This window comes from Stenomitos rutilans, from assembly GCF_059505485.1.
Genome location: NZ_JCACKR010000077.1, coordinates 1 through 57,671, shown reverse-complemented (window position 1 = coordinate 57,671; position 57,671 = coordinate 1). Strand labels below are relative to the sequence as shown.

The 57,671-nt window shown below is 48.5% G+C and carries 49 protein-coding genes (1 of these 49 running past the window's edge); 25 read left to right on the top strand and 24 right to left on the bottom strand.

Going from position 1 to position 57,671, the window contains the following annotated elements:
* From AC5JLP_RS13895 to AC5JLP_RS13880, 4 genes are all read left to right on the top strand, one after another.
* Positions 1–1,033 carry the 3' portion of an ABC transporter ATP-binding protein gene (locus AC5JLP_RS13895; protein WP_496068511.1) on the top strand. Its footprint begins 98 nt before the window's first position, so the window shows 1,033 of its 1,131 coding nt (coding positions 99–1,131); its start codon lies off the left edge, out of view; the stop codon is at positions 1,031–1,033.
* Between the two features lie 169 nt (positions 1,034–1,202).
* A complete protein-coding gene (locus AC5JLP_RS13890; RefSeq protein ID WP_496068510.1) occupies positions 1,203–2,333 on the top strand; it encodes a polyamine ABC transporter substrate-binding protein in 1,131 nt (376 codons plus the stop codon).
* A gap of 111 nt (positions 2,334–2,444) precedes the next feature.
* On the top strand, positions 2,445–3,344 hold the full coding sequence (locus AC5JLP_RS13885) for an ABC transporter permease (RefSeq protein WP_496068509.1): 900 nt from the start codon (positions 2,445–2,447) through the stop codon (positions 3,342–3,344).
* Between the two features lie 114 nt (positions 3,345–3,458).
* Positions 3,459–4,289: an ABC transporter permease gene (locus AC5JLP_RS13880; RefSeq protein ID WP_496068508.1), complete on the top strand. Its 831-nt coding sequence runs from the start codon at positions 3,459–3,461 to the stop codon at positions 4,287–4,289.
* Between the two features lie 27 nt (positions 4,290–4,316).
* Here the strand turns inward: AC5JLP_RS13880 and rpsU are convergent, their stop codons facing one another.
* The 5 genes from rpsU to ligA form a co-directional block, all read right to left on the bottom strand.
* Complete coding sequence (gene rpsU / locus AC5JLP_RS13875; RefSeq protein WP_190446711.1) at positions 4,317–4,493, bottom strand: 30S ribosomal protein S21; 177 nt, start codon at positions 4,491–4,493, stop codon at positions 4,317–4,319.
* 104 nt (positions 4,494–4,597) lie between these two features.
* Positions 4,598–4,924 (bottom strand): RNA-binding regulator, encoded by a 327-nt coding sequence (gene rbp / locus AC5JLP_RS13870; RefSeq protein WP_496068507.1) that lies wholly within the window; start codon positions 4,922–4,924, stop codon positions 4,598–4,600.
* 164 nt (positions 4,925–5,088) lie between these two features.
* Entirely contained in the window at positions 5,089–5,718 is a 630-nt protein-coding gene (locus tag AC5JLP_RS13865; protein WP_496068506.1) for a DUF4333 domain-containing protein, read from the bottom strand.
* 141 nt (positions 5,719–5,859) lie between these two features.
* On the bottom strand, positions 5,860–6,657 hold the full coding sequence (locus AC5JLP_RS13860) for a cobyrinic acid a,c-diamide synthase (RefSeq protein WP_496068505.1): 798 nt from the start codon (positions 6,655–6,657) through the stop codon (positions 5,860–5,862).
* A 221-nt stretch (positions 6,658–6,878) separates the two neighbouring features.
* Positions 6,879–9,167 carry an NAD-dependent DNA ligase LigA gene (gene ligA / locus AC5JLP_RS13855; RefSeq protein WP_496068525.1) on the bottom strand — a complete coding sequence of 763 codons (2,289 nt, stop codon included), beginning with the start codon at positions 9,165–9,167 and terminating at the stop codon, positions 6,879–6,881.
* 205 nt (positions 9,168–9,372) lie between these two features.
* On the opposite strand from ligA, the gene AC5JLP_RS13850 reads away from it, so the two are divergent.
* Positions 9,373–9,699, top strand: a complete 327-nt coding sequence (locus AC5JLP_RS13850) for a hypothetical protein (RefSeq protein WP_496068504.1) — start codon at positions 9,373–9,375, stop codon at positions 9,697–9,699.
* 57 nt (positions 9,700–9,756) lie between these two features.
* Entirely contained in the window at positions 9,757–10,203 is a 447-nt protein-coding gene (locus AC5JLP_RS13845) for a type IV pilin-like G/H family protein (protein WP_496068503.1), read from the top strand.
* A gap of 281 nt (positions 10,204–10,484) precedes the next feature.
* Here the strand turns inward: AC5JLP_RS13845 and AC5JLP_RS13840 are convergent, their stop codons facing one another.
* Both AC5JLP_RS13840 and AC5JLP_RS13835 read right to left on the bottom strand, forming a co-directional pair.
* Complete coding sequence (locus AC5JLP_RS13840) at positions 10,485–11,060, bottom strand: TIGR04376 family protein (protein ID WP_496068502.1); 576 nt, start codon at positions 11,058–11,060, stop codon at positions 10,485–10,487.
* Between the two features lie 152 nt (positions 11,061–11,212).
* Positions 11,213–12,310, bottom strand: coding sequence for a type II secretion system protein N (locus tag AC5JLP_RS13835; RefSeq protein ID WP_496068501.1), 1,098 nt, complete (start codon positions 12,308–12,310; stop codon positions 11,213–11,215).
* A gap of 333 nt (positions 12,311–12,643) precedes the next feature.
* On the opposite strand from AC5JLP_RS13835, the gene mutS reads away from it, so the two are divergent.
* A complete protein-coding gene (mutS, locus tag AC5JLP_RS13830; RefSeq protein WP_496068500.1) occupies positions 12,644–15,631 on the top strand; it encodes a DNA mismatch repair protein MutS in 2,988 nt (995 codons plus the stop codon).
* Here the strand turns inward: mutS and AC5JLP_RS13825 are convergent.
* The gene (locus AC5JLP_RS13825; protein WP_496068499.1) at positions 15,626–16,357 is read right to left on the bottom strand and encodes a hypothetical protein; all 732 of its coding nucleotides are present in this window, start codon (positions 16,355–16,357) and stop codon (positions 15,626–15,628) included. The two genes, mutS and AC5JLP_RS13825, sit on opposite strands and share 6 nt — an antisense overlap.
* A 480-nt stretch (positions 16,358–16,837) precedes the next feature.
* The gene (locus AC5JLP_RS13820; RefSeq protein ID WP_496068498.1) at positions 16,838–17,068 is read right to left on the bottom strand and encodes a hypothetical protein; all 231 of its coding nucleotides are present in this window, start codon (positions 17,066–17,068) and stop codon (positions 16,838–16,840) included.
* A gap of 194 nt (positions 17,069–17,262) precedes the next feature.
* Here AC5JLP_RS13820 and AC5JLP_RS13815 point away from each other — a divergent pair, with 194 nt between their 5' ends.
* Positions 17,263–17,448, top strand: a complete 186-nt coding sequence (locus tag AC5JLP_RS13815; RefSeq protein ID WP_496068497.1) for a hypothetical protein — start codon at positions 17,263–17,265, stop codon at positions 17,446–17,448.
* A 170-nt stretch (positions 17,449–17,618) separates the two neighbouring features.
* Here AC5JLP_RS13815 and katG read toward each other — a convergent pair whose 3' ends face one another.
* The 3 genes from katG to AC5JLP_RS13800 form a co-directional block, all read right to left on the bottom strand.
* Complete coding sequence (gene katG / locus AC5JLP_RS13810; protein WP_496068496.1) at positions 17,619–19,808, bottom strand: catalase/peroxidase HPI; 2,190 nt, start codon at positions 19,806–19,808, stop codon at positions 17,619–17,621.
* 374 nt (positions 19,809–20,182) lie between these two features.
* Complete coding sequence (locus AC5JLP_RS13805) at positions 20,183–20,341, bottom strand: hypothetical protein (RefSeq protein ID WP_496068495.1); 159 nt, start codon at positions 20,339–20,341, stop codon at positions 20,183–20,185.
* Between the two features lie 6 nt (positions 20,342–20,347).
* Positions 20,348–20,521 (bottom strand): hypothetical protein, encoded by a 174-nt coding sequence (locus AC5JLP_RS13800; protein ID WP_496068494.1) that lies wholly within the window; start codon positions 20,519–20,521, stop codon positions 20,348–20,350.
* A 228-nt stretch (positions 20,522–20,749) separates the two neighbouring features.
* On the opposite strand from AC5JLP_RS13800, the gene AC5JLP_RS13795 reads away from it, so the two are divergent.
* Complete coding sequence (locus tag AC5JLP_RS13795) at positions 20,750–20,905, top strand: hypothetical protein (RefSeq protein ID WP_496068493.1); 156 nt, start codon at positions 20,750–20,752, stop codon at positions 20,903–20,905.
* 726 nt (positions 20,906–21,631) lie between these two features.
* On the opposite strand, the gene AC5JLP_RS13790 is transcribed toward AC5JLP_RS13795, so the two are convergent.
* On the bottom strand, positions 21,632–21,910 hold the full coding sequence (locus tag AC5JLP_RS13790; protein WP_496068492.1) for a DDE-type integrase/transposase/recombinase: 279 nt from the start codon (positions 21,908–21,910) through the stop codon (positions 21,632–21,634).
* A gap of 649 nt (positions 21,911–22,559) precedes the next feature.
* On the opposite strand from AC5JLP_RS13790, the gene AC5JLP_RS13785 reads away from it, so the two are divergent.
* Together AC5JLP_RS13785 and AC5JLP_RS13780 are read left to right on the top strand one after the other, a co-directional pair.
* Positions 22,560–22,991 (top strand): Het-E N-terminal domain-containing protein, encoded by a 432-nt coding sequence (locus AC5JLP_RS13785; protein ID WP_496068491.1) that lies wholly within the window; start codon positions 22,560–22,562, stop codon positions 22,989–22,991.
* 21 nt (positions 22,992–23,012) lie between these two features.
* On the top strand, positions 23,013–23,948 hold the full coding sequence (locus AC5JLP_RS13780; RefSeq protein ID WP_496068490.1) for a CHAT domain-containing protein: 936 nt from the start codon (positions 23,013–23,015) through the stop codon (positions 23,946–23,948).
* Here AC5JLP_RS13780 and AC5JLP_RS13775 read toward each other — a convergent pair.
* Complete coding sequence (locus AC5JLP_RS13775) at positions 23,943–27,857, bottom strand: LamG-like jellyroll fold domain-containing protein (protein WP_496068489.1); 3,915 nt, start codon at positions 27,855–27,857, stop codon at positions 23,943–23,945. The genes AC5JLP_RS13780 and AC5JLP_RS13775 overlap by 6 nt on opposite strands.
* Before the next feature lie 245 nt (positions 27,858–28,102).
* Between AC5JLP_RS13775 and AC5JLP_RS13770 the strand changes: the two genes are divergently transcribed.
* The 4 genes from AC5JLP_RS13770 (at position 28,103) to AC5JLP_RS13755 (ending at position 33,949) form a co-directional block, all read left to right on the top strand.
* Positions 28,103–30,259, top strand: a complete 2,157-nt coding sequence (locus AC5JLP_RS13770) for a pentapeptide repeat-containing protein (RefSeq protein WP_496068488.1) — start codon at positions 28,103–28,105, stop codon at positions 30,257–30,259.
* A 141-nt stretch (positions 30,260–30,400) separates the two neighbouring features.
* The gene (locus tag AC5JLP_RS13765; protein WP_496068487.1) at positions 30,401–32,530 is read left to right on the top strand and encodes a TnsB C-terminal domain-containing protein; all 2,130 of its coding nucleotides are present in this window, start codon (positions 30,401–30,403) and stop codon (positions 32,528–32,530) included.
* Positions 32,531–32,545: 15 nt separating this feature from the next.
* The gene (locus AC5JLP_RS13760; protein ID WP_496068486.1) at positions 32,546–33,418 is read left to right on the top strand and encodes an ATP-binding protein; all 873 of its coding nucleotides are present in this window, start codon (positions 32,546–32,548) and stop codon (positions 33,416–33,418) included.
* A gap of 15 nt (positions 33,419–33,433) precedes the next feature.
* Positions 33,434–33,949 carry a TniQ family protein gene (locus AC5JLP_RS13755; RefSeq protein ID WP_496068485.1) on the top strand — a complete coding sequence of 172 codons (516 nt, stop codon included), beginning with the start codon at positions 33,434–33,436 and terminating at the stop codon, positions 33,947–33,949.
* A 334-nt stretch (positions 33,950–34,283) separates the two neighbouring features.
* Here AC5JLP_RS13755 and AC5JLP_RS13750 read toward each other — a convergent pair whose 3' ends face one another.
* The 8 genes from AC5JLP_RS13750 to AC5JLP_RS13715 are packed head-to-tail and all read right to left on the bottom strand — an operon-like array spanning position 34,284 to position 41,676.
* The gene (locus tag AC5JLP_RS13750) at positions 34,284–35,717 is read right to left on the bottom strand and encodes a deoxyguanosinetriphosphate triphosphohydrolase (protein WP_496068484.1); all 1,434 of its coding nucleotides are present in this window, start codon (positions 35,715–35,717) and stop codon (positions 34,284–34,286) included.
* A gap of 11 nt (positions 35,718–35,728) precedes the next feature.
* On the bottom strand, positions 35,729–36,298 hold the full coding sequence (locus AC5JLP_RS13745) for an AAA family ATPase (RefSeq protein ID WP_496068483.1): 570 nt from the start codon (positions 36,296–36,298) through the stop codon (positions 35,729–35,731).
* Positions 36,295–36,783 (bottom strand): ASCH domain-containing protein, encoded by a 489-nt coding sequence (locus AC5JLP_RS13740; RefSeq protein ID WP_496068482.1) that lies wholly within the window; start codon positions 36,781–36,783, stop codon positions 36,295–36,297. The genes AC5JLP_RS13745 and AC5JLP_RS13740 overlap by 4 nt, the downstream gene beginning before the upstream one ends.
* A gap of 16 nt (positions 36,784–36,799) precedes the next feature.
* Positions 36,800–38,101, bottom strand: coding sequence for a hypothetical protein (locus AC5JLP_RS13735; RefSeq protein WP_496068481.1), 1,302 nt, complete (start codon positions 38,099–38,101; stop codon positions 36,800–36,802).
* On the bottom strand, positions 38,098–39,120 hold the full coding sequence (locus tag AC5JLP_RS13730; RefSeq protein WP_496068480.1) for a radical SAM protein: 1,023 nt from the start codon (positions 39,118–39,120) through the stop codon (positions 38,098–38,100). Before AC5JLP_RS13730 ends, AC5JLP_RS13735 begins: the two co-directional genes overlap by 4 nt.
* Positions 39,110–39,754: a DUF4186 family protein gene (locus tag AC5JLP_RS13725; protein ID WP_496068479.1), complete on the bottom strand. Its 645-nt coding sequence runs from the start codon at positions 39,752–39,754 to the stop codon at positions 39,110–39,112. The genes AC5JLP_RS13730 and AC5JLP_RS13725 overlap by 11 nt, the downstream gene beginning before the upstream one ends.
* A gap of 21 nt (positions 39,755–39,775) precedes the next feature.
* Positions 39,776–41,239, bottom strand: a complete 1,464-nt coding sequence (locus AC5JLP_RS13720; protein WP_496068478.1) for a helix-turn-helix domain-containing protein — start codon at positions 41,237–41,239, stop codon at positions 39,776–39,778.
* A complete protein-coding gene (locus AC5JLP_RS13715) occupies positions 41,236–41,676 on the bottom strand; it encodes a DUF6932 family protein (protein ID WP_496068477.1) in 441 nt (146 codons plus the stop codon). Before AC5JLP_RS13715 ends, AC5JLP_RS13720 begins: the two co-directional genes overlap by 4 nt.
* A 176-nt stretch (positions 41,677–41,852) precedes the next feature.
* Here AC5JLP_RS13715 and AC5JLP_RS13710 point away from each other — a divergent pair, with 176 nt between their 5' ends.
* From AC5JLP_RS13710 to AC5JLP_RS13680, 7 genes are all read left to right on the top strand, one after another.
* Positions 41,853–42,674: a PD-(D/E)XK nuclease family protein gene (locus AC5JLP_RS13710; protein WP_496068476.1), complete on the top strand. Its 822-nt coding sequence runs from the start codon at positions 41,853–41,855 to the stop codon at positions 42,672–42,674.
* Positions 42,671–44,881: a Piwi domain-containing protein gene (locus AC5JLP_RS13705; RefSeq protein ID WP_496068475.1), complete on the top strand. Its 2,211-nt coding sequence runs from the start codon at positions 42,671–42,673 to the stop codon at positions 44,879–44,881. Before AC5JLP_RS13710 ends, AC5JLP_RS13705 begins: the two co-directional genes overlap by 4 nt.
* A 220-nt stretch (positions 44,882–45,101) precedes the next feature.
* Positions 45,102–45,719, top strand: a complete 618-nt coding sequence (locus tag AC5JLP_RS13700; RefSeq protein ID WP_496068474.1) for a hypothetical protein — start codon at positions 45,102–45,104, stop codon at positions 45,717–45,719.
* Entirely contained in the window at positions 45,709–47,778 is a 2,070-nt protein-coding gene (locus tag AC5JLP_RS13695) for a DEAD/DEAH box helicase family protein (protein WP_496068473.1), read from the top strand. The genes AC5JLP_RS13700 and AC5JLP_RS13695 overlap by 11 nt, the downstream gene beginning before the upstream one ends.
* A complete protein-coding gene (locus AC5JLP_RS13690) occupies positions 47,768–49,942 on the top strand; it encodes a hypothetical protein (protein ID WP_496068472.1) in 2,175 nt (724 codons plus the stop codon). The genes AC5JLP_RS13695 and AC5JLP_RS13690 overlap by 11 nt, the downstream gene beginning before the upstream one ends.
* A gap of 883 nt (positions 49,943–50,825) precedes the next feature.
* Positions 50,826–52,295 (top strand): transglutaminase domain-containing protein, encoded by a 1,470-nt coding sequence (locus AC5JLP_RS13685; protein WP_496068471.1) that lies wholly within the window; start codon positions 50,826–50,828, stop codon positions 52,293–52,295.
* Between the two features lie 1,143 nt (positions 52,296–53,438).
* Positions 53,439–54,752: an N-acetylmuramoyl-L-alanine amidase family protein gene (locus tag AC5JLP_RS13680; RefSeq protein ID WP_496068470.1), complete on the top strand. Its 1,314-nt coding sequence runs from the start codon at positions 53,439–53,441 to the stop codon at positions 54,750–54,752.
* 53 nt (positions 54,753–54,805) lie between these two features.
* Here AC5JLP_RS13680 and AC5JLP_RS13675 read toward each other — a convergent pair whose 3' ends face one another.
* Both AC5JLP_RS13675 and AC5JLP_RS13670 read right to left on the bottom strand, forming a co-directional pair.
* Positions 54,806–55,360, bottom strand: a complete 555-nt coding sequence (locus AC5JLP_RS13675; protein WP_496068469.1) for a hypothetical protein — start codon at positions 55,358–55,360, stop codon at positions 54,806–54,808.
* 239 nt (positions 55,361–55,599) lie between these two features.
* Complete coding sequence (locus AC5JLP_RS13670; RefSeq protein WP_496068468.1) at positions 55,600–55,878, bottom strand: hypothetical protein; 279 nt, start codon at positions 55,876–55,878, stop codon at positions 55,600–55,602.
* Between the two features lie 396 nt (positions 55,879–56,274).
* Here AC5JLP_RS13670 and AC5JLP_RS13665 point away from each other — a divergent pair, with 396 nt between their 5' ends.
* The 3 genes from AC5JLP_RS13665 (at position 56,275) to AC5JLP_RS13655 (ending at position 57,644) form a co-directional block, all read left to right on the top strand.
* On the top strand, positions 56,275–56,826 hold the full coding sequence (locus AC5JLP_RS13665) for a hypothetical protein (protein ID WP_496068467.1): 552 nt from the start codon (positions 56,275–56,277) through the stop codon (positions 56,824–56,826).
* A 42-nt stretch (positions 56,827–56,868) separates the two neighbouring features.
* Positions 56,869–57,261: a DUF4240 domain-containing protein gene (locus AC5JLP_RS13660; RefSeq protein ID WP_496068466.1), complete on the top strand. Its 393-nt coding sequence runs from the start codon at positions 56,869–56,871 to the stop codon at positions 57,259–57,261.
* Between the two features lie 209 nt (positions 57,262–57,470).
* Positions 57,471–57,644 (top strand): hypothetical protein, encoded by a 174-nt coding sequence (locus AC5JLP_RS13655; RefSeq protein WP_496068465.1) that lies wholly within the window; start codon positions 57,471–57,473, stop codon positions 57,642–57,644.
* Positions 57,645–57,671 lie beyond the last annotated feature (27 nt).

The following is a 57,671-nucleotide window of genomic DNA, read 5'->3' as shown; positions in this document are numbered from 1 at the left end:
GGCAGTACGAGGCATTGATTTGAGTATTCGTCGCGGCGAGTTTTTTAGCATTCTCGGCCCCTCTGGATGCGGTAAAACCACAACGCTACGGTTGATTGCAGGGTTTGACTCCCTCTCAGCAGGAGAACTCTTGATTCAAGGGCAGTTGATGACGCAGGTGCCGCCATACCGTCGCCCAGTCAACACGGTTTTTCAAAGCTACGCGCTGTTCAGCCACCTGACCGTGCGTGAAAATATCGCCTTTGGGCTGCGGTTGAAAAAGCGGAGCAACGCAGAAATTTCTGAGCGGGTGCAAGATGCCATCAAACTTGTCAAGATGGAAGTCTTCGCCAACCGCTTTCCAGGGCAGCTTTCGGGAGGACAACAGCAGCGGGTAGCTCTAGCACGGGCGCTGGTCAATCGTCCTGCTGTGCTGCTGTTAGACGAACCCCTTGGCGCACTCGACTTGAAGCTGCGAAAAGAAATGCAGGTCGAGCTAACCAACCTTCACCAGGAGCTGGGGCTGACTTTTGTCATGGTCACGCACGATCAGGAAGAAGCACTCAGCTTGTCCGATCGCATTGCGGTGATGAACCTCGGCAAAATTGAACAAATTGACACGCCTAACCGCATTTACGAACAGCCACAAACTGCCTTTGTCGCTGATTTTATTGGCGATACCAACCTCTTTCAGGCCAAGATTGAGGGCGCACATCCCGCTATGCTTTGGATCACCACAGCGAATGGGCTAAAGATGAAAGTCAAGCCGCTGGAAACGTCTACCCCTTTAACCTCTGGCGCTGTTGTTGTCAGCGTTCGACCCGAAAAGATTCATGTCACCCGTACCATTCCAACCGATGTGATCAACTGCTTTGAAGGGCGGTTGCGGCATGTGATGTACCTCGGTGCCCACGTCCACTACGTGGTGGATCTGCTTTCGGGCGATCGCATTACGGTCATGCAGCCCAGCGCGATCAGCGAGGTGCCCACGGCTGACACGCCCATCTATGTTCAGTGGGCACCGGATGATTGTCTGGCGATTCCAACGAATTAGAAGGCAGAAGGTAAAGGGTAAAAGGTAAAAGGCAGAAGGCGAGGGGAACAGGAGAGACAGGGGAAGCAGAGGCAGGAGGACAATTCGCAACTCAAAACTCAAAACTTAAAACTCAAAACTTCTACGCTGATAGCTGACCGCTGACCGTTAACTCAACTCAAAACGTTTCATGCTTCATTCTTTTGCCACCGCAATCACTCACCCAACGCTGCGATCGCGGCGGCAGTTTTTGCAGGTATCGGCAGGGGCGATATCTGGGCTAGCGCTTTCAGGCTGTGGTTGGACACTAGGAGAAGTACGCCCATTGCAGGCCAACGCGAAAGCTGCAAACGAGCTGCGTATCTATACCTGGTCGAGCTATATTGACGATGCCTTACTGGAAGGGTTTAAGGCACAAACAGGCGTGACGGTGATTGCCGATACGTTTGACTCGAACGAAACTATGCTGGCAGCCTTCCAAGCCGGTAAGGGAGCGGCTTACAGCATCATTTATCCATCAGACTACACGGTGGCGAAGATGATTGAACTGAAGCTATTGCAGCAGCTTGACCGCAGCCGCATTCAAGGGCTGGAGAATATTCTGCCTAAATTTCAAACATCTGTGCATGATCCGGGGAACCGTTACCACGTGCCTATCAGTTGGGGAACCACAGGCTTGATCTACAACAGCGCCAAGCTAAGTCCTCCACCGACTGATTGGAGCTATCTGTGGGCGTATCAGAAAAACCTGTCGCGCCGAATGACGCTAATTAACGACACCCGTGAAGTGATGGGAGCTACGCTACGATCGCTCGGCTACTCCTACAACTCCAGCAACCCTCAAGAAATTAAGCAAGCCTACGAAAAGCTCGCCGCCTTAAAACCCGCGATCGCCTCATTCACCACTGATGCCTGGCGTGATCAACTCATTGCGGGCGATTTGCTACTGGCGATGGGCTACTCAGCCGATGCGATGTCAGTCACGCTCGCCAATCCTGCGTTGAAGTATGTCATTCCCAGCAGCGGCACCTCTCTCTGGAGTGACACGATGGTCATTCCCAAAACAGCCCCCAACCCGGATGTTGCCTACGCCTGGATCAACTACGTCCTGCAACCCTCCGTTGCCGCCCAAATGACCGAACGTCTCAACTTTGCCTCTCCCAACCAGTCGGCTCATGACCAGTTGCCAGCACCTCTGCGTGACAATGAAATTCTGTTCCCCTCAGAGAGCCTATTAACCAAATGTGAGGGCGTCGCCCCCGTCAAAGAACCGATCGCGGAACTTTATGAAAAATACTGGACGCAGTTGACGAGCAGCTAGGGGCAGTTGTTAGTTGTTGGTTGTTAGTTATTAAGGGCAGTCAGCGGTCAGCAGTCAGCTTTTTAGCCTTTAGCCTTCACTCCTTCCTCCTTACCCCTCACTCTCCCCCTCATGTCCCACGCATCTCCCTCTGCATCATCCAGTGTTTCGTCCCACGATCGCGATCTGCCCAAATGGATCGAGCCGCTGTTGCTGCTGGGGCCAACGGGAGTCTGGCTGGGTTTGCTGCTCGTGATTCCGACTTTGCTGATTTTGGAGTTGAGTCTTGTACCGAGTATTCGACCAGGACAGGTTGTAAACCCGTCAGGACTGGATAACTATGCACTTATTTTTCAGCCGATCTACATCCAGGTGTTAGCGCGATCGCTCTTTTTTGCCCTGGGAACCACAATCATCTGTCTGCTACTAGGGTTTCCGGTGGCCTATTGGATCGCCCTCATGGTGCCCAAACGCTGGCAAAATCTCCTCGTGGTTGGCTTTGTCTTGCCCCTGTGGACATCGTCCCTGCTCCGCTCCTACGCCTGGATTACCATTTTGCGGCCAACAGGCGTGCTGAACTCGGTGCTAAACAGTGTGGGAGTGCCATCCCTCGATATTTTGAACCGGAGTCCTGCGGTGCTGGTGGGGATGAGCTATAGCCTGTTGCCCTACATGGTGCTGATTCTCTATGCGTCGCTAGAAAAGCTCAATCGACAACTGCTTGAAGCAGCAGCCGATCTGGGCGCGACTCCCTTTCAGGTATTTTGGCGCGTAACAGTGCCGCAAACCCTACCAGGTATTACAGCAGGTGCGCTTCTGGTGTTCATTACCGGGCTGGGAGACTTTGTTGATCCAGAACTGCTGGGCGGAGCGTCTAGCATGACAGCGGCTCGTCTGATTTACAATCAATTCCTTGGTGCAACTCAGAATTGGGGCTTTGGTTCTGCTCTAAGCAGTCTACTCATTCTGGCGGTGAGTCTGGCGATCGCGCTGCTGTTGAAATATGGCGATCGCAATGCGAGTAACGTCTAAAAAGTTAGCGGCTAACCACTCTTTGCTCACCGCTTTGTTATCACTCAAAACGCTCCCACTCTACAACGCGTCCATCGCTCAAAACGCTCTTACCCCACAAAACCTCGTCACACTATGACTGCATTCAAGCCTCAGCCTAAAATCCCCGGCTCCTGGCAGGCGCTCTTTTCGCTTCTGATGTTTGGCTTTATGTACCTCCCCATCGTGGTGCTAGCGTTTTACAGCTTTAACCAGTCGCCTTATAGTGCAAGTTGGCAAGGGTTTACGCTGGAGTGGTATCGCAAATTTTTTAGTGATCAGCGCATTTTGTCAGCACTAAGAGATAGCCTTAGCGTTGCATTCTTTGCCGTAGGCATTGCGGCTGTACTGGGTACGCTCGTGGCCGTGGGGTTAGCGCGCTATCAGTTTCCTGGAAAAAGCCTTTATCGAGGCATTTCGTATTTACCGCTAATCATTCCAGACATCGCGATCGCAGTCTCTACGCTGGTCTTCTTAGCCGCTGTCGCGATCCCGTTCAGTGGCGGTGCCGTTCAATTGAGTCTATGGACGGTTGTAGCCGCACACGTTGTCTTCTGCCTGTCGTATGTCGCGTTGGTGGTATCAACTCGCTTGACAAACTTGAACCCGCATCTAGAGGAGGCTGCACTTGACCTGGGTGCAACCCCAGGTCAAGCGTTTGTACAAGTGTTGATGCCAGAACTCATGCCCGCGATCGTGTCTGGTTGCCTGCTGGCGTTTGTGCTGAGCATGGATGACTTTCTCATTGCGAGTTTTACCGCAGGCGGAGGCACCAACACATTGCCGATGGAAATCTTTAGCCGCATTCGTACAGGGGTCAAACCAGACATTAATGCTCTCAGCGTGGTGCTGATCCTGGCATCTGGGCTGGTTTTCTTTATTGCAGAATGGGTGCGCCTCCGTAGTGAGCGGAGGCGACTGGGTTAGCACGATTGGCTGTTGCGGTTAAACCGCTTACTTAAAGCGATGCTTACGCTTTGCGATCGCCTTGCGCTTGCGCTTTTCGATCGGCGTTTCAAACTGTCTCAATCGCTTGATATCTGCAAAAATGCCTGCCTTAGAAACCTGACGCTTGAAGCGACGCAATGCCGATTCAATGCCTTCGTTTTCACCGAGAACTACCTGAGTCATTCAATCCTCTGAGCTTTAGCTCCTAAAAAGAACTCCGCAAAACTCTTAAAAGAGATTACCGGAGCAAAGACATCATTACAATACAAAAGGTTGTTTACAGCGCGTTAATAGCGATCGGAGTAACCGCCGCCCCTGCTGCTGGAATAGCCTCTGCCACCACCCATGCCGCCACCCGATGGCTTGCGATCTTCGCGTGGACGAGCTTTGTTGACTTTGAGGTCACGCCCCATCCACTCAGCGCCATCCAAAGCTTCGATCGCGGCTGTTTCTTCAGCGTCAGTTTCCATCTCAACAAAGCCAAAACCGCGGGGACGACCCGTTTCACGATCGGTGGGAAGTTGGACACGCTTGACCGTGCCATATTCCGCAAAAATGCTGCTAAGGTCTTCTTGCGTAACGGCGTAGGAAAGATTGCCTACATAGATTGACATGGAATATCTCCGGAGAGTGATAAGTATGAAGGTTTAAATCCGGAGAGAAGCCTGCTGAAACCAAGAACAAACACTGCAACCGAATCAAACTCTGCAACCTAGATTAACACAGGATCAAGATTCGCAACCCCCACTTACCATACTGTGAAGGAATCTCACGTTTTCTAGCGCAAGGAAATGTCAACGCCGCCCTGCTCATCCTTCACTTTAATCTGGGCAGAACGAGCCTGACCTTGAGCACTCGTGACTTTGCATTCAAACGTGTCTCCAGGTTGAGCCACTCGCAGCTTGCCACCGCAGTTTGCCGTTACATCAGGACCACCTTTATCTCGAATACGGCTCTGAATGTACTGCTCAAGCTTTGGCAGCACTAGCAGTTCTTTTGTATTCCACTGAAACTGACCGTCTGGATTGGTGAGTTCGACCGCGATCACGAAAGATTGCCCTTCAGAAGCTGCCTGACAGTTAAAGCGATTACCTGCCTTCACGTCAAACTGAGCGGGACAATCTACTGAATCGAGCGAAACTTTCGTAGATTCAGTGAAGGCTTTGCCTAAACGACCTTCTAGATCTTTTGTCGCCTCTGATTTAGCAGGAACGCTGGGAGCAGCAGTTGGGCTGACAACAGCGGCAGTTGTAGGCGAAGGAGCACTATCTACCGCTGTCTGCTGCTTGGTACATCCAGCAAAAAGCGCCAGGCTAAATAGGGCTACGACCACGGTTCTCCACTGTTTGACACTGCTAGCGCACCGCTGCGATCGCACCCTGACCTTAGAACTAGAAGACTGACTCATGAATCCGCTTTTTGCTGCCGTGCCTATGGTAGCGCAAACAGGGGTTGTGCTTAGAGTGGAGAGTGGGGAGTAGGGAATGGGGAGTGGGAAATAACAACTACCTTTTGCCTTTTACCTTCTACCTTCTGCCTCCTTAACCTTCTACTCAGTGTAGGAGAGGGCTTCTTGTTCGGCGGCGAAAATGTAATCGTAGTCGAAGATCAACGAGTGGGCATGGCGGATGACGGAGAAGCCCAAGTTTGTGGTGGTTTCAGTGGTGAAGGTGGCGATCGCCAGTTCCACCAGCTTCTTCTCACTAATCACAGGTTTTTGGACAAAATAATCGCGTCGGGCAAAAAAGAGCCGTTCGTCTTTGGGAACAATAATGCGGTTTAGCTTGTGGGTGTGCTGAATGGGACGAATATAGGTGTTGATAAATTCATCCTGATTGCGCTGGAGTCGATAGAGCTTTTCGTGCTGAAACCAGCTCATCCGAAACATCATTTTGATCAGCTCGAAGCCCAGGATGTAGTTGAAGACGTTGTTGCGCTCTGCGGTACTCATGACTAGTCGTAAGGCTGACTCAAGATAGAGATCCGGCTGACCGCGTACATCTTGAGCTGAGTGAATGTAAAACTGCCGAATGTAGCGTCTAAGGGCGATCGTATTGAGTTCTGTTTTAACGTTGAATTCTTTTAAGTAGTGGCTGACTTTTTGTTTGGTGTCGCGGTCTTCCAGAACTTTAGAAATGAGGCCATCAGCGGTGTAATCATCCAGAAAACCCGCCCGCATTTCTGGCGAAGCCGCACACATGAGATGGCAGAGCGACAGCACAAACCGACGCTGATTCCAGGGCAAGCTCTCAGCCCACTGTTGGGCCTCTGGGGGCAGCATAGAGAGAATGCTTTCAGCGCTGGTCGGTTCGGATGGGGTCGCTTTCTTGCCTGTGCGCTTGCTCATGAGTGACCGAAAAGGGGGGCGATCGGTATTTTTAGTGTTCCCAGGTGAGGCGGGGATGAACAATAAGAAGGCAGAGGTCAAAAGGGGGCAGGGGGAACAGGAGAGGCAGAGGAAGCAGAGGAGGCAAGGGGAGCAATTCGCAACTCAAAACTTCTACGCTGACCGCTGACTGCTCAAAATTAAAGGCAGAGGAACAATCGTCATGGCAATAACTTCATCCCTCATCCTTCACTGCCTGTCGATGCTGCTAGCAACTCTAGTAGCTGCGCTTCAGAAAGTTGAGTGATGCCGAGCGTTTGAGCTTTTTCGAGTTTAGACCCTGCCTCTTCTCCCACGACTAAATAATCCGTTTTCTTGCTCACAGAATCGGTAACTTTGCCGCCTGCCGCCTGGATCATGGCTTTTGCGTCTTCGCGTTTAAGGGTGGGCAGGGTGCCTGTGACGACAAAGGTTTTGCCAGACAGGGCAGTGTTGAGTGAGGAGGGCTGAGCGGATGGATCTGCTTGAAACTGTAAGCCTGCGATTTGGAGGCGCTGAATAAGGGACTGGTTCGCAGGGTTCTGGAACCAGTCGTACACGGATTGGGCAATTTCGTTGCCGATGCCAAAGACAGTCGCGATCGCCCCCACCTCTGCGGCAGCTAAAGCTTCGACGCTGATAAAGCGCTCGGTCAAAATTTGGGCGTTGACGCTACCCACATGCCGAATGCCCAAACCGTAAAGCACTCTAGGCCAGGGTTGCTGTTTGGAGCGATCGATCGCTTGCACCAGTTTTTCGGCAGACCTTTTGCCCATCCGTTCCAGGTGGATTAGGCGATCGACCGTGATGTCGTACAGGTCAGCGACCGACTCTACAAGCCCCGTATCCACAAATTGCAGGACGAGCTTTTCGCCTAAACCGTTGATATCCAACGCTTGGCGAGATGCCCAATGCACCAGTGCACCCCGCAAAATAGCGGGACAGGACGCATTGATACAACGGGTCACGGCTTCATCGATCGGTTTCACCAATGCCTGACCACACTCCGGGCAGTGAGCGGGCATGCGATACGGTTCTGTGCTATCAGGTCGCAGTTCGTAAAGAACACGCACGACTTCGGGAATAATTTCGCCTGCTTTACGGACGATCACGGTATCGCCAGCGCGAAGATCCAGTTCGGCGATGCGATCGCTGTTATGCAAAGTTGCCCGCGCGACAGTGGTGCCTGCTAGCTGCACGGGTCGCATTTCTGCCAATGGCGTAACGGCTCCGGTGCGTCCCACATTGACACTGATGCGCTCGACGATCGTGGGTGCTTCTTCCGCAGGGTATTTGAGGGCGATCGCCCAGCGGGGAAATTTCTGCGTGAAACCCAATTGCTGTTGCAGTGCCAGCGAGTTAATTTTGACGACAACGCCATCGGTCATGTAACGCAGTTGGGTGCGATCGAGTGACCAGCGATCGCAGTATTCCTGCACGGCTGATAAATCCGCACATTGCTGCCGTTCAGGATTGACACGAAAGCCCATTTGTTTGAGAAGTTCGAGGCAGTCCCATTGGGTGTGGGGTGTGGGGTGTGGGATGTGAGAATGAGAGTTTTGAATAGCGCTTTGCGCCGCTACACTAGAGAGTTTTAAGTTTTGAGTAGCGCTTCGCGCCGACAAGCTATAGAGTTCTGGGCGAATTGGCCCCCTTGCCTCCTCTGCTTCCTCTGCCTCTCCTGTTCCCCCTGCCCCCCCTGCTTCCTCTGCCGCCTCTGCCACTTCTGCCTTGTTGCTGCCGAAATGTAACGTGTAGGCAAAGAAATCCAGCTTCCGACGGGCGACGATTTTGGAGTCTAATTGGCGGAGTGTGCCAGCAGCGGCATTTCTGGGATTGGCAAAGAGTGTCTCGCCTGCCTGTTCGCGCTCCTGGTTGATCTGCTCGAAGGAGGAGAGCGGAAGGAAGGCTTCGCCGCGCACTTCGACAATGGGTGGTGGATTGTCAAGGTTGAGCCGCAGGGGGATCGATCGAATGGCTTTGACATTCTGCGTAATCTCTTCCCCTCGAATGCCGTCGCCACGAGTGACACCCCGCACCAGTAGACCATTCTCGTAAGTCAATGCCAGCGCATTCCCATCAATTTTCAATTCGCATACATAGTCAAATGATTCATGCTCCGATGGCTGACCGCTGACCGCTGACCGCTGACCGCTAACTGCCACTAATTGCCGCTGCCAACGTTCCTGCCATTTCGCCAAATCTTCGTTGCCAAACGCATTTTCCAGGCTGTAAAGCGGAATGTTGTGTTTGACGGAAACGAACTGGCTGGCGGGTCGATCGCCCACGCGCTGGGTCGGGCTATCTGGGACAACCAGCGATGGATGGCGTGTTTCCAGCTCGACTAATTCTCGATAAAGCTGGTCATAGACGGCATCTTCCATTTGAGGTGCATCTAGCACGTAGTAGTCGTAGTTGGCTTTCCAGAGCAGTTTCCGCAAGTCTTTGACGCGCTGTTCGACTTCGGGAGTGGGTTGTTTTAAGGTATCCATGACCAGCGATCGGAGAAAGTCAGATTTAGTGTAGCGTTGCTGTGGCGGGAGTGGAATTGGCTTTTGACCGCAGAGGCGCAGAGGGCGCAAAGTTTATTCTCAGCGGTCTCGGCGTCTCAGCGGTTTTCCAGCGGTCAAAGTTAAAAAAATCGGGTATGCTGCGATGTAATATGTACCCTTTTTTAGATAGCTTCTGGGTTCGGCGATGAAGGTTTGGATTACCTGCTTTGTTTTACTCTTTGGCGCGGCGGAGGTGTTGCAATGGGTGCAGCAGGTTTCGTTGCCGCTACCGTTTTTTGTTTTGGGTGGTGCGCTGCTGGCGATCGCCTCCAATTACGACAAGCTGACCAACATGCCGTTTCATCTGGACTATGAGAAACCAGAAACGCTGAAAGAAGAACCGACCGTTGCCCGATCGCTCAACGTACCCCAAGCGCCATTGCAGAAGACAGTGCGCGATTCAGTCAGCGATCGTCCCAACCAGCGACCCATTTCCTTTACCATCCGAAAACCCCACCAGCCAGAAGGTTAATCAGCGCGATCAATCTGGGTAGACTTTCAGAACTCTTTGCCTTTCTAGAGTTTGCCAATGCTCACCTTATGGTTGCTCATCATCGCCCTGGTGCTGCTCATCACCGCCCTGGTGCTACTCTTCAACCGCACAGGCAGCGCGCGGTCACGTGTGTTGGGGCTTGTTCTATTGATACTGGGGCTATGGGTATGGGCAGGAGGATGGAACTGTTCCAATACGAAGGAGGCGGCCGTTCTCCATCTCAAATCGAAGCAGAGGGTTAGCACAATGAATCGATCGCAACAAGCGTATTATCTGGAGAACGGTAAATTTAGCGACTCTCTGCGTAAGCTAGAGCTGGGTTTTCAACCCACAAGTGAACAGTTTGTCTATTCAGTGCGGGCGACAACCGATGCGGCTTTTCAGTACGGCACCACTCGTCCAGACTGCCGCCTTTGTAGGGTCTCTCTGTGTATGACTAGCTACCGTTCCTCTAAGCGAGTTGTCACAGTGGCCCCTGTTTAAGCTCTACTCATTGCAAATCTCAAAGCTATGCCGGGGTTGTTTATACCCAGCGGATTGCAGATGAAATCATACCAATTTGAATTGAAAATGCGACACATCCTGTAGGGGAAAGGCAATGCCTTGCCCCTATCCACCGATTGATCTGTAGCCGTCATTCTTTAAATCGGTATCACCACAAAATCAGTGCTGTGTAAAGCGCCCGGAACCGTTCAACCCAACGTATCGTAACGGCATCGTTGATTGTGGAGATGATGCGAAGAAGTTGGAGTAGGGCGATCGACCTATCGTCCCATGTTGCGTTTGAGTTCCTGAAGTTCTTCTTCGGCTTCCCAGCGGCGGAACTGATGTTCCAAGTCGCCTACGCTGCTGGATGAGGTGGGAATCTGGTTCCAGCCTGCACTATTCCACTTCTGTTCGGTTGTGGCGGCAGCGGCACGAGTCGCCTGCGCTTGAGCCACTTTTGCCTGGACTTCTTTGCGGCGTTGCTGAATTTGTTGCTGCAATTGCTGGGTTTGCTTGAGGCGTTCTTTCAATACTTCCATCTGCCCCCAACGCTGATTGCCTTTTCGCAAAAGGCTGGCTTCATGTTCCTGGGCGGGTTCTGCCAGGTCAAGCCGTCCGGCTGTTTTAGCTTTTTCAATGCGGGCGTGCCAGAGCTGAATTTCGCGAGCGATCGACAAAATCTCATCCTGAAGCCCTTTTTCTTCTCGCCTCAGATCCGTCATCAGCTTGAGCGTTTCTTCTTCCTGGTCGCGTAGCTTCTCTTCGAGAACGAGCAATTCTAGCTGCGGATTGTCGCGCAGAAATTCCTCAAGCCGCGTTTCGAGAAATTTGCTGAAATCGTCAAACAGACCCATGTGTGTGCTCCGCAGTAGTTTTTAGTTTTTGGTTTTTAGTTGTTAGATAGGAGCAATGAGGCTAGAAGCCAGAGTTAACTCGAAACTCAAAACTCGCTTGCTTGGCTAACAACCACTAAAAACTAACAACTTCTCGTAGAGACTAACAACTTCTAAAAATTCTGACCAATAAAGACCGATCGCACTTCACCATTGCGGCGAATTACGGCCTGATCTTTAGAGACATCCACTAACGTCCAACCGCTGGTAGCGATGCTTTCACCAACGCGGTAGCGCTGGGTCACGCCATTCATTTCAATCAGGGCAGCGGAGCGATCGCCCAGTTCCAATACTCCGACCAATTTTTTGGCAACTCCAGGCACCGAAAGCGGAATCGGCTGGCGCACAGCGGCTGGGGCATTGACAGACGGCAAGGGTGCAACGGAGGGACTGCCTGGTTGCCCTGGTTGGGGGACTTGATAAATCGGTACATAGAGCCTCGACAACCCAGTTGCAGGGCGGCTTGCAGTGGATGGAGTCGTCCCCGCGGTGGGTGAAGGTTGCATCGTTGGGCTACCTGGTAACGTGACGGTCGGAAGGTTCATTGCAGTTCCATTTGGGCTAGCCGGGGTTGAGCTAGATGACTGCTGTTGATCATCGATCGCTTTGAGCGCTTGCTGCAGGTAGCTAACAAACTGGTTATCGGTTGCCGTGCTGGATGGCGTAGTGTTACTAGCGGATGTCTGCGGTACAACTGCAACGGTCGCTGTCTGCTGTCGTGCCTGCTGGTTGAGGAACCATACACCCAGAACTGTGAGCAGTGATAGGCAACCAACGCCTAGCAACAGGCGATCGTAGGAGCGCACCGACTCTCGCACACTCGCAATGAAAGGTTTCCGTTCCAGCGATCGCTCCATCGATTTGCGAGTTGCCAGCAGTGCCTCATAATCTTGCTCGTCTGCCGCTGCATCAGCCTCAACGGTCGATCGTCGTACAAGAGGAGATACCAGATCGACAAAGCTGCTGCGTTTAGGAGCCGTTGACTCTGGGAGCAGCAGCTCTGAGCGCACCGAGTCGGTTGACGGTTTCGCGCCACTGTCGAGCAGACGTTCCACATCGCCAAACAGATCGTCCATGAGGCGATCGGCGTAGGATTCGACGGGAAAACTACCTGCCGCGATGACATCGGAGCCAAGCGGTTCTTCGGCAAAGGGTGACGCATCAGACGACGGCTGAAGGCGTTTTGTGGAGAGGCTGGCATCCTGAGACATAAGTTTGCTCGTTGAGGAGTAGTTGCTCGTTGGAGAGGATGAGACACGAAAGCAGTATAGAAGATGCCCAACGTTTGGGATCAACTATTTAGAGAGCTTTCAGTAAAGTAGATGCCGCGATCGCCTGATGCGTTTGAGAATGCCTCACTGTAACAGCAGACTGGGGTAAGAAAGCATCTTTTTGGGCACGGTTCAAAAAACTATAGAAAGATGGATGAGGGTTTAACCGCAAAGACGCGAAGACGCAGAGAGGCGAAATACCAGATAGCAGCAAAGCTTTATACGATAGAGTCTATGGAATTGTGCTTCTGCGTTGATTCGTGACGGTGCTTCATGACGGATTTTGACTCTGCCGAGGTTACGAACGGGCTGCCAGAACGACTGGTAAAACATGCCGTGCGCTATGCCGATCATCGATCGGTCGATCGCGCCCTGCTCACCCCCATGATTCGCCATTATGTGGAGCTGAAAGACCAGTATCCCCATGCCCTGTTGCTTTATCGTGTGGGAGATTTTTTTGAGACGTTTTTTCAGGATGCGATCGCCATCGCTCGTGAGCTAGAGCTGATTCTAACGGCTAAGGATGCAGGTAAAGAAGTAGGCAAAGTCCCACTCGCAGGCATTCCCCATCACGCGCTCGATCGCTACTGTGCCGTGTTGGTGGAGAAGGGGTTTGCGATCGCCGTGTGCGATCAGATGGAAGATGCAGCGGACGCCCAGGGGCAACTGGTGCGGCGCGACATCACCCGCGTCATTACTCCAGGCACCATCCTGGAAGAAGGGATGCTCAACGCCCGTCGCAATAACTTTTTGGCAGCCGTCGTCATCGCAGGCAATCATTGGGGCTTGGCGTATGCTGATGTGTCCACAGGCGAATTTCTGACCACACAGGCGCAGGAACTAGAACAGTTAACTCAAGAGCTGTTGCGCTTACAGCCCTCGGAAGTCCTCGTTCCTACCAATGCTCCCGATCTGGTGAGCCTGCTGCGACCGGGTGAAAAATCGGAACACCTGCCAGAATGTCTGCCGCCTCAGTTTTGCTACACGTTGCGATCGCAGGCTCCCTTTGTGCTCTCAGAAGCCCGGTATCGGCTGCTGCAACGCTTTCGAGTGCGATCGCTCGAAGGCATGGGCTGCGAGCATCTGCCCTTAGCCGTCCGAGCCGCAGGAGGACTGTTGGAATATGTTGAAACCACGACGGAGAAGGAGATTGGAAAGGATAAAGGCGAAAGGATCAAGGACGAAGACAAAGGGCAAAAGGTAAAAGGTAAAAGGCAAAAGGATGAAGGCGAACGTGAGATTTCTGATGCCACCGAGCAGCAGAAACCTTCATCCCTCATCCTACCGCCAAGCGGAAGCAAGCTACATCCTTCATCCCTTAAGACTTTTCCCCTCCAGCCCCTCTGCACCTACACGCTGACCGAGTATCTAGTGATTGACCATCAAACGCGGCGCAATCTCGAAATTACTCAAACGGCGCGGGATGGTACCTATCATGGGTCGCTGCTGTGGGCACTCGACAAAACCGTAACGGCAATGGGCAGTCGAGCATTACGGCGCTGGCTCCTACAACCGTTGCTGCAACCGAGTCAGATTGGCGATCGCCAGGAGACGATCGCCGAACTCGTTGAAAACGGTGCGTTACGTCAAACGCTGCAACGCCTGCTAAAGCAAATTTATGACTTAGAACGGCTGGCAGGTCGGGCGGGTTCGGGTACAGCAAACGCTCGTGATCTCGTTGCGCTGGCAGATTCGCTCGACAAACTGCCCGATCTGGGGCGACTGGTGGAAAAGGCACGATCGCGCTACCTGCAAGACCTCCAGACCGTACCCCCGATTCTAGAAACGTTACAGCAGCACCTCCACGCGCACCTCGTTGATACGCCGCCGCTCTACCTCACCGATGGCAACCTGATTCGATCGGGCGTAAATCCGCAACTCGATTCTCTACGCCAGCAAGTGGAAGCTGATCAGGAGTGGATTAAAAATCTAGAGATCGTTGAGCGCGATCGCACTGGGATTCCTACTCTCAAAGTCGGCTACAACAAAACGTTTGGCTACTACATCAGCATTTCTCACGCCAAAGCAGGTAAGCAGGTGCCTGATGGCTACACCCGCAAGCAAACCCTGACTAACGAAGAGCGCTACATCACTCAAGATTTAAAAGAACGCGAAAGCCGCATCCAGCTTGCTCAAGAAAGCCTGAACCACCTGGAATACGAGATTTTCGCTGACCTGCGATCGCAGGTGGGTGAGCATGCCGAACTCATTCGCACGGTGGCACGAGCAGTCGCGGCGATCGACGTTCTCTGTGGTCTGGCAGAAATCGCCGTTTACCAAGGTTACTGCCGTCCTGAGATTGTCCCCACCCGTGACATTCACATCCTTGAAGGTCGCCATCCTGTCGTTGAGCAATCTCTTCCAGCAGGGTTCTTTGTACCAAATTCGACAGTGATGGGAGGACGAGCGGCAGATGGTGAAGGCGAGGAAACCGCAGAGACGCAGAGACGCGGAGATTTAATTCAAAACTCAAAACTCTCTAGCGTAGCGGCGCAAAGCGCTACTCAAAACTTGTCCTCTCACCCCACTCCCCACTCCCCACTCCCCACTCCCGACCTCATCGTCCTCACGGGACCTAATGCCAGCGGCAAAAGCTGTTACCTTCGTCAGGTCGGGTTGATTCAACTGATGGCGCAGGTGGGCAGTTTCGTTCCAGCACAGGCAACGACGTTAGGTATTTGCGATCGCATTTTCACCCGTGTGGGTGCGGTGGATGACCTGGCAACGGGGCAATCGACCTTTATGGTGGAAATGAACGAGACAGCGAACATTCTCAATCATGCAACGCCACGATCGCTCGTCCTTCTCGATGAAATTGGTCGGGGTACGGCGACGTTTGATGGGCTGTCGATCGCCTGGGCAGTAGCCGAGCATCTGGCAACCGAAATCCGCGCCCGCACGATTTTTGCTACCCACTACCATGAACTCAACGAACTCGCATCCATGTTGCCAAACGTTGCCAACTATCAAGTCGTAGTCAAAGAACTGCCTGATCAGATTATTTTTCTGCACAAAGTCCAGCCAGGTGGAGCCGATCGCTCCTACGGGATCGAAGCAGGGCGGTTAGCAGGGTTGCCCGCTTCGGTCATTCAACGAGCACGGCAAGTTATGGGACAGATTGAGAAGCACAGCAAAATTGCGATCGGGCTACGCAAAGGCGGTCAACCCCAGTCCTCAGCACGCGAGAAGAATGACAAACGCTACAACAAAACGACACAGCACCCCACAGAGCAGTTAGACATCTTTGACGCATCCTTATGAAAGGGTCGAAGCCGTTGACCGTTGACCCTCAATCTCCATTGGCATCGCGTCTAGCTCGACCAGTTCGGCAGGCAACACCTGCATAGCGGGGAGCGGGGGCGCAGCACTAGCCTCAAGAACTGGTAGAGCGTCATCGCTCTGAGTTTCTGCCAGGTTTGAAGGAGATGGATACAGCCACCAGGCAAAAAGGCGCGTCATCTGAGGCATTAGGAAATAAGTCATAGTCGGCACCGCAATGCCCGCAACGATCATGACTCGAATGACGATCGACAACGGCGAAAGTTGCGCTTGCAGCACGGTAGAAATCACCGTAATCAGCGGAAAAACGGCTAGCCAAGTCACTAGCGCCATTTTGTAACGTGGCGGCGGCACAATGGCCGCTTTCCCTGGCAGAGTGAACCAGGTTTCTAGCCCAGTCAACACCTGGATAGTGGGAGGACATTCGGTCAACGTTTCGGCCTGAGCAAACCACTGCTGACGTTCCACTGAGGTCTCCCAACGGCGTAAATTGCTCAGTCGATCGAACTTAAAGATGACCCGATATTCAGGATCGTCAACACTAGCTGGACGAAAAATGCTGCTACCCAGACACCCTGGAAACTGAGCACAAGCAGCAGTCACTCCAATCAAAAACGCTTCAAATGCAACTTCACAGCCCGGCGTCACCCGTCTTGAAATGACAACAGTGACCGAAGCATCTTGACTATTTTCACTGCTTTCAGACATAGAGATCACAAGTCTTAGTAGGTGTCCTGTTCAATTTTTTAAGCCATAGCTGACGTTTAATCTGTTGCTAAAGCACCACATTTCCCACTCAGCTTACAAAGCTACTAATGTATGGGCGATACTGGATTTGAACCTGTGACCCCTTCCGTGTGAAGGGAGAAGACATTACTCTGAAACATCTGTGGTGAGAGGATTCGAGGGACTACTTTGAGAAGTGATAGTCAAATCTCTCTCGTATCGCTAGTTTTAAGGCAAGACCTCAGGCGAGAGCCTTTGCGCTATTGTATAGTTCATCATCAGGACGGGTTTTGTTTGTCATGTCCTGATGTTTCCTCATTTGTGGCTCGTTTCGACGATCCTCTGGAACTAATCTGCAAGAGGTCTATTCAGCACAGGCATACTGGGCACTTGCACCATGCCAATGCAGCCCAGCGACACGGCGATCGCAGCCAGCACAACCAACAGCTGCTTTTGCCGCAGTTAATCGACTAATGCTCCGGCTGGCGTTTGAGCAATGACGGTGGAAATCGTTGAAGCCGAAAGAGCAGCGCCAATTTGGGCAGCATCCCAGCCGACCGCCGCTTTTAGATACACACTGAGATAGGGATCAACCCCATCGCGGACATCTGCCAGAAACAGATTCAAAAAATCAAGCGATCGTAGACTCCGTTGGCTCGGACGGCGATCGTCCATCTGATCCATTTTTGGCATGATGCTCCTGATTCTCCGTATTAGGGTTTTATCCGTATTGATGGTAAATAATGATACTGACTCGCAGATCGTACTGTCTCGACGCATCCCGCACAATCACTCGAACGGTATAGAAACTGCTCCGTATTCGGCAACAAATTTCTCTAGCCAATTGACAGAATATAGTGTGCAAAAAGCGTGCCAACATCATAGTGATGGCTGCTGAAGATCGACAACGGCGCAGGCTGAGGCAGTCTTGTGCAGCTTTAGACTACTGGAAGATAGCGATTGGCGATCGCCAATGGAATACTGGAGTACAGCAAGATTGCATGATTAGAGTTGACGATGATACGAGGGGCGAACGTGCCGGAGAGTATTCGCAAACGCTTCAAAGCAGTTAGGAGCCAGGAATGTGAAAGCGGCGCTTCAAGGCAAGTTGAAACGCCGCTCTCATGTTTGTCTCTTACTTCTACTTACATTCAAGATTTATACGGTTTTGCGTCGTCTCGATCGGTGATCGCTCATCTTACGAAACGACGCTGCGAAACCCTCGAAGACTGTTGTGCTGAAACTACTTGAGGTCATAGCGATCGAGGTTCATCACCTTGTCCCACGCCGCCACGAAGTCATGCACAAACTTCTGGTGCGAGTCCTCCTCCCCATAGACTTCTGCAAGGGCGCGGAACCGCGAGTTTGAACCAAAGATCAGGTCAACACGGGTAGCGGTCCACTTAGGTTCGCCGGTTTTGCGATCGTGCCCCTCGAACTCATATTCATCTTCAGAGGTCGCCTTCCACGCTGTGCCCAGGTCGAGCAGATTCACGAAGAAGTCATTGGTCAACGTCTCTGGCTGATGGGTGAAGATACCGTGCTTGGAGCCGTCAAAGTTCGTATTCAGGACACGCAAGCCGCCTACGAGAACGGTTAGTTCGGGGGCTGACAGGGACAACAACTGCGCCCGATCGACCAGCAGTTCTTCAACCGATTCGCTGTGTTTGCCGCTGGAGTAATTGCGGAATCCGTCTGCGGTCGGCTCCAGCACGGCAAAGGACTCAACATCGGTTTTTTCTTGCGATGCATCCGTCCGTCCCGGCTTGAAGGGAACTGTCACATTGTATCCAGCGCTCTTCGCCGCCTGTTCGACACCGGCACAGCCGCCCAGAACGATCAAGTCAGCCAGCGAAACCTTCTTGCCGCCGGACTGCGAACGGTTGAATTCGGTCTGGATGCCCTCCAGGGTTTGCAGCACCGTTGCTAGTTGGGCTGGCTGGTTGACCTCCCAATCCTTCTGTGGTGCCAGCCGAATGCGCGCTCCGTTGGCTCCACCGCGCATATCGGAGCAGCGGAACGTGGATGCCGATGCCCAGGCGGTCGAAACGAGTTGGGAGACAGACAGTCCCGATGCCAGAATCTTGGCTTTGAGTGCGGCGATGTCCTGCTCATTAATCAATTCATGATCAACTGCGGGGATGGGGTCTTGCCACAGGAACTCTTCTGCTGGCACCTCTGAACCGAGATAGCGAACTCGCGGTCCCATGTCACGATGGGTTAGCTTGAACCACGCCTTGGCGAACTGCTCGGCAAACTCATCTGGGTTGTCGCGGTAACGCCGCGCGATCGGTTCATAGGTAGGGTCCGTCTTCATGGACATATCCGCTGTGGTCATCATGGGGGCGTGCCGTTTCGACGGATCGTGGGCGTCGGGTACCGTACCTGCACCAGCCCCGTCCTTCGGTCTCCACTGCCACGCGCCAGCGGGACTCTTCGTCAACTCCCAGTCATATTTGAACAGGGTTTCCAGATAGCTGTTGTCCCACTGCGTCGGAGTCGGAGTCCAGGCACCTTCGATGCCGCTGGTGATGGCATCAACGCCGATCCCGGTATTGTAGGTGCTCTTCCAACCCAGTCCCTGCTCTACGATGCTGGCACCGCCAGGGTCAGCACCGACATGCGTATCTTCGCCTGCACCGTGACATTTGCCGAAGGTGTGCCCACCAGCGGTGAGTGCGACAGTCTCCTCATCGTTCATCGCCATCCGCTTAAAGGTCTCACGAATATCGCGCCCCGAACCAAGCGGATCAGGCTCGCCATCTGGACCTTGTGGATTCACGTAAATCAGCCCCATCTGAACGGCGGCGAGAGGATTCGACAGCACCCGATCGCCAGTGTAACGCTCATTGTCGAGCCAGACTTTCTCAGACCCCCAGTAAATGTCTTCTTCTGGTTCCCACACATCCACGCGCCCACCCGCAAAGCCGATCGTCTTGAAGCCCATCGACTCAAGCGCACAGTTGCCAGCAAAGACCATCAGGTCAGCCCAGGAGAGTTTCTTGCCGTATTTCTGCTTAATAGGCCAAAGCAACATCCGCGCTTTGTCGAGGTTGGCATTGTCGGGCCAACTGTTGAGCGGCTCAAACCGCTGAGTGCCCGAACCTGCACCGCCGCGACCGTCGCCAGTCCGATAGGTGCCAGCGCTGTGCCATGCCATCCGGATGAAGAGCGGTCCATAGTGCCCATAGTCGGCTGGCCACCAGTCCTGAGAGGTGGTCATTAGCTCAAAGATATCTGCTCTCACGGCGGCTAAGTCGAGCGTCTTGAACGCCTCAGCGTAGTTGAACGCCTCACCCATCGGATTAGACTTGGGTGAGTGCTGGTTGAGAATGCTCAGATTCAAATAATGCGGCCACCATTCTTGGTTCGTCGGCACATGACGAGGCTGTTTCTGCCCTCCCGTAAACGGGCATCCGTTTCCGCTACTCATATGTATCTCCTGTTAAATGTTGTGGTGAGGATTGTGTAGTGGACTCAAGCACTGTCAGCAAATAGCGCATTGGCGACTATTGACATGATCGATGAGAAGTCCATCAATGGGCTTTGCTGCGCTGAACTCTGTTTAATCATAATCGGTATGACTCCGTTTTAGAAGTCACCTTAAGCTATTGTAATAAGGCGATCGCACTGATGCAGGACAAGTTAATACCATTTTGGATTTTAGATTAGCGATTTTGGCTTTCAGGAGGCTTGCACATTCGAGGTTTCAATCTTCTATCTGCCCTGGTCACTGTTTAAACTGGTATAACAATGCTCATGCACCTGACCACTGATCGGTTATCTGCTGAGAATAGGCGAAGTGTCTTAGCGGGTTTTCTGCAATTGTTGAATTGCCAGTAGGCTGATCAATCCATAAACGCCAATTAGAATCAGCAATCCCAACTCACCAATGGGCGATTCAATCCCTAATCCTTCCGCCAGCCAGAAGGTGCCGTAAGCCAATAGCAAAATGCCTGCACTCAATTTCAGTCAAACATCAGGAATCTTGAGCAAGTAGCCGTGCAAAACCAGCACGATCGCACCAGTGGCAACCAGCGCCAGGGCAGCACCAGCAATCGCTTCATGCCACGCTTTTGATGCTAGCCCCAGCGTTACCACCACCAGCGCCACTTCTAGCGCTTCGATCGCGGCACTTTTGGTCATGATGATAAAGTTCAGCCGACTGAATTGCTGATCTCACACCGAACAAACTTCTCCCAGTAAGCACAAGCCATATCCAATCGCATCAAGGGAGCCGTTCGATGGAACCTGACCAGATATGAGACGGCTCCCGGTGGTGGTAGTCGCGAAGCGGCTAGCTTTCCGAGTGCCCAAATTGAAGTTCGCGCCCATATTCAACATCTGAAAGCCTATGCCAATCAAGAACCGTTGGTGCAGGCAGTAGTTGATCCACGTTTTTCCTCCATCAGCCGAGGCGTGGCTCCCAGCGTGGAGCAGCTCAGTTGGCGGTGGTCTGCCGAGGCTGACTATGGCACCAAGATTCTCGCGCTGCTCAGACGCTTGTATGGGTCTGCGGGTTTATTGTAGTGGCGCGATCGCATGAGTATGTTGAGTGCCTTTAAAGAATGGCATTTGCGCTGACAAGACGCAAAACAGCGCAATGATCACGTTATCCGCCCAGTTGCATATGACTTATTAGCGACATTAGCGTGAGAAAAGCAGTAAAATGCCATTCTAACGACATCAATGTGCGACTGTGAATAGCCAAAAAATATGGCACAATTCGCAAATGGGTGGCACAGTCCTCCAAAGCCTGAAACCATTTGTCTGAAGAGCTTTCAACGTTTTTACCACATTTACCCCTCACCGCTCAGATTTCGCAAATGGGTGGCACAATTTTATTGGTTTTTGGCAGAAAAATCGCTTTTGGTGAAAAATCTCATATTCGAGCGTTCGTAAATCAGTGGCGCAAAATTTGAGATCGCTAAGAACATTACTGGAAGTAGTTTCGACGCTACTAAACTTTAAGCCTGAAGCAAGTTTCCATCAAAGTTTTGATATTCCGTAGAAATCGCTCTGTTAAAATTCTATCAAATTGACGGCACAAATTTTCGATCGCCCTAACCCTTTAAGGCTCTTGCTTTCCGCCTTTCAACTTGAGAAAAAGCTTGTGCTAAGCAGGATTGGCAAGGTTCTCCGGAGGCGATGCAGCGTGTCGCCAGTGATTTTCGGGCATCGAAAGCGCGGGCTTGGACATGTAGTAGCCGTAAGCACTGCCCTATCGATTATTGGCAATCAATCCTATGCGCCTAGTTAACAGTTCCACCTTCGAGCTACGTTGAAGATGCGACAGTAGCGCATGAGGCGCATCATATTTCTCGCTGCAATTCCCCTTGAGGTTCGTCTCGCCGTGTTGAACGACTGGAAACCCATCGCTGGCTTGGTGCTTCGCTTCATGTGTTGATGAACTTGCTCCATGCTGTTATGCAGAAACCTCACATGCCATCGTTCAGTTTCTGCTGGCAGCGTTTCATAGCTTTTTAGCATATTGACGGCGAGCAGATCAGCTGCATTCTTGTGGACATTAATCACGCGAGGTCTCTTGACAAGTTAGGATCTGAGGGCTTTACGGAAAAACCGAGTGACTGCTTTGCCACCTCGTTTCGCACTCAACCGAAAGTCCAGTGTCTTTCTGGCTGAAGCGACCGAACGATAAAGCTACTTCTAGGCTCCTTTGCTTTCGGTAGACATCTCATCGATCCTCCACGCATCGTTCGTTTCAAATACGGTCGAACCCGTTTGTCTAATGCTGGGACCTATTTAAGCACCCATCAGTTGCTCGTTGAAAGGTCTACTTCAATATCTCGTTCTAGCATCATTTCCTCCCAACTCTAGTAGGACAAGGCATAGCGGCAAGACCAGCGGACATTCAGCACCATGATAGCTGCTTGGAGATGACGCTACTGAAACAAAACCGAGTAGACATGGGAACCGATCAACGACGACAAGGCTTTCCTAAGCCTACTGTCCCGTTCACTTTCTGCGACAGAGCCGACCTTACCGCTACATACGTTAATGCATGGTGACGAAGAAGGGGGCGATAGCATTGAAGAGCGTTTATCTTGATAGAGTAGAGAAAGATATAGATACAACCAACTTGGTTTCTTGAAATGAGGGAAGAGGTTGGTACTTTCTATGTTCTAGAGTTTTCTCATCTTTGTCAGCAACGGAAGCTTTTCTAATGGACATTGTATTGCTAACTGCTTTCCTTTCCCCTTTCCTACCTTTCTTAATAAAGTTAGGTGGCAAGGCATCAGAAAAAGTTGCGGAGAAATTTGGTGAGGACGCTTGGAATAAAGCTAAAGCAGTATGGTCGAAGTTGCATCCGGAGGTGGAGGCAAAGGAAGACATGAAAGTAGCAGCAGAGCAGGTGGCTATAAAACCAGAGAGTGAAGCTCGTAAAGCTGTTTTCCAAGAGGAACTGGAGACGTTATTGAAAGACAATCCAGAACTGGCACAAGCGATCGCCAAGATTCTGCAAGAAGATGCTCCTGATGGGACTCCCGGCAATCAGATTATCCAGACTGTTACTGGCAATCAGAACCAAGTGACAGGTCAGGTGACAGGTGGCAATGTACTTGGCAACGTGCAGGGTAATGTGACACTGAATTAGGTAGGAGGCAGATTAAACGAAATGACTAATGAACGACCTGATCCCAATCAGGCTGCTACAAATTCGTCTGCTCCAGATACCGTTGATTCTTCAAAGAGTTCTCATCCTCAAGCGCCGCAAGTTGGGCAAACGGTGGAGGGCGATCGCAATCAGGCGATCGGACAAATGTCAGGCGGGACGGCGATGGGTAATGTGCAGGGAGCAGTTTTCAACATCTCAGGTAGCAGCATTACTAATCTCACTGGGGCTGGAAATATTCATTATCAAGAAGCTACCCATCAGCCAGCCATTTCAGACAAGGGCGCTAGGGTTGCTGGTGAACCTCAATTGGTCAAGACGATTCTGGTTTTGGCGGCAAACCCCAAGGGAACTCCTTCTCTGCGATTGGGGGAAGAGGTACGCGAGATTGAGGAGGGACTGAGGCGATCGCGCCATCGAGATGAGTTTAAGGTGATCTCAAAGTGGGCGGTAACTGCTAGAGACATGCAGCGGGCGTTGCTCGATTATCAGCCCCAGATTGTTCACTTCTCAGGTCATGGCGTTGGAACTGAAAATTCAGGTAACGAGCCGCTATCTGCTCGTAAATTCAGCGTCGTTTCGGATACCGATGCAGAGCCAGAAGGCTTGATGTTTGAGGATGAAACTGGGCAACCGAAGTTGGTTTCTGGAGCAGCGATCGCCAGTTTGTTTGCCTTATTTACTCACCAGGTTGAGTGTGTGGTGCTGAATGCGTGTTACTCAGAAGTCCAAGCGAAAGCAATCTCGCAACATATTGCTTGTGTCGTAGGCATGAAGCGCTCAATTGGAGATCAAGCGGCGATCGAATTTGCGATCGGCTTTTATGATGCGCTGTTAGCAGGGCGATCGGTGGAGTTTGCCTACAAGCTGGGATGCAACGCAATTCAGATGGCTGGAATTCCAGAGCATCTCACACCGATTCTCAAATGCAAATCATGACTCAGGAAAGTTGGTATTGGCAGTTGTCGTTTGTTCTGACACGACTGGCATCGGAAACCATTTTGCGCCATGAATGGTAGCTGGTGTTTTAGATACAAGATTTATCACTCGATCGTCACTGCCTTCATCGAGTCGCCAGTAGCCAATCAGACCATTGTCGTTCTCTACGTCGCTGTTCAACCGCCGTGACATGTTTGCTTTAATCTGGTCTTGAGGACGACAGACATTCCAGAGTCGGACATCTGCGATTGCGACATCGTAAAACCTTTTCTGTGACTGCGGAACATCCAGTTCCGCTTCTTGACCGCCAATCTTCAAGTTACCTGTCACACCCTTCAGTGAGCTTGTAAATAGCCCAAGGGTTTGGTTTTTGGCAGGAGTTACAATCGTCTTTGCCTGCCCCTCAATCACCAGGGAGTCTTGCACTCTACCATCAATGTAAATAGAAAGCTCCGATGAGGCGTGCTCCCAAGTGAACGCGACATGATGCCAAATCAAATCTTGAGGAAAACTATCTTTTGTGACAGCTACTGTTCTGTTTAACGCGCTTTCGCCCTGCAAAATCACTCGGATTTTACCGTTATGCCATGCAATTGAATAGCTGCACCCATTCAGATCACCTTGACTCACAAGCGAACAATTACCAAATTTGTGTTTAATCCATGCCTCGATCGTAATTGCTTCTATGATGACTAAATCGTTGTTGTTTGCACAATCAACCTGCTCCGTATTGCTACTAAATCTAAGACCGTAGGGTAAGGCTGCGAAATATAGTTGAGAAGCATTTAATCGCTTTACCCCTCGAAGAATGCCGTAATCACTTTGCTGAGACACAGAGTTGTACACGTTGTCACTCTGGCTCTCTTCAAATCTCCAATAACCAACTAACCCTGGCTCGTTGTTGCTTAATTGCCGCGTCATATTCATGGCAATATCTTGTGAACTTCGAGCGATATTCCACAAACGAACTTCAGCGATCGTGCCTGAGAAGAACTGCTCCAAGTCTGGAATCCGAGTATGAGGAGGATGGGCTAATTCTGATGTTCCTTGTTTTAGCGCTACCCCCATAAGGATTGGAGCACTGGACGGCAAATTAGAATCCCCTTCTAAGTCAACTGGACTCGGTTCGTCCATTGATTGTCCCTCACGTCCATTAACATATAGTTTGATAGTTGATCCATCCCAGGTTGCAGCAATGTGGCTGAACTCGTACTGTAGCGCAGGAATTGTGGAAACTGAAGAGTAGTATTTGGTTGATGCATCTGCCGAAACTGAAAGCACAGAAAACAAAGCCTGACCAATCGAGTTTACTCTGAGGGTAAATTCACCTGGTCTTGGATGCGCTGCGTCCAGTGTTCGGCTGATGACCATACCACCCATTATTGGATTGATCCAAGCTTCGATGGTAATAGCATTTAGCGTTTCTAAGCTTTGTAGATTACGAACGGATTGAACACTTCTGGAATTAAATTTAAAATTAGAACCAGCATTCTCAAGAAGTGTAAATAGTGTTCCATCAAGTTTCCAGAGTTTAATGATACCTCCTTCAATCCCTCCATCCTTATTTAAAGTTGCTGAAGTTGCTATCGTTTGACCATCAGAGCTAAAGCTGAGGAAATCTACCCCTGCTTCCTGAATCTCCTTCGACTCTCCTGTAGCAAGATTCCAAAGCTTAACGACACTACGATCGCTAGAGGCAAGCATCTGGCTATTGGGGCTAAAGCACACCTGAACTACTAACGCTTGATGTCCTTCCAGTGCTTTTACAACTTCGCCGTCCTCAACTCTCCAAAGCTTGATTGTTTTATCGCTGCTTCCAGAAGCAATCATTTCTCCATCTGGGCTAAAGCATACAACCCTAACGAAGTCAGTGTGTCCTTCAAAAGATCTAAAATCAAGCGTATCAACCGTCCAAAGCTTGAATGCTCTTTCACCCCCACTAGCAGAAGCAATTCTCTTACTATCAGGACTCAAGCTGACTGACCGAACGAAATCTGTATGTCCTTCAAACGTTTTAAATTCGCCAGTTTCAAGATTCCAGAATTTGACCGTTTTGTCTGCACTTCCAGAGGCGAGTCTATTGCCATCAGAATTAAGGCTGAGACTCATAACTGTTCCTTGATGACCTGTCAAAAGTCTGATCAGTTGTCCGCTCTCAGCATTCCACAGCTTGATGCTGAAATCAGTCATCGCTTGTCCGCTCTCTGCATTCCACAGCTTGACACTGGAATCAGTCATCGCTTCAGCAATAATGGTTTTAGTTGGGCTAAAGCAGATTTCTGTATTGAGTGCCGTTGATTCAAAACTTCCAAGCTCTACAAAATCTTGACTCCAGAATTTAATCGTTCCTTTTTGTTGTTGAGCGCTGTGAACAACTGAAGTAGCAAAAATTCTGGAATTCAAGCTCACGTAACTGTGCTGACCATCAAACTCCAAGGCGGCTGGTAACGGCGGATAGTTTAACTGCTCAGCCGTAATCACAAAATCTTGAATGAAGTTTTTCAGTTTTGGATTTCTAAAACTTCGTCGTTTGAGATCATCAATGATGCGGCAAGTTCTAACTCCCTGATGGCACTCGATAGGAGTGCGATCTCCAGCCGGACTCTGCTTAGTAGGATCTTCAGGTTTTTTAGGGACAGCAGCATGATGGAGTGCGACCAATTCCCAGCGTGTATTAAATGCAGGACTACCTGACGAACCATAATCTGCATCTGCTTTATATCTCAAAAAGTCCTCGTAGAGTCCATTAGTAATGACTTCATTATTGTTGAGAACAATTTGTTTTTGCCTACCTTTCGGATGTTGAACAACAATTACAGAGTCGCCACGTTTTCGTCTCAATGCACGATCGCTAACCCTTTTACCAGGCTCATTGAATGCATCCTCTCCCATTAATCGACCGAGTTCTTTAATCTCTTCCTGCTCATAAATCTCAACCTCTGAAGAATTAGCATCCTGATGCCAGATGATTAGAGATTCTTCTGTGTCGATAGTGTAGCCGCGTAATTTCAAGGCATCGATCGCAACTTTACCCGCTTCCATTACTGAGAGAATCTGATCGCGGCTGCCTTCAAACTCAACCCATACCAATCCAGGAGCAACACTTTCATCATTTTCAACTAATTGAATCCAACCAAGTTCAAAGCCTGCTTGTCGAGTAAACATACCTGACTTGAGTTGCACCAATGTGTAATCGAGACCAGGATTAGAAACAAAAAGAGTCGAATCAAATTCGTAGTCAATTGATTTTTGGTTCTCACCTTGTAGGTTTTCAGCAAAGCTGAACTGAGCAACGCACTGATCCGCCGTTTCTGCATCTGGAATTACGTGATGATTTGTGAGCAGATGGCTTCCGCCGACTAAAAAACCAGTACCGATCGGAATCGGTAAGATTTTGGCAAGTTGATTTTCTGTAATATCCTGAAGTGCTTTGAGCGGAGTTTTGTCTCCTGCTTGAAATTGTTGCCGAACTGCTTCGCTAAACACTCCTTCGGCGATTTGCTGAGGAATGGAGAAGATTTCAATTACTTTGTCAGCGCTATCAAAATTGTGAGGAAAACTCCCTAGTTGCTCAATCGCTACTTCAAGATTCTTCACAAAGTCAAGGAAGCTTGAATGAGAAAAGTACCTTGCAATCCGACAAACTGATGAACTTTGCTTAACTCCAGCTTCTAGAAACGAAATTGGTACGAAATCTTCAGTATCAATGACTACACTAACTAAAGCATGTTGCTCAGAACGCGAGCGTGCCCTGACAATTTCAACAACCTCTATAAAATTCTCAACTCGAAGAGGTTCAGTAGAGATTAGGGTGCCAATGATCGATACACCTGGAAGATTCGTTCCCGGAAAACCAGGAATATTGCCTTGCAGTTGTAGAACAGGTTGCTTTGATTGAGTGGTATACATTTTGTTAATTTAAACAGAAACAACCATGATTGCATAGTAATATTGCTAAATTACATGAAACAATATTGGTTCAGTCCGTGGATTTAATTATCAACGATTTCAAGATGCCCAGCAACCTTAAAGCTATATTATCCTAGACTAATTTTTCAAAGCCATTGTACTAAGAGTTAAGAAACGCAGATTTTTTAATACTGTTTGACTTTAACCATATCTGGTAATTTTGATTCTCACTCAAGGTCTGCGGAATGAAAACGGATCAGCAGAAGTACCACAAAGCTAAGTCTATTCAGGGTAAACGATTTGGGCAGAACAGTTTAAACATAGATTTTCAAAGTAAGAGTGCGGGTCAACAGGTTTTATTTAAAAATGTTTTGGCTCTGCTAACCATTATACTGAGTGTTTTAGCGAACGTGCTTGCAGGCTACGTTGGCGGATTCATTAGCTTGTACGGCATAATTGACAATCCCGCTCGTTCACAGCTTCACATTACGTTTTTAATTGTATTAGTTGTGCTTGTAAGTGCTATTACTCAAGACATAATTAAAGTAACACTTACTCTATTTGTTAGTTTGGGTATCGTCATTGCATTGTCAATTTTATTGGGGGTTTTTGGTCTTATTCAAGGCTTTTCTGCTTTTTTAATAACGACTATAGTAGCAACAGGATTGTGTTTAGGACTAAGTGCCGCTGGTTTTCTAGCAATTCGTTTCATTATTGCTGTTGCTGATATTTTATTCATTAATTCCAATTTTCTTAAAATTGTTATTGTTGTCAGCGGTGTTTCTTCTGCAACGATTAGCTGTTTTGGGGTAATTGCTGATGTGTTAGAACGAAAGAGCTTACCATACAGCAAAATTTTGCTTACTTCACCACTGACATACTGGACAGTACTTTTGCTCGGTGCTGGATATGGAGTATTTTTAACACTGATTGCTTGGCTCGCTAACTACCTTCGAGAAACACCTTGGTCATATCCAGGACTCCAACGATTTTGGGCGCTCATAGTCGGTTCTTGGTGGGGAACTTCTTTTGCAAACCTAGATTTGAGTAATGTTAACTTTACCAATGCTAAGTTAGCAAATTCTGATTTACGGGCGCAAAATCTTTATCGCACATGTTTTCAAGGTGTAGTTGGCTTGGAACGAGCCAGAGTAGATAATCAATACCTCGATTTGGAGTATCCCAAAGTTCAGCGATTACTCACACATGGCAGTAGCCGTGATAAAGACTTTAGAGGATTTAATTTGCGAGGCGCGTATCTTCAAGGTGCAGATATGCGTGAATTTGATTTTACAGATATCAACCTGACAGGCGCAGACCTTAAAAGTACGGACCTTAAAAGCACAGACCTACGAGGAAGTACCCTCATTCGGACCCAACTTGCAGGGGCAGATTTTCAAAGGGTTGACTTGCGTAAGAATATTCTGATTGATGCCAACCTGACAGAGGCAAACTTGCGAAATGCTGACTTACGAGACTGCATTCTCGTTCGTGCTCAAGTCGCACGGGCTGACTTTTCAGGAGCAGACTTGACTGGCATCTGCATTGAAGACTGGAGCGTTAGCAGCAAAACCAACTTTACGGAGGTTCGCTGTGATTACATCTACCGACGCTATCGGGATGGACAACCTACTGACCGCTATCCCGTCGATCGCAATTTTGAACCCGGTGAATTTGCTTCCCTGTTCCAGCAACCTGAGAATGAGTTAGAGCTTGTATTTAAGGGCGAAGAATTTGACTATACTGCCCTCAGCTTGACATTTGATAAGCTACAAACTGATAAACCAGACCTAAAACTAAAACTGCAAGGAATTGAGCAGCGGCAAGACTTATGGGTTGTGAAAGTCACAAGCGATGATCCTGCCAATGTAGAGCGCCGAATCAAAGAAATTCAAGATGCTGTTTACCAGGGATATGAAGTCACTGCGACTCGCCTGGAAAATAGCCCGCTTTTCCGTAGATTGGTTAGTGATCTTGCAAACGTCAAAAAAACGCAAGAAGAAACGAATGAAGAAGTGAAGCAGCTTGCTAAACGCATCGGCAGCAACTTCTATTTTGTGGGTGGCACGATTACAAACGTCACTGGTGCGGGTGAAATTAGGTACACAGAAGCCAGCAATCAAGTTCGTAGCCTAGTTACGGGAGATGGGCATGAAACTCAAGTGGTTAATACTCTGCTGAATCAATTGAGGTCTAGCAATGTAGCAACCACAGCCAATGAACAAACAGAATTGATCCAACTTATCATTCTCGAAGAAGCGCAGCGAGATCCACAATTCAAACAATCCCTGTTACAACAAGAACAGCAAATTTTGGCGGCGCTTCCAGAAAGGGCGATCGCTACTGCCATCCAAAACGCGATCGCCCAGCTAAACGGTGAAGGTAGTAGCAGTATTGTTTGACCTTTACTGTAAATAGCCAAAAAATATGAGCTAGAGTTTAGCGCACCTGATCGCAACAGCTACATTCGTAAATTAGTGGCGCAAATTTTCCAAATCTGGTACAGTATTGCCACTCTACCCTTGCTGTCCTCTTTCCCTCCCATGCCTGACGATTGCCTCAAAACCGAACTTCCCGAATGCCCTGATGATGCGGTACTGCTCGATGAAAGTAGCTACAGTACAGACATTCATAAGTTCATCGAACAGCTTGTGCAGCAGGGGGTCGCCACGACTGAATTTCGCTCCCGGCTCATTCAATGGGTGGCTGATTCCCTTAATCAGGCAATCAAGAAAGCAAGAAAAAAAGCTGTACTAGCGCACCTTCATGTTTCTAGACGTACCTTTTACCGCTGGCTTCAATCATACTTCCGAGGAGGAGAAGAAGCTATTCCGCCAGAAACGCCACGCACAAAAGGTGAACACTTGCTGACTCAATTGTGGAAGCCCTTCATCACCACAACCTGGGAGAAGGGAAGCACGAACGGAAAGATAATGAGTGCGGCAGCGGTCCACGTAAAGGTTGAGCAGGAAGCAGCCAAAAAGTGCAACACAGAAGAGTATCCTGCTTACACAACGGTACTACGTATTGTTAAAGAGTTAATCGAGCAACGAGAAATCCAAGAAGGTAAGTGCAGTGCGGGACAAGGCACTGAACCACTCCTGAATACGCGAGATGGTAAGGCTCTCAAAGCCAGCTATCCAAATAAAGTCGTACAGGTTGACCATACTAAAGTAGACGTACTTTCAAAGCTTGAAGACGGCGAACTCGTCTTGCAATTTGAAAAGGTTAAAGATGACAAGTTGTCCCCTAGAGAGGGAGCTACACGCCTCTGGTTGTCGATTCTCAAAGATTCTTTTTCTAAATGCATACTGAGCCATCTGTTCAGTGCCAAGCAACCAGGATCGGAAGAAGTTGCCTTATTAATCCGACGAGCCATTCTTCCCAAGTATTTTCCTGCTGACTATGATTTGCGCGATGTTGCAATGCCCTATGGCTTCTTTCGTCATCTTTATACTGATGGCGGCAGAGACCTAAAGTCTAAACACGTCAAAGACATTGGCAGACATCTTGCAACAATTAGCGAAGAGCTTGGATTTACCTGCCATCTGCGTCGGCAAGTTTCAGATGGGGGTGATGCAGAGACTGTTTTTCATGGCTTGAACTGTCAAGTTTGGAGTGCTTGTCCGGGCTACACTGGCTCCAGCGTGCAGAAGCGCCCGAAGAATGTTGAATCAGAGGTGTGTCTGAGTTCGCAAGATCTAGATAAGCTGGTCGCTTGGCACCTGTACGCTGTGCACAACCATAAGAATCATCCTAAGTTTGAGACGAGAAGCCGCTACCGAGTTTGGCTGGATGGACTTGATGAAGAACTGCCTCCTGTGATGGAGGAACGGAAGCTGGATCTTTGCTTAATGAAAGTTGTGGATGCGAAACTGTACGACCATGGCACCGTTCGATTCAGGACACGAAAATACCGGGGAGAGGTATTAAAGGGCGTTAATGCGGCTTCTGTCACTCTTAGATATAACCCAGACAACATTCTCCGTCTACTTGCTTTTGAAAAGGAAGTCAATGAGAAGCCAGGACGGTTTTTAGGCTATGTCGAAATGCTTGAGGATGAGGTTAAGCTTCTGAATCAGTGGATTGATGAATTAGAGCTTGACATTCGCAAAATTAATTCTAATAAACTCGAAACTGAAACGTTACGCCTGGATGAGATCAACGAAATTAGAAAGGCTGTGACGACGAAAGCGCAGCTAACCAAGAAAGCTAATCGAGGCACCCGTCTGAAATATCAAGGCAAGCAGGATGGCTTAATAGACACAAAAAAAGCAGGCAAGCAAAAACAGCAAGCTCAGGAGCACACTCGTTTACGGGCAGCAGCAAAAGCTTCTAGTCACCCTGAAAACTCAAACTTCCAGGCTGAAGAAATCGATACGGCTTCAACAACGCAAACAATCGCCGCAGAGTTGAAGTCAGAGCAGCCGCTGGCAGCAGTAGCCTCTACCCCTACCCCGGAAGCAGTGCCAGTCGACCCAAAGGCAACTGTTCAACCCACTGATGCAGACGGTACTCGATCACTCACGCAACCTGCTAAAGCCAGAAACGTGATCGATATGCAGCAGCGTCTTCAAGAAAAAAATCAGGTAGAATTCTTTGAGCAGCAGCTTAAACTGGCTGAGGAACAGCGACCAAAGCTGATCGTTCCGCGCCGAACCAGACGGTTTTGATGAGGTTAGATCGCGATGCTACCGGAACCACAGTCAGGGCGTATTCCCCTAAGTCACTCGAATAAACCTGCATCAGATGCAGGCAATGTGACAGAGCGAATCAAAGCACTCATCAACCGAGAGTTCTTTGCTGAGACAAACCAATTGGTGGCTCTGGAGCAGTGGCTGAGAGATCGATGTGAGGACAGGCTTAGTGGTCGAATCATCGGTCCCAGGAGATGTGGTAAATCGACGATCGCAATGGAGTGCGTCGATCGTATCAGTGGGCAGAAAGGAGCATTGCGTCCGATTCCATTACGAACACATTACACTGATTGCCTGACCTCTTTTGACTCGCGTAAATTGTTCAATCAGATTACGAAGGAGCTAGGTCGCGGTGCCCGAGGTGGAAAGCCGGAAGATTACCGTCTCAGAGCCTTTGACACATTGGAGTTACTCAGGGTTGAAACCCTGTTGGTTGATAACGCTCATTATATGACCGAGAAGGCAATTTGTGATTTGATTGAGTTAGCGAAGAAGTGTGGCATCTCAGTTATCTTGCTTGGTCCGACTATTCTAGACAAGAAGTTGAAAGAGCTTGATTTGTTTGACTACTTCAAACCCTACTGTGAATTCAGCAACCTTTCCAAAAGTGAATTCTCAGGTCCAATCAAAACATTTGAACGAGAATTTCTGGGGTTGCCAGAGCCCTTAGAGTTAATAAGGGCTGAGACGGTAACGGATTTATTCAAAGCCTCTAATGGCAACTTTGGAAATCTAGTTGAAATCCTGATCCAGGTCATTCGACGCTCCTCAACGGTCGATGACTTTTATTTCGACAATGAGGTACTGAGCCAGGTCTTAAAGAAATATGGTGATCAAACAGTAGCTGAGCCGGATGATCAATAACCAAGCGGTTAGTGAATGTACACCTTTGATCCCAATCACCCATATACGATCGTCCACCCCCATGCAGGAGAAAGCATTGCCAGTTTCTTGTATCGGTTCCGACAAGCAAAAGGCAATCGGATTTCTTCTCCTAGTCAGTTAGGGGCAATTCTTGAAGTAGGCACAGCAATCAAACGCTGGGAGAACCTTCTCTTTAGTGGGAGAAAGCCTCAGCAGAAACAGGTGGAAGCACTCAGCAAGATTACGCAAGTTGAGGTTGATAGACTCTGGCAAATGTTTCCTCCCAAAGGTGAGCGATCGCAGCCTAACACCATCCGCATCTGCGCCGCCTGTTGCTTGGAAGAACCCTACCACCGAATAGCCTGGCAGCTCTACTCAACAGCAGGGTGTGATCGCCACAGGCTGCGCTTACTCCCCAGATGCTGGGCTTGTGAGAAGAACTTTTCAGTTGAGGCATTATTGAAGGAACAGAAGTGTGCTCACTGTGGAATGTCCTTCAGAAGTATGGTGAAGAAACAGAAACCGTATTGACTGCCCCGTTAATATTGATGCAATGTCATCACGCGATCGTCACAAGCTCAAACTGCTTACGATATGCTCTGATTGTGCAATCTGTTTTCTGTATCTTCTTGTCGGACAAAGAGACACCAAAACAAGAAGTGTGACTTGCGGGTACTCAAGAACGGCTGAACATTAAACAGCAGCTTCACTTGCACTAAATATACACATACTGAGTGCCAATTCTGAAATTAGAATAAATCTCTCTTGAGAAACTTATTCTTTATTAGGGGAGAGACCTCTTTGAGAACAACAAGGAACCCTTAATGTATTTCTATTCACTGACCGAAATGGATGAAGTTATCAGTTATCTGTATCGAGATAAGGAAATACCCTTAATTTCTCTAAAGAGAGACACTGCATAAGAATCTGTCATTCCTGCTATAAAGTCTGTTACCCTTAATATGTTTAGATACTTCTCATTTCCGGTATAGCCATTTGGAACAATCTTACCAGGCAATATCTCATTCAGTTTTTCACTTTTCTTATTACGCTTCTTGCTATTACCCGAAACAACTCCATCATTAACTGAAATAATAAATTCACTCATTAAGGCTGAAATAGCATCATATCCAGCTATCTCTATTAAAAGAACTTCTTGACATCTATATACTTTGTCTTTAACTTCACTCTTGATTGCTTTAATTCTTTGTTTGATTTCATCACTGCCTGAATCAAGCAAAGGAGTATCAAATTCACCAGTTAATATTCTCTTTTCATTCCGAATAAAAGAATCTTTAGTCAAGGTTATTAACTTATTTATTGCTTTGCCACGGAGAAATCTTATATTCTCTTTTTTCTCTGGCAATGCACTTTCTTCCTTTAAGATTTCCCTTTCTTCATTTTTAACTTCATCATCTGCAAGGCTAAGCAACAACTCTTTGGTAGTTTTATAATCAATATAGCCTGTGTTAAAGCCATCTTCAAGATCCATAATTAGGTAGCAAATATCATCTGCTGCTTCTACAAGAAAGGCTAAAGGATGCCTACACCACCAGGCTGCATTACCAGTGATTTGATTAAGCCCTGTTTTTTCAGCAACCTTTTCAAAAACTTCTTTTTCAGATTGGAAAAAACCATATTTCTTAGCGCTTACTCGCCATGAATTCTCTTCTAAAATACTCCTATAAACAAGAGATTCTCTGGGATACTTAGCAAAAGTTGCAAGAGTGGCGAAAGTCAGCTGTAAGCTGTTACGGTTAAATTGCCGCTCTGATCTAGTAAGAATCCTAAATCCTTGTGCATTTCCCTCAAATAATTCCAAATCTTCTTTTTCTGATGCATTTAATTGATCTAGTTGTTGCCTCCCTGTTTCTGTATAGAACCAAGATTGAATTGCATTTTCACCAGAGTGCCCAAACGGTGGATTACCAATATCATGAGCGAGACAGGCAGCTTGTACAATCGCACCAAAACTAGCTTCATTCAGACCTTTTTCTTCCTTTAGCTCTTTCAGGTCATTCTCGTATTCTCGAAGAATATGTGCTCCTGCAAGCCTCCCTAAAGATCTACCAACACAAGAAACTTCTAGACTATGAGCTAACCGATTGTGTACGTGGTCATGATCTGTAATTGGGAAAACCTGAGTTTTATCTTTAAGTCTTCTGAACGCTTCTGAGAAGATAATTCGATCAATATCACGTTCAAATTGATTACGCTCATGGGGATCCTCCCTATGTTTCTCATTTCCTTGTCGTTCATCGCTGAGTAGCTTTTCCCATTGCATCTTGTGATAAATCATAGATCACCTTACTACTGAGTTATTGTTCTACAATTGTTAACACGTTGGAACTGGAGCCAATCTGCAATATCCTGGGTTGCCTCCTCAACTGAACGACTACCGTCAACTACAAAGTCAGCTATATCTCTCAAGTAAGTGCCTACCTGCTGCTCTGTTACATCCAACTCCAGTGTTTGAATTGCTAGTAGCTCGTCTGTCCCTCTCTTAATTAAGCGGTTAGCTTGTACACCCCTATCAATGGTAATAAAGATAAGGTACAGTTTCATTGGGGCGACTAGTTTCTGTAGAGTTTTAAGAACATCTACGTGGCGAATACCATCGATTATCAGAGGTCGCCCGTGCTGCCAACTAGCCTGTTCTAGTACGGTGTTGCAGAATCCCTCTACATCACTTGTCACAAGTTCAGTACCAATTGCCTGTAAAACTTCTCGTGTTTTAGGAATTTTCCTTGCATCAGCAATAGAACGGACGTAGTCTCCGAAACTCACACGAGACCAGTGAAAGGTTTGAGCTAATTTATTTGAAAGTGCTGATTTACCACTGGCAATAGGACCAGAAAAAGTAAGAATAGCTGGTTTCATACAACTTCAAGATCCAATTTTAACTGTCTTACACTATCTTGTAAAACTACCCAGCCTCTGCGATCGCGTTTAGCATATTTGATTGGAGCAATAGATTTTACACGTTGGATACGAATTAAAGTTGCATAAGAGGCAGATTCGCGCTGTTTCCAAAACTCAGGATCTTGCGCGCATAAAGCCTCAGCAAAATCTTTTTGAATGCTTGTCCAGGAGTCAGGATCAAGTTGATAAAACCATGGATAAGTTACTTGGCAAATCCCAAGAATAGGACCAGACGATCGTTTTAGAAGAATTACATCCCCCTTTTTAACTTGATTGTAAGGAGCAAAGCGACGTGTTGAGAAACGCGACTCTATAGTTTTTTTTCCCTCTAAAACAAACTGAAGATATGGCTCTACAAAAACTGCAAGATGAAGTGAAAACGGCAGATGTGCCGATTCGAACAATGGAGACAGGTAATCCTCCCAAAATGGATCATCCTTCACGGCTAACTGTAAACTACTAACTAGCGGCAAAAGTGAAGTTTGTACTGCTCCAGTAGTCTCCAAAGAGTAAATTCTCCTTTCGTTCCAAACTGATAATATCCAGGGCTTGCTCTATTGCATTAGAGACAAGACTAATTTCTCTTGGTTGCAGTGCCCGCCCTATAAAAGCTTCTACAGCTTTATGGGGTGAGCGATCTCTCGATATAGCATCCAAAACATGCCACAGTATACCCCCTCCTTGACAAGAAAAAATCCTATTTCCAGAAGTCCAAACATCTGCAAGTTGACGTCGAGGATCTCGGCGGCTAACTGAGGTCAACACATCGTTGGGAGTGACTGAAATCAAGCTTGGATCAGCAAACTCCGAGTCGATCCAAGGACGGACTCGAATTCTGACACTAGAAAGGTTTACTTCTAACCACCCCTTCTCGGGTGAAGCAACAATAGGTCGGGGGACGTTAGTGGAATCTCTTCGAGCGAAGATAGCTAAATTACCTCGCCTCCAATCCTGCGGAACACAATGAACCCCTGTAACTCTAAAAACATTACGCTCGAATAAAGGAGCTAGGTAGGACAGAGACAGCTCTTCTAGATGTATCAGTTGAAGTCCTAATTGGTTCGCCCAAGTCAAAGTTTCTTGCCACTCCCGCTCAATACTAGGTCTAGTACCAATTGGGGGAAGGCTGACTAAAATGTGTCCGTCCATCTGACACAACTGACATGCATCCCAGAGAAATGATTGAACGTGCTCCGGATACCAGGGGGGATCCATTACAACAGCTTCAGCAGATATGTTTGGTAGTGCATCCCTCAGTAGATCACACTCTACTATCTGGGAACCTAACACTGTGTTAGACAAGCAACTCGTCATGATTGGATTTGCCTCAAGTAACACCGTGTCCCGTTGATAAGATGATTCAGTTCCTACGTGTAAAAGACTAGGGGTTCCAAGTAGAACAATTGTACCGTGTAGAGGGGTGACTTCCGCACATTTTTGCAACAAATATTCAACGGTTGAATCGGTAAATCTCCAATCATAATCAAGCGGATGAGGCGGCGGTAATGATTCTTGATGGCGGGCGTGAGTAAGCTTCGGTTGCTTCCACAGTGCCGAGTTAATCAATGTGCATGAGGTACTCTTAGGGATTGGCAGCGAAGGTTGAAGCTTTTGTAGAGCTTTGAAAGCAATAATTGGATCGACGCTAGGAAGTAACTTGATCAGTTGCTCAAACGTAGTAGCACCGTTTTTGACCGCATCAAAAATCCATTGTTCAACAGACTGTTCAAACTCTTGTGACTCGATTTCAGTAATTGTCATTGCAGTTGCTTTGTGTGTAAGGGGACATCTGTGATTGATTTTGATCGCTCGATATTAGAGTACCGATTTTCTAATTCTTTTTTCCAAGCTTCAATTGCAAGGTATTGGTTTTTCAATGCGGCTTGAGTGGCATCATTTAGCCGATCCTTGACTGGGATAAACGTTTGAATTTCCAACGGAACCGTTCGAAGTGGAAGATTGTAATCTATTTCCTGAAGTCGATCGACAAAGCGAGCCATATCTGCAGTAATTTCTGAGGCTGCTGGTGTTGTGAACGTTGCATAAGCATAGATGTCAATCCCTAACTCCAGCAATCGCTTCATTAATTGAAACTGCCGATTAAAGAGTTCAGGTTCAGCACAAGTATTAAATGCAAAAGACTCAGAATTAAATCCTTTAAAGCAACAGACACGACCATACTTTGGATAAGTCGCGATAAGTTCAAGATCAGCGTCTGATAAAAACTGCCAGAAGTAATCGTTGCTCAAGTTATCATCAGACCAAAGGTAAACCTGTTGCTCTAAACCTCGCTCTTTTAGTTCAGCCATCATCCAAGGAACCCACTCTGGAACTAAGTCAGGTTGTCCTCCTGTTAAATCAATCATTAAAGGAGGATCAGGTTGATCTAAATAAAGATCAATCAATTGAGATGGGCCCATCCACTCGGAATATTTACGATTTGCAGACAGCAGTTCAAATGGAACGAAACAGTACCAACATCGCCAATTACAAGCTGCACTTTGAAAAACTTGCGCTCGAATCATGTTGGTTGCTTGTAGTCCTAGTGTTGTACAAGCTGGATCGATCGGCAATGGATTTGATGGCCATACATTACTGCTCGATCGCCTGAAGTGTCGAATACGCCCGAATCCTTTGCAATTAGGAGGCTCTGTAAGATCATTTTCTTGCTGCGTGTTGTGAAAGTTGGTAATTAGCAACTGCTTATGCTGCAAATCTACAGATGCTTCCCGATAGCGTGCAGACAAAGTCTCAGTATTAATCACCATTTCAACTTTCACTCCGTTTGGTCCGCTGACTATTCGACTTATTTGAGCGAATTGGTGGAACCTTCTCTCCTTGCTCAGTTAGAAACGGAAACCGTTCGCCAACAAATCTCATACCCAATTGCGTTAGATATGATATCTCAAGGTCTGTTAGTGATCGATCTTGAGGAATGCCATACCAGTATTCGACGCACTTCCGGCAGCAAGAGGCGGTCGCATGTTGAGCAAAATCCACCGCATTCACTTTTGGTGAGTCCTCTTTCGAAGTCTGACGACCATCAAAACTGTCAGCAGGTGAACCAATGGACTGATAGATCTGCCTTTCCATGGCCACCTTCATGCCGCTGACACCTTTACGACGTGCATAATTCTCGACTCTTTGAGGAATCTCATTCGTCCAGTAGTGTTGGCGGAAAAGCTCATTTCGTAAGGCGGCAATCGCGTAGTCTAGATCCTTAGGATCAAGCTTATGTAAACGATCCCAGTCAAAGGGCGCTGGTTCATCACATGAGCGGCACTCTCCTACTGTATTCGCTGCCTTTTGCTTACGAGTAGGTTTATAGCAGTGCTTTCCATTATTGCAGTCTGAACTTGTGCATTTCAGTTGGAGTGGCTTTAACTCCTCCTCAACATTCCAATTATCCGACATTGCGTTTAACCTCCATAACTTCTAAAATTCCTGCTGAGGTAAGGTATCCGACAAAGCTCTTATCAAGAGTGTTTGATCCACATCATTCAAAATTTCAAAATTGATCTTCTCTAGGAGTACGTCACGAGCAATCTGCCACGGCTCAATACCTTCCGTTTGTAGATTGGTCGCAGCACCCCACCAATTTTCACCCTGAAGTGATAGCCGATAAGCCATGTGATCTGCTAAAGCCCCTACTAAAACTTTCTCCCTCGCAGCAACTTTAAAGACGGCATTCTTGAGTCGCTCAATACTACCTTTTGCTTCTTTGGTACACATCTCAACCAATTCCTTTTGGCGGCCATTGAGTAGGATCTGTTCGCCAAATCTTGTAGCCGTCTTTTCTTCGGGTGAGTCTTGCCGTTCCTGTGCAATATCCCCTTCTTCAACCACAGTTCGCTCAGCTCGCTCTGGTTCTTGGGCAGCGTGCCAGAGTTCATGGAGAAGGTCGAGCAGCCAGCGAGATGAGGACCTAGTGCGCTGCTTCAGAACAATGACGTTTCGTCCATTGACACGCCAGAATGCACCATGAAACGCTCCAGAATCTTTCAGTGGAAGAACGGGTATACCCAAACTCCAAACATACTGTAAAGCGTTTGAAAATGTTAGTTCACCATACGTTGAGCAGATTGCTTCACGCACTTGCTTGGGATCGGTCGGGATCGGTTTCGCTGGTAAATCTGCTGTGGCTTCTAGTACAAGCAATGCTAGGAAGTGAGCATAAACTGTGTAAGCACTTAATCGTTTCTGATTTGCTTTTGCATTAACTTTAAAGTGAACAGCTCCAAGGGGAGTTAAATCAAGCTGAAGCGGTCTAGAGCTAAATAGATCAGCTAGTGACCATCCAAACACCCGCCTTAAAGCGAGTGCGGCACTAAGCACTAAGGCATTAGTAGAGACTTCACCTTCATCCTGTGAAGTTTCAGCACTCAAAGTAGGGAAGAAACGGTTGAGAATAAGATCGCGATCAATTCCAGCTTGGCTTAATCGGCTCAACAAATCAGCCGGTGAGATTCTAGGTAACAAAACTTCTTCGCGAACCTGAACACCAATCGCACGACTGACTTCTACTAAACGTGCAAAGCTGGCAGAAGCATAAGCTGTATCCTCATAACGTTGGACTTGCTGTTCCTTCATCCCCAGTCGCTCAGCTAGGTCTTTCTGAGTCAACCCAGCAGCAATCCGAGCTTTGATCAGGGCAAATGGTAATGCTTCAAGCGAATCTAATTCGAGTACTGCCTGTTGTCCATCCTTCAATGCCTCATACTCTTCGACTTGGACGCGCAGTTCCGTAAGCTGAGATTCTAGCGAATCTCTTTCAGCTTTCCGCAGGATGGGATGGACAGACTGATCCTGCTGAGATGAAGCCGACAGTTGAGTGAGAGCATTTGAGAACTTTTCAATTTGAGCTTTAGTAATGCGGTATTGCCGCTCATTCTTAATCATGACCATATCTCCCACAGGTTTAGGGCAACAATGCCTTTGGGGTTTCCCGTTGCCTTGTCAATTTGAAAAAACTCTAGAAATATTTTTCCGCTCACTCCTTCAGTGGTTTGTGCCGGAAAAAATTCACCGAGATACTTCACCTTCTGAGCAACTCGACTGTTGTTACGTAACAGCGGATCGAGTAGATCGGGATTGACTCCCGTAATATCCCAGCAAATATCAAAGTCATTGGGATGTTCCTTCGCTGTTACGAAACTGCCATCGACGTAGACAACCTGGCAACCAGCCCCTCGCAGCCCTAACAAAGCCACTTTCATTCCTGAAAGTAGGTTCTGTCGGTGTGGAGTGTGCCCAAAACGACGAGCAAACTCCTGCCACGAAGCTTCGGTGTGGATTCCAGGTGGTAATAATCCATCTTGATTAAAGGGTGGAATCATAAAATCATTGTAACACAACGAAAAAGTTGTCTTGCTGTTTTCCTGTGCTATAGTGCTAACACAACGATTTTGTTTTGTCAAATGTGAGCCCTTCAATAGTTGGAATTTAGAGTTTGAAGTCAGGGCTGGCGTTGAGGCGCAACATTTATCAGCAGCCATGCAAGGAGATTGTTGAGATGGGAAAAAGCTGGCTACCGTTTGCAAGCTACAATCTTTGGTCACTTTTTGCTCCGGCAGTTGGGCAGGAGCATTGGCACTGCGATATGAAGCGGGGCTATGCCAAAGTTCGGAAGCGAGAACCCAATGTTGCGGCAATCCTGGCACAAGACACCGTTCCGCAGACTATTGGACTGTTAGCGCAACAAGGGGTTTATGAATTTTACTTGAACCCTCAACGGCTTGGGGATACAGATGGGGTCACGCAGGTTTCTGAGATTCTTAAACTCGATCAGCAAGCTGATGAGGTGCGGGAACGATTGAACCAAATTTTGTCCCAGTATTATGAGAACCCCATCCTTCTCAAAAAGCGAGTTTTTAGCTTGAGCCGAGGTGATGAGGGTTTCCCGGAACCTATCAAGCTCTATTACGGGAACATAACCTTCAACCTCTTCGCTGCGATCGACTGCATCCTGCTTGAACCGGATGGCACGCTACACATTCTGGATTTGAAGACGGGCCATTCTGATTTTGATGAACGACAGGCGTTTGTTTATTTGCTTGCTGCAAAGTACCTGTTCCCTCGTCAACGAGCGATCGCCTCATTCTATAACCTTGAACTCTGCAAGTGGTCAGAACCAATCACGGCAACCATGAGCCAACTGAATGCCGTTCGGATAGAGCTAGCGCGCTTGGCTCAACGGCATGAGGCGGAGAAGAAACAGTACCGCAAGAACCCTGCGGAGTTCGATCGCATCTTTCCGCCCAACCCCGGCTTTCGCTGCCAATATTGCCAGTTCAACTCAGTTTGCCAATTTGCTGCCCAGGAGGTCTCTGCATGATTGCTATTACCGCTGCTCCCTCACAAGAACTTGTCTTCCTCAGTGAAGTGTTTCCACTGGCGATCACCCAACCTAATCTTGCCAGCTTTACGATAACCCCTGAGATTGATCAAGAAACTGGTAATCGCTTGAGTTTCCATCTCTCGCGAAAACTAGAACAATCTGTTGTCGTTTGGTATGAGTATCGGCTGTGGGTGCTCACTCCAATGCAACGACCAGCGTTGAATCTCTCTCAGTGCCAGACAGCGCTCTCAGCACTCCAGCAAGATATTCCAGATTTGTGTGATCAATCTCTCCGACTTCAACAAGACAGTGCTGCGTTCGCCTCACCACCTGTTCTGTCCAAACTCGCATTTCAGATTCTACGGATCAGGCAACCCTTTCGACCAATTTCTGTCACATCGATCGCAGGATTAGCGGTGAATCGCAAAATTAAGTTTTGGGCAGAAACGATCGAACTTCAAGGAGAAGAACGCGCAGCATTGTCATTAGCAGTTCAAACTGAGATTGCATACTCAGGGAGCTTGGCGGATTTCTATGCCAATAATGCAGCTCAAGGGAATCCAGAAGATTTGCTAGTGGGCTTGCCCGTTCAGGATTTTGACATGGGCGGTAGTGGCAGTATTGTTCGGCTTGTCGGTGTCGTCAGGGAGCATCGCGATCGGCTGCTCAAACTTGCAGCAGGTTTCTCAACACGGCACATCATCGAGACTGCTCCTGACGATGAGTTAGTGGTTGCGATTCAGTTTGGTAAAGGGAAAAAGCCGTTTCACTACCCACTTTCCGCTCTTCGTCCTTCGATTACGGCTGAAACGGCAGGGCAGTTTGGATTTGATTACGGACAGTTTTTACGATTCACAAAAATTCCTCATACAGAGCGGCAACGATTGCTAACAACCTTCAAAGCACAGGCATCAGTACATCTGTTGCCTTACGGTTTTGAAATTGGACGGAGCTTGAACAGCCTAGAACATCCTGACCTCTTTTGGCAGCCAGCGACTCCTGTAGACCAAACCTCATTGCTGTTTGGCAAAGGAGTTACGGGTGTTCGAGGGCGTATCTTACAGGGACTATCAAGTGGTGGAGTTTATGATCGTCATCCCAATTTTCAACCTGGCATGATTCGGATTGCTGCGCTGAAGTTATGCGACGGTAGTGTGAACGGTTTCCTGGAAGCAGCTCAACAGCGACTAAAACGTTATGGGTTTGAAAGCGAAATCATTGACCGCAAAGCTCTATCGATTAGCGGGCTTAGTGCTGCTGAGGCAAGAGCTGCTCTGGAGAGAACCGTTAACAAGTTAATCACAGTTCCAGTTGATATTGTGTTGACCTTTCTGCCACAGAGCGATCGCGAAGCCGATGAGGAGGATGGAGGCGGTTTTTACCATCTGGTCTACTCGCTGCTTCTGCGTCGAAATATCGCAAGCCAAGTGATTTACGATGGCACGTTAGCAGAGGTTGAACATGGACAAATTCTGAACCAGGTCGTTCCGGGAATCTTAGCAAAGCTAGGGAATTTGCCTTTCATTCTGGCGGAGCCGCTAGAGATTGCTGACTACTTCATCGGATTAGACATCTCGCGATCGCCCAAAACCAAACTTGCTGGAACCCTGAATGCTTGTGCTAGTGTGCGGCTTTACGGCAAGCAGGGCGAATTTATTCGTTATGTCTTGGAAGATGCTCTACTGGAAGGAGAAGAAATTCCGCAACGACTACTAGAACGCCTGTTACCAGCGACGCTGGAAGGCAAAACGGTTTTAATTTACCGTGACGGACGCTTCTGCGGACAAGAGATTCCACATCTGTTGGAGCGGGCACGGGCGATCGGGGCAAAATTTATTTTGGTGGAATGCCGCAAATCTGGCATTCCAAGGTTGTATAACTTGAGCCAAAGAACTTTAGTTGCACCATCACAGGGTTTAGCATTGCGGTTATCCTCGCGTGAAGCAGTGCTGATTACAACCCAAGTGTCTGAACGAGTAGGGTTAGCCAGACCCCTCCGATTAACAGTGCATGAAGCAGGAGAACCTGCACCAATTGAGCAAATTATCGATACAACGTTGAAACTCACACTGCTCCACCATGGAGCTTTGAAAGCACCTCGCTTACCCATGCCCATTTATGGCGCAGATCGGGTAGCTGGATTGCGGCTTCAAGGGATATACCCAAGTAGCTTGTTGGAGGGCGATCGACAATTCTGGTTATAGATGACTTCCGTAATGGCGGCAATTGAACGATTTAAGGCACAGTTAACCTCCTGAAGCAATCGATAAAGATTGTAAAAAGAAAAGCGGGTACCAAACTGGCTCTGGATTATCCCTGAGTTAGAATCAACGTTCCCAGTAGGGAATACTAAATTCGTACTGCCCCACCACTAGCAAGCAAAAACTCGCAATTTCGACCACCTCCAACTCCAGAAGAAGCAAGATGAAAGAATGGTTTCGGCGCTTTGCAGAGGTTCCTGGTGTGGAGTACTCTGGTGCCCCTAATGTGAATCGAGTACGATTGCCGGAACACAACGCCACTCCAGAAATTTCCACGTTTTGCTTTGAGGGCAAGCGACATATTTCCATAATGTGGCCAACTTTAGAAGGCAGCACTTCAGCCTCACCTGCTCATCGGTGGCAAACTCAGCCTCGACCTAATGAAACTAAAGGCCAAACTACTCTACGGCAACTGCATGAAACACTAGAGCTTCCAGGGACAGTGAGTGACTATCATTTTGCTATTCAAGCTTGTCACCAGGCACTCTGGAAGCAGCGCCGAGACGAGCCACGGGTGCTAGCTGAAATTGAGCGATTGTGCTGGTTGGATATTCAGTTGGTTGAGGCACATCCTTCATTTGCCGCCATTGAGAGAGAGGACACGACCCAATTCATCGCTATTCTCGCTTTTGGACAGCTGATTCGGTTGTATGAGCGCGAAGGCAATGTATATGAAGCTTTGGCAGTAGCTCATCGGGCAGAGCGATGTAATCAAGGCAAGCTTTACCTAGAGAATCTCCAACCCCGAATTGCTCAGTTGGAATCAGAAGATGCAGCCTGAAATGCCGCTTTATCAAGCAATAGCCTCAAATTCCTTCTTGGAGTATTGCTTTCTAAGATGGATTTTGACGCCCGCTGTCAAAGAAACCATCCGCAAATGGATCATTCCTCAGCAAAAGGTTAACGTTGCTGATCGCACTTATCGCGTGGATTATGCCATTAGTGGGCAAGATTTGAAAATTGCGATCGAACTTGACGGTTTTGCTTTTCATAGCGATCGCAGTGCATTTAGTTATGATCGTTTGCGCCAAAACGACCTCCATACAGCTGGTTGGGTAGTCATTCGGTTTTCCTATGACGCAATTCGGCTCGACACCACCCGTTGCGTTGCTCAACTTCAGTCCATTCTTTCTCGTGAGCCGCTGTTAGCAACTTTCCTCATTGAAACTCCTATAATTGCACAACCCGACATGGAACCTACACCGTTATTTAGCTTTTCTCCATCACCAACTACAACCCACGAAGCAACTGGCTCGTATTTTGAGTCCGTTCGGAATAAGCTAAATCTTGGAACGCTGCGAGGTTGCCAAACTCAGGCGTTAACTGCCTTAGGTAACTACTTCAGTACTGGAGAGCGCCGGGCAGCTTGTATTATGTCGGTTGGTGCAGGCAAAACGGCCCTTGGTGTTGCCACCTGTCTGGCATTTGCTCAACGTCGGGCAATGGTTATCACGCCAGGTAGTGTCATTCGAGGTACCTTTGATAAAGCGTTTGATCACCAGGCAGTTGGCAATGTACTGTATGGTTTGCGAGGTGGTCCGCTCATTCCAGGTTGTAAGCCACCCCAAGTTTTAACCCTTGATCGAGAAGATGGCCCAATCCGGGTAGTTCAGCGTGAGGATCTTCTGAAAGCAGATGTCATCATTACCAATTTCCATTCTTTGGGTGCAGGTAATGACGAAGATGATTTGCTGTTTAAATTGGAACCTGGCGACATTGATTTTATTGTGGTTGATGAAGCCCATATAGCTGCTGCGGAATCTTACCAGCGAGCTTTCCAACACTTCCCAAAAGCTCGCTCTTTACTAATGTCCGCCTGCTTCCAACGGTTGGATGGGAAACCCATTGATGCCGATGTCGTCTATCGATACCGCCTGATCGACTCGATCGCAGATGGGCACGCTAAGAATTTACGAGTTCTGCGTTTTGCACCTGAAGTTGAACAAACCACTTATGAAATGCTGTGGTCTGATGGCAGCCGAGAAGAAATTGTGGGTCGGCAAGCACTTCTAGAGCTGATTAAGGACGAGCGTAAGTTAGCGCGAATTACGGCTAAATCTGATATATCAATTCGTCAATTGATGCGAGTTGTTCGCACTGCACTGGATGAGCAAGTTGATCTCTTGTACCCAGTTAAACCGAGAGTTCTATTTTCAGCGTTGGGGGAACGCCATGCTGAGCAAATCGCTCGTATTGCAACTGAATATAGAATTCCCTGCGATTATCTGCATCACTCAATGACTGAATCACGCATCCGTTCCATTCGAGACCGATTTGAACAGGACTCTGGCGATTTACAGGGCGTTGTTCAACTAAAAATGTTAGGGCAAGGTTACGACTTTTCGCCTATCACACTTGTCGTGCCCATGCGTCCCTATGGAAGTTTCAGCGAATTCTACCAATTCATAGGAAGGGGTATTCGCGTTCTACAACATCCAGCACTAATTGGACGAGTTGAGCCAAAGCAACAGTTCCTGGATATCATTTATCACGCAGAGTTTGGGCTAGATGATCACATCGAGACGATTTATCGGGAAAACGATATGGATCCGTTGACTGCTCATGAGCTTCCTGCTGATTGGCGATCGCCCTCCTCTGAGGAGGAACTTCCAGGAACCCGTGGGACGGATACTGCCACTCGCCCCGAAACGTTTGTCTTATTTGAGGAAGGCGAAATCGATCGTCGGGTTGTACACGACGAAGAGCGCATTGAGCAACGCAAGGCAGAACGAGAGGAAGAAGCTCTTGCCCAACGCTATGCAGCCTATGCTCAATCTACTCCACAGCCCGTTGCCTTTGAACAATTTAAGCAAATTGTGAGGTTGATGCATGAGTCCTAACCTTGAAACATTTGGGCGTAGAGCGAACCAAACTGAACTGAGTGCGCTACTCGTGATGGAATCTAAAGAAAATAGAAGCGAGTCGTTTCACAAGCTAGACAAAATTGTTGGTGAAATGCTTGTGAGAAGTCTGCAAGGGGAGCAAGTCGCAACCATCACGCAAAATCATTTAAAGGTTAATACGGTAGCAATTCATGGACTCAGCGATGACAGCCAAAGTTTCTTGACTGCTAATTATGGGTTGGAACATCAACAATCATGCGGAGCCTGGTTTTTGCCAGAGAGCATTAACCTTTGTGTCGGCATACTGAGTTTGCCTTGGGCATTTCGAGAACACAATCGTTTCGCAATGGGAATTACGTTAGAGGAACGTGGAAAAGTCTTGCTCAATAGTTCTGCGGAGGCTGTTTTTATTTGGGCTGTTTTAGAACCCCTATTTGATGCGCTATTTTTGCCCTTTGAGCTTCGAGGTAATCTTTCTGGAACCCTGTCTTGTGAAGAGATGCTCCAGCGATGGGATGCGATCGATACCTTCTATCAAACACTTGGCTTTAATGTTGCAGATGAATTAGCAGTCATGCGTTGGGGGGGAGGTTGGCATAAGCTACGAGCCGCAGAACAACTGCAAGCAAAACAACAGCTGCTCGAAGCCCTGGCACAGCAAGTACACCCCCAAATGGCTAGCTGTTATCGAGCATTTCGGGTAAGAGAGTTAATCAACGGCTATTACAAAAAAGCTAAGCGAGACGGACAGGTTAAACGAAAACAAGCCTTGACTAAAGCTTTGGCACCAACTTTAGCTGGTTTCTTTGGTGGTGACTGGCTGGCATTTCTCGCTTACTTGGGTGAAAAACCGCATCCAGAGGAGCAAATCATAACGGCGCTTCCTGAAACTCGTCCATTCGTTGGTGGGGTTAGTCGGGTGACTGAGGTTGCAGCCCTCCAAGGAATTCCAGCCGAAGAGATTGAGCGCATTGCCGCAGCTTACTGGCAACAACCGAGTGGGCAATCTCCTGTAGAACAGCGTGTAGCTGTGCTTAAAGACTATTGGACTGTTTTTGATCAAATCCATGCTCGCCAAGCAGTAGGCATGCAACCGCTTTGGGGATTGGTTGAAGATTATCGATTCCTAAACTTTAACGAAGCGACGCAATCCCCCTATCAACCTCAGCTTTACCAAACGTTCCTTCCCAACGATTTATTGAACAAAGTTGAACAGTTATGGGGAACTGTAATGCTTGTCAAGTTCCCCGACAAGATTGTTAGCGAGTTATTTCCCCATGAATTGATGGCGGAAACCTTTGGGGCTGCCATCAAATTTTGGCACGGTTGTGCTTTGACGGCTTGGTTCCTCTGTGAAGGCCCGTACTCCCGCACAGATATGGCAGGATTGGCACATTACTACCGACGTGAGATTGCAGCTTTGGAAAATTTCCAGACTCCGATTAATTCAAAAATCTTTGATGAGTTGATAAAAGCAGAAGCGCAACTGGGTTCGCCTGAACCTATTAACAGCTCTCAGAGATCAACACCTATAACAGCAGGTGGAGTATCTCTTACAATTCAAACGAGTGTAGGTAGTCGAAGATCAGGATTTGAGAAGCTTCGGGATATTATCACTGCTTATCGACGAGCTTGGGCAGAACAATTCTTGGATAGTTATTTTCGTGCGCGATGGAAAACTGAAATCACAGAAGCTGGGCGCTCCTATCATTTGCTGCTTCACGAAAGAGGGGGCAGGCCACCTACGCTTAAACAGTTTGCAAAATCAGCTGCGATCGCAACGAATCACTGGTTTGGAGGAGATGTGAGTAGTTTGTATGGAGCCATTCGAGAAAAAACACCTGTTCAACCACAGTACAACAGACGGCTGCCAAACAGTAAAGTCCGCTTTGCTCAAGCTGTCTATGAAGCGATGCCTCCCTATTCTGCCGACTTGATTTCCGAGGAATCTAGAAACGCAAACTATCGAATCTTACGCCTGAAAGAGGAGCTGGCAAACCTTAGCCTTCGATACATTCAACTGGAAGAAGCATTGGGTCGAGCACCTGAGCCAGCAGAACTAGGGCTTGAGAAATTACAAGAATACAGCCAGATTCTGAATCAAGATTTGAATATGGTTTGGGCTATGTATACAGGTTCTATTGAAAGTGCAAGGAACTAGAAGGCAATGTTCAGCACAAACTAGAAGACAGAGGGTTTTCAGACTGAGCTTAGATTTATCACTTGCCATGAAATTGTGGAGCCAGGTTGTTGAGTGGCAGTAGAATTGGTGGGATTGGAGCGTTTGATTCAATTTCACAACTCTCTGTCTGACTCAAGTACTCCCCTCAGCAGCTTGATCCCTGACATAACTGATAGCTCGGTGTTAAAGACTTTCAACCTTTCTCCTCTTGACCGCTCTCATTACCGAGCGGCTGTCAACTAGATGACTCGTTATTAACCTCCCAAGAACGCTTTCAACCTACTCAAGGTTTGAGGTTTCGTGGAGGCGTTTCACCACTTCTGCGAAGTTGAAAACTGGGAACTGCAAGCCAAATTTTCCTTTTGGAATTACCTGCATTATTGCCAGACTCGCTTCATGTTCCTTTAGGAGCATTGCAGATGATTACCGCCGTTCAGTCCTCTAACCTTTCGATCTCAAGCCTGCTTACCGTCCTCTCAGAAAATCGCTGTTTCACTGGATCAGAGCATACTGATAGTTGCTCCGACGCCTTTGCAACTAGCAGATGGCGATGTAGTCAACCTCATGATCGCGATCGCGGTGCTAGTGAGAGTCATCCTGGGTCAGACCACTAAGCCCAAACAGTAGTCGCCATGTTCTATGGTTCGTTCATCAGACTAATAACCAGGTGCTTGTCTCCAGCGCTTGCCTGAGAGTTTACCGCCATCTGTGCCTGACCTAGAATCAGAAACCGCTCATCCTGGCACTGTATCTACCGAAAATCCGTTCTGAACCAATCCTTCAACACCCCTCTCCCTTTCAATTGTTCAAACATCGTTGCCAGCTTGGGCATCCTTGACTCAGACAAACCTTTTTCAGTCTTATGCGCTTCCTCCTCCTTGACCTTCCTGCCCGGTTACTCAAAGGACTGCTGCTCCTGCTGGTCTTTCTCACCCCTGTCCTGGGCGTATGGTTAGCCTCTTCCCTGGTTGCGTACACCAATGGTCCCACCTGGCTGGCAGTCTGCTCTGGGGTGCTCTTGTTTCCCCTCCTCCCAATCGCCTGGGATCTGTGGGGTCGAAAGCGTCGTCAGCAGAAGCCGCCAATGCTCACCTGGGGCGATCGCGTCATCCTGCGCACCCTGTTGCTCAACCTGCTTTTCCTTACCTGCCTGTTGGCACTGCGTCCTCAAACCTCCTTTCTGGCGCTTTCGACGCGGGGAGACTGGATGTTGGAGGGTCGGCAGGGACCTCAAATTGCCTGGATTCGGCAATCGCTCTTCCAACTGGCGAATGAGTTGGAGTGGCTGTATCTGGCAGTCCATCAAAATCCTTACAAACAATACGCAGACACCAAAGCGATTCGTCCTGCGCCGCAACCCACAGCGCCAACGTCCACTCAACCCACACCGCAAAGCGAACCCACACCTCAAGCCCAGAAAATACCACAACCGACTCCAACGAACCCTGACACCCAGCCCGCTACGCTGTGGACCACGAACGCTGCCATCCATCCGGCGGTGGCTCATATGCCTGCCAGTGTGGAAACCAGCATTGCAGCGGTGGCGCAGTACCTTGCCCAGCAGGAGCACGATCCCTTTCTCCGAGTCAAAGCGCTGCATGATTACGTCGCTGATCGGATTGCCTATGATGCGCCTGCTTTCTTTGGGCAGACTCCCCGTCCACCCCAGGATGCCGAAACCGTCTTCCGCACTCGCAAAGCGGTGTGTGCTGGCTATGCCAAACTGCTCGAAGCTTTGGGACAGGTGATCGGGGAGGAGATCGTGTATGTCGTGGGCGATGCCCGCAGTCAGAGCAGCGACCTGAATGGTGGTAGTCATGCCTGGAATGCTGCCAGGATTGCAGGCAACTGGTATCTGATCGATGCCACCTGGGATAGCGGCTCTGTCAATGGCTCTAGTTTTACGAAACAATATGGCACCAGCTACCTGTTCCCGCCACCAACCGTCATGGTCGTCAGCCATTTCCCAGACGATGCCGCCTGGCAGCTTTTGCCTCAACCGCTGTCGCGTGGCGACTTTTTCCGGCAACCGATGCTGCGTCCTGGTTTCTTCGCGCAAGGATTGAAGTTGCTGTCACCCACTCGTTCGCAAACGGCTGTGCAGGGCAACGCGGTGATTCAACTGGAGAATCCTCGCCAGCGATGGTTGATGGCAAGTTACGGTGCGAAAGGTAGCCAACAAACCGAACACTGCACGGAACAGACAAGCCAGGGTACGCAGCTAGCCTGTCCTCTGCCGGGTACTGGCACCTACGAGGTGCAACTTTTCACGGGTGACCAGCAGTATGGGCACTACGAGTCTGTCGGACAATTAGAATTCAACAAAGGGTAGTACGCACTGCAAGCAAAAGCTCTGCCTCAGAATCGGGTTGAGAGAGACGCATCGGTTCAGGGCTTGCCATTGGCAAGCCTGTTCACCCCCCTAGTTGCCCAGTGGCTTTAAGCAAAGCTTGCTTAAAGCCACTTTGTTTTTGCGGTTGGTACAGCGCAGATATTGGCAATAGTCCAAGCGAGTAACAGGGTCTTTCATACTTTGCCTCTAGCAAAACCCAGCTATGTTTGAGTCTTGCCTCCCCCTCCTCCTCCACGTAAGTCCTAATGGTTTTCCTTTCTCCGTCTGGTGCCGTTTTTCATGATGGCATCAGAGCCATAGTTGGGACAGCAAAGCAAGGTCGGTATGACTGCCATAGAATATGAAAGAGCAAGCACTGCCTATTTCCCTCTATCTTTTACAAGAGAGCACCACCAAATTAGCTTGCTAGTGGAACTGACCGTATCAATGTTCTTCAACAACGATTTAAAGCCTGTTCCCCCTTGCTTTAGGGAGTTTACTCCCTTAAATACGGGTTTGAGGTTCCTTCCAGCAAGCTAGCCGTTAGGCAACTAGCGTGTCTACATTGCAGACACGCCGAATTGCAGACACGTTCAATCTAATGGTTTTAGAGTTCTAGCTTGCAAATCTTCCACTATAATAAGTACCCATGAACCAGTCGCGGTGTGTTTTCCCTATAGCGTCAATATGGTGGGGGGCTTAGAACAATGTTTACCAAGAGCTGATCGCAAAAAATAGATAAGGGCTCTTGTACGTTTGCAATTGAATGTCGTGATTTACAAAGACTACGACCAATTTCAAATATCCATCTACTAATCGGTTAGGAAGTTGGCACTTAAATCAATTTGCGTAATGGACGCTGCAAAGTTTGGTTTGACCAACGGTGTGTGGTTGAAGATGACGTTGAGAAGTACATTAAGATTGCACTGCGAGTGTCCATCTGAGTGATCAGCTAGCAGTTAAGGAGAAATGGCTACTACTAGGCATTGGTGAGATCGCTCAGATTGGATTTAAGGGAGCTGATACTGTCGTGGTATTTACATGCCAACACCCATCCCATGAGCGCTTTCCTGATTCTTAAACACCCTGCAAGCCAAACAATAGCAATCCGCACACCAATTTTTCAAATGGAGGGGTGAAGCGATGGGACGAATTTTTCTCTGGGCTGGACAAGGCAGCACCATTGATGGCGAGATTGATACAGCCTGCCTGGCGCGCATCCATCACCAAAGCGCTGGCGATCTGAAATACCAGGGCTTTCTGGTTTTCGAAATACCGGTGGGACTGAGTTTGCCGAAGGCGATCGCCTGGATTAATGTGCGGTCCCAACCCGGCGATGTCGCCTTAGCGCTCGAAACCGCGACCTTCCCCAGTGCGAATGTGCGAGGCACCAGCGTTTTTTATATTGCCAATAACACGGAACGGCGGACTCATGCCGAACTCCTGTTGCAAGCGCTCGTGCAGCAGGTGCCAGCGGTGGTCAACCGCGGCGTTCACCCTGATACGGCCACAGAGACTGGCAGCTTGGCGTTCACTCGCCAAATCAACATTCCGGCGCTGGTCTTGAGTCTCGGTTTTGTGACTAATCTTGCCGACCGGACGCTCATGCTCGAGCGCCCTAATGAATTGGCGCACGGCATTTTCAAGGGTTTGTTGCCTTGGAGTCGTCGGTTAGCCGAACGGGGTATTGGTTTGCCCTTTCCGCCGATTAGTATCAGCATCAACGGACAAAGCTGCAGCGAGCAGGGCATCCTGGTCGAAGGCAATGCTTATATTCCTGTTGATCTGCTTGACCACTATGCCGTTGCCATCCCCCGTGCGACGACAGCAGGATGGCAACACTATGGCGGTGTCACCTACATCCGTGCGATTGAACTGCGTGAAGCTGGCGTGTCTGTTGGTTGGGATGCCGAGATGCGTACAGTACTGTTGCAGACGCTCCTGTCCTTTGAGCCGGAAGCGTTGGGCGACATTATCGGTTCTGGCTATCTCCTGCCTTCGGACTATGAGGTGTTTTTGAAGCAGGTGAACCCCGCAGGATTGCAGAAGTTTCCCGACATCGCCCAACTTTACCAAGCAGAAGCGGCGATCGAAGGCGTTAATCCTGATGTCGCCTTTGCTCAAGCCTTGTTAGAAACTAACTGCTTTGCCTCTAGCAGTTTGTTGCCACCAGCTCAAAACAATTTTGGCGGTCTCGGTGTCACTAGTGGCAGTCGCGAAGCGGCTAGCTTTCCGAGTGCCCAAATTGGAGTTCGCGCCCATATTCAACATTTGAAAGCCTATGCCAATCAAGCACCGTTGGTGCAGGCAGTGGTTGATCCACGTTTCTCCTCAGTCGCCCGAGGTGTGGCTTCCAGCGTGGAGCAGCTCAGTTGGCGGTGGTCAGCCGAAGCTAACTATGGTGCCAAGATTCTCGCGCTGCTCAAACGCCTGTATGGGTCTGCGGGTTTATTGTAGTGATGAGCAATTCTGTTACTTAAAGCTTTTTCCTTTTCTTTTACTCCAATTTGTTAAGGCTCAGAAACTGCTTCTGTAGGTTCACACCAACACACAAAAGCTCTTGCATAAGGATCGCTTTCTGGTATGGTAAGCCGCATTTCTGCAACTGGAAAGTAAGGCACAACTTGACGCATGGTCCAAAATTTGGGTGGATCATAGATAATCATGTCTGCGTCCATTGGATCAACATCGCTTTCTACCTGGTTACCGACCTTGGGTAGACGCGAACCTCCAAGCGCGCCGACTGCTAATTCTTCTTTGCCGATGGCTACAACTTCAAGAGAAAGACCACGCTCTGCGTCAAGGATGAGGTCGCTATCCCATTCGGCATCTGGTGGCACGGAAAGTCCTACTGGATGAATATAAGCTAAGTAGACGCTGTCCACTGTTTGAGCCGTCTCGGGACGATAAACCGTGATTCTGACAACACTCCAACGCGCTTCAGCGCCCATCGAGATCACCGTACCGAGCTGAGGCGCGATAGCGGACCACTCAAGACGATAGTCCGCTTCGACAAACTTTAGGCAATCGTCCGGCTGGCAGCAAGCATAAATAATGGGATTCATAGGCTCTAAGCACACATAGTTAAGGAAATGCATCATGCATTGAGTGGCAAGCGACAAGCCGAGCGCTCTCACAACGCCACTGCGAAATTTCAGCAAAAGCTTCGAAGCTTTCGCTGGTGATTGGTCTTCTACCGCCGTGACTCAATGCAGTTTCAAAGCAACTTCCACCATAGAAAAGCGACGTCTGAAGGTCAATAGAAAGGAGGCATGATTTCCGGTGATAAATTCGATGTAAAGATTTATAGCTTTTTCCTCTGTTCTAGTACCGCCTCAAAAATGCTCCGTTGACTACCAGCCGCTTCTAACATCTGCTTAATGGTAAGGGCATAGCCCAGCGTGTTCTCGTACTGGGAGGGCATGCCGGGGAAATCAAGCCCTGAACCCCAACGGTCAACGGTGTCCTCCTCTAGACCAATCACTTCCGCAAGGAGTTTAACGCACTGTCTGCGATAACCTCGTGTTTCTTCCGCTGTCGGCGTGGCGTGGAACCAGGCACGACAAAATTCTCTGGGCTTCATGCTTCTTGGCAAATCATTCGTGGTAAATGATCTACCTTTACTCCGCGTGTGAAACATTGAAGCGACTTCGGGGGTAAACTGTGGGGTTAATTTAGCACTATTTCCGACCGCAAACACCGGATAATATCCGGTATCATCTAAAATTGTCTTAGTTGTACTATCTGTCTAATGTTGCTGTAGGACAAGCAATGGATTACGGATGTAGATGGTAGAGAGTGTTTGCTGCTGGTGATCTTCCATTCACTACATAGAACAAATGATCTCGGTGCAGCACTTTATTGCGGTTGCGTTTTAAGGGAATTAGTGTTCAATAGAGTTTGAATGTTAGTAAAAAAGTACTAAAATCAGCCTTCTGTCAAAACTTTCAAGATTATGATTCACCAGTAGAGGTAAGCAATGACTGAAGCACAGCTCTATGCTCTTTTGGATTCGTATGAGGAGAAAGTATCAAATGACGAAGACAGAAAGCTTTTCGCAGAAGCTGTTCGAGCTGCTAAAGCCTCTGCGCCGCGATCGGCTTACTTGACTCTATGGATCTGTTGCGTGGAATCGTTAAAGCGTCGGTTCGGAGAACTACCGAAACGTGATCCCATAGTTAACGAATTACTTGCCGAGATTTCAGCAATGGAAGCAACTCAAGAACCGTCGATCGCGGTTTTGGTTGAAAAAGCACAGCAATATGACTTGCTATTGAGCGCTGGTGCCGCGAAACTTAAGCGGATCTACTCCATGCAACAACTTTGTCGCCATGCTAGTGAAGCCTCGCCATCGTTGGCAGACTTTGTAGCTGATTCTTTTGCTGTGGTTGATTCCGTTCTGTGCCGTGCTGGCATGTTGGAATGCAGCTCTACTTCTGAACAAACACTTGTACTCAGTAGGGACATAACCTCTTTAGTTAACACGCTCAGACAGCAGTTCACCATCATGGAATCCGTCAAGTCCAGCTAATACAGGCATTTCTGCTTTCTGTTCAGTCTTAGAATTAGGCTCATGTACATTGATCAGTTTTGGGCGATCATCGAGGCGAGTCGGCAAGTGAGTACTACTCATGAGGAGCAAGCGCTTGCCTTGCAGAGACTGCTTGAGCCATTGCCTTTGGCAGAGATTGTCGCCTTTCAGGACCATTTTTTGGATCAGATGGGTGAAAGTGACCGCTCGGACTTATGGGATGTTGCTCACACAATTAGCGGCTTCTGTTCGGATGACGGTTTCCTGTATTTCAAAGCATGGTTAATTGGGCAGGGTCGAGAGTACTTTGAGGCAGCATTACAAGAGCCTGAGCGTGCCGCTGATCGTGCAAAGCGTGGCGAAATCGATAGGGAGCTTCTGATGTATGCTGCTGGGAATGTCTACGAAGCGAAGACCGGTGAGTGTATGTTTTGACCCAGTTTCCACTCCTACTGGTGTTCCTTGTAGTTTGGCTAACCTTGGGCTGCCTTGTCCAAACATGATGCAAGTGTTTTCCCTTTTAACCCTGTTCGCTCTCAACATCTGGATTTGGACTCACTTAAACCCCTAACTTTTCCTGTAAAACATTTTGCCATTAACAATGCAGCAGCCATACTGGGACTAACCAGTTCCTTAAAGTTGCAATGATCGCTCCAGATGAGCTGCTGTCTATTCTTGAACGCATCCTTCCTCTAATTGAGAGGGACAGCTCTGTTTTGGAGGGTTGGAGCAAAACAGAAGACGGTCAAAAGGTTGTTCAGTTTGTCATTCAAATTGGGAAGTACAACACTAATAGGACTTACGCAGTTGGGGCGTAGAAAGGTGACATAAGACTTGAGGAAATC

Bases quoted from the DNA above. Each gene is read 5' to 3' on its own strand.
- AC5JLP_RS13755 (WP_496068485.1), top strand. From the start codon at position 33,434: ATGTACACCTTTGATCCCAATCACCCATATACGATCGTCCACCCCCAT.
- mutS (WP_496068500.1), top strand. From the start codon at position 12,644: ATGACGGATTTTGACTCTGCCGAGGTTACGAACGGGCTGCCAGAACGA.
- AC5JLP_RS13880 (WP_496068508.1), top strand. From the start codon at position 3,459: ATGACTGCATTCAAGCCTCAGCCTAAAATCCCCGGCTCCTGGCAGGCG.
- AC5JLP_RS13660 (WP_496068466.1), top strand. From the start codon at position 56,869: ATGTACATTGATCAGTTTTGGGCGATCATCGAGGCGAGTCGGCAAGTG.
- AC5JLP_RS13845 (WP_496068503.1), top strand. From the start codon at position 9,757: ATGCTCACCTTATGGTTGCTCATCATCGCCCTGGTGCTGCTCATCACC.
- AC5JLP_RS13860 (WP_496068505.1), bottom strand. From the start codon at position 6,657: ATGAGCAAGCGCACAGGCAAGAAAGCGACCCCATCCGAACCGACCAGC.
- AC5JLP_RS13705 (WP_496068475.1), top strand. From the start codon at position 42,671: ATGATTGCTATTACCGCTGCTCCCTCACAAGAACTTGTCTTCCTCAGT.
- AC5JLP_RS13665 (WP_496068467.1), top strand. From the start codon at position 56,275: ATGACTGAAGCACAGCTCTATGCTCTTTTGGATTCGTATGAGGAGAAA.
- AC5JLP_RS13690 (WP_496068472.1), top strand. From the start codon at position 47,768: ATGAGTCCTAACCTTGAAACATTTGGGCGTAGAGCGAACCAAACTGAA.
- AC5JLP_RS13890 (WP_496068510.1), top strand. From the start codon at position 1,203: ATGCTTCATTCTTTTGCCACCGCAATCACTCACCCAACGCTGCGATCG.
- AC5JLP_RS13680 (WP_496068470.1), top strand. From the start codon at position 53,439: ATGGGACGAATTTTTCTCTGGGCTGGACAAGGCAGCACCATTGATGGC.
- AC5JLP_RS13655 (WP_496068465.1), top strand. From the start codon at position 57,471: ATGATCGCTCCAGATGAGCTGCTGTCTATTCTTGAACGCATCCTTCCT.
- AC5JLP_RS13760 (WP_496068486.1), top strand. From the start codon at position 32,546: ATGCTACCGGAACCACAGTCAGGGCGTATTCCCCTAAGTCACTCGAAT.
- AC5JLP_RS13745 (WP_496068483.1), bottom strand. From the start codon at position 36,298: ATGAAACCAGCTATTCTTACTTTTTCTGGTCCTATTGCCAGTGGTAAA.
- AC5JLP_RS13765 (WP_496068487.1), top strand. From the start codon at position 30,401: ATGCCTGACGATTGCCTCAAAACCGAACTTCCCGAATGCCCTGATGAT.
- AC5JLP_RS13670 (WP_496068468.1), bottom strand. From the start codon at position 55,878: ATGAAGCCCAGAGAATTTTGTCGTGCCTGGTTCCACGCCACGCCGACA.
- AC5JLP_RS13675 (WP_496068469.1), bottom strand. From the start codon at position 55,360: ATGAATCCCATTATTTATGCTTGCTGCCAGCCGGACGATTGCCTAAAG.
- AC5JLP_RS13710 (WP_496068476.1), top strand. From the start codon at position 41,853: ATGGGAAAAAGCTGGCTACCGTTTGCAAGCTACAATCTTTGGTCACTT.
- AC5JLP_RS13885 (WP_496068509.1), top strand. From the start codon at position 2,445: ATGTCCCACGCATCTCCCTCTGCATCATCCAGTGTTTCGTCCCACGAT.
- AC5JLP_RS13820 (WP_496068498.1), bottom strand. From the start codon at position 17,068: ATGCCAAAAATGGATCAGATGGACGATCGCCGTCCGAGCCAACGGAGT.
- AC5JLP_RS13715 (WP_496068477.1), bottom strand. From the start codon at position 41,676: ATGATTCCACCCTTTAATCAAGATGGATTATTACCACCTGGAATCCAC.
- AC5JLP_RS13720 (WP_496068478.1), bottom strand. From the start codon at position 41,239: ATGATTAAGAATGAGCGGCAATACCGCATTACTAAAGCTCAAATTGAA.
- AC5JLP_RS13770 (WP_496068488.1), top strand. From the start codon at position 28,103: ATGAAAACGGATCAGCAGAAGTACCACAAAGCTAAGTCTATTCAGGGT.
- rbp (WP_496068507.1), bottom strand. From the start codon at position 4,924: ATGTCAATCTATGTAGGCAATCTTTCCTACGCCGTTACGCAAGAAGAC.
- ligA (WP_496068525.1), bottom strand. From the start codon at position 9,167: ATGGATACCTTAAAACAACCCACTCCCGAAGTCGAACAGCGCGTCAAA.
- AC5JLP_RS13700 (WP_496068474.1), top strand. From the start codon at position 45,102: ATGAAAGAATGGTTTCGGCGCTTTGCAGAGGTTCCTGGTGTGGAGTAC.
- AC5JLP_RS13775 (WP_496068489.1), bottom strand. From the start codon at position 27,857: ATGTATACCACTCAATCAAAGCAACCTGTTCTACAACTGCAAGGCAAT.
- AC5JLP_RS13825 (WP_496068499.1), bottom strand. From the start codon at position 16,357: ATGTCTGAAAGCAGTGAAAATAGTCAAGATGCTTCGGTCACTGTTGTC.
- AC5JLP_RS13840 (WP_496068502.1), bottom strand. From the start codon at position 11,060: ATGGGTCTGTTTGACGATTTCAGCAAATTTCTCGAAACGCGGCTTGAG.
- AC5JLP_RS13800 (WP_496068494.1), bottom strand. From the start codon at position 20,521: ATGACCAAAAGTGCCGCGATCGAAGCGCTAGAAGTGGCGCTGGTGGTG.
- AC5JLP_RS13735 (WP_496068481.1), bottom strand. From the start codon at position 38,101: ATGACAATTACTGAAATCGAGTCACAAGAGTTTGAACAGTCTGTTGAA.
- AC5JLP_RS13850 (WP_496068504.1), top strand. From the start codon at position 9,373: ATGAAGGTTTGGATTACCTGCTTTGTTTTACTCTTTGGCGCGGCGGAG.
- AC5JLP_RS13785 (WP_496068491.1), top strand. From the start codon at position 22,560: ATGGACATTGTATTGCTAACTGCTTTCCTTTCCCCTTTCCTACCTTTC.
- AC5JLP_RS13865 (WP_496068506.1), bottom strand. From the start codon at position 5,718: ATGAGTCAGTCTTCTAGTTCTAAGGTCAGGGTGCGATCGCAGCGGTGC.
- AC5JLP_RS13780 (WP_496068490.1), top strand. From the start codon at position 23,013: ATGACTAATGAACGACCTGATCCCAATCAGGCTGCTACAAATTCGTCT.
- katG (WP_496068496.1), bottom strand. From the start codon at position 19,808: ATGAGTAGCGGAAACGGATGCCCGTTTACGGGAGGGCAGAAACAGCCT.
- AC5JLP_RS13835 (WP_496068501.1), bottom strand. From the start codon at position 12,310: ATGTCTCAGGATGCCAGCCTCTCCACAAAACGCCTTCAGCCGTCGTCT.
- AC5JLP_RS13815 (WP_496068497.1), top strand. From the start codon at position 17,263: ATGGCTGCTGAAGATCGACAACGGCGCAGGCTGAGGCAGTCTTGTGCA.
- AC5JLP_RS13750 (WP_496068484.1), bottom strand. From the start codon at position 35,717: ATGATTTATCACAAGATGCAATGGGAAAAGCTACTCAGCGATGAACGA.
- AC5JLP_RS13685 (WP_496068471.1), top strand. From the start codon at position 50,826: ATGCGCTTCCTCCTCCTTGACCTTCCTGCCCGGTTACTCAAAGGACTG.
- AC5JLP_RS13695 (WP_496068473.1), top strand. From the start codon at position 45,709: ATGCAGCCTGAAATGCCGCTTTATCAAGCAATAGCCTCAAATTCCTTC.
- rpsU (WP_190446711.1), bottom strand. From the start codon at position 4,493: ATGACTCAGGTAGTTCTCGGTGAAAACGAAGGCATTGAATCGGCATTG.
- AC5JLP_RS13725 (WP_496068479.1), bottom strand. From the start codon at position 39,754: ATGTCGGATAATTGGAATGTTGAGGAGGAGTTAAAGCCACTCCAACTG.